This window comes from Rugamonas rivuli, from assembly GCF_009380165.1.
Classification (GTDB): Bacteria; Pseudomonadota; Gammaproteobacteria; order Burkholderiales; family Burkholderiaceae_D; genus Rugamonas; species Rugamonas rivuli.
This window is the reverse complement of sequence record NZ_WHUF01000004.1, coordinates 569,059-625,769: the sequence shown is the minus strand read 5'-3', so window position 1 is coordinate 625,769 and position 56,711 is coordinate 569,059. Positions and strand designations below refer to the sequence as shown.

The following is a 56,711-nucleotide window of genomic DNA, read 5'->3' as shown; positions in this document are numbered from 1 at the left end:
CCGCTGGAACCACGTCGCTGCCGAGGCGGCCATGCAGGGCCACCCAGCCGTCTTGCTCAGCCCAGACGCCCAGCTTGATGAACGGGGCATAGGCTGCCGCCACTTCCTCGGCCTGGCGTGCCAGCACGCCGGACAGGATCAGCGCGCCGCCGTCGGCCACGCGGCCCGACAGCATGGGCGCCATCAGCTTCAGCGGGCTGGACAGGATGTTGGCGACGACGATGTCGAAACGCTGCGCCGCATGCTGCGATTGCGCGAAGGTGTCCGGCAGGAAGTACGCGATCTCGCACTTGTTGCGCTGTGCATTGTCGGCCGCCGATTCGATCGCCTGCGGATCGATGTCCACGCCGACCACTTCGCCGGCGCCGACCTTCTTGGCCACCATGGCCAGGATGCCGGAGCCGCAACCGTAGTCGAGCACGGTCTTGCCCGGCGCCGGATTCGCTTCCAGCCACTCCATGCACAGACGGGTGGTCGGGTGCGAGCCGGTGCCGAAAGCCAGGCCCGGATCCAGTTCCAGGATCAGGCCGTTGGCGTCCGGCGCTTCGTGCCAGCTCGGCACGACCCAGATGTTCTTGCCGATGTGGATGGGCGCGAACTGCGACTGGGTCAAGCGCACCCAGTCCTGCTCCTCCACCTTGCGGGTGGTGAACTTCGGCAGCGTGGCCAGGCCGATCTGGCCGGCGGCGGCCGCGACGATCACGGCCTGGTCGTCATCTTCGTCGGTCAGGGCGACCACGCGGCTGTGATCCCATGCCGCTTCGGTCGGTTCCATGCCCGGCTCGCCGAACAGCGGTTTTTCCGCGTCCGTGCCTTCGTCCGCGTCTTCCACGGACACCGACAGCGCGCCCACGTCCATCAGGGCTTCCGACAGTGCTTCCGCGTGGTCGCGGGCGATTTCGATGACGATTTCAGTCCAGCTCATTATTGTGGCGCCTTGTTACTCAAACTCAGTTTATGCAGGTCCGGCATGTCTGCCAGCTTTTGTTCCAGGTAATGGATGTTGGTGCCGCCTTCGATGAAGCGGGCGTCGACCATCAGCTCGCGGTGCAGCGGGATGTTGGTCTGGATGCCCTCGACCACCATTTCCGACAGCGCGATCTGCATGCGGCGGATCGCCTGCTCGCGGGTGGCGCCGTAAGCGATGACCTTGCCGATCATCGAATCGTAGTGCGGCGGTACATAATACCCCGCATAAGCGTGCGAGTCGACGCGCACGCCCGGGCCGCCCGGCACGTGCCAGGAAGTGATGCGGCCTGGCGACGGCGTGAACTTGAACGGGTCTTCGGCGTTGATTCGGCACTCGACGGCGTGGCCGGACAGCATCACGTCGCGCTGGCGGAAGCGCAGCTTCTCGCCGGCGGCGATGCGGATCTGTTCCTGCACGATGTCGATGCCGGTGATCATTTCGGTGACCGGGTGTTCGACCTGCACGCGGGTGTTCATTTCGATGAAGTAGAACTCACCGTTCTCATACAGGAACTCGAAGGTGCCGGCGCCACGGTAGCCGATCTTGCGGCAGGCTTCGGCGCAGCGGTCGCCGATCTTTTCGATCAGCTTGCGCGGGATGCCCGGCGCCGGCGCTTCTTCGATGACCTTCTGGTGGCGGCGCTGCATCGAGCAGTCGCGTTCGCCCAGCCAGACGGCGTTCTTGTGTTCGTCGGCGAGGATCTGGATTTCCACGTGGCGCGGATTTTCCAGGTACTTCTCCATGTAGACTTCCGGATTGCCGAACGCGGTGCCCGCTTCGGTCTTGGTCATCGCCACGGCGTTGATCAGTGCCGCCTCGGTATGCACCACGCGCATGCCGCGGCCACCGCCGCCGCCGGCCGCCTTGATGATGACCGGGTAGCCGACTTTGCGCGCAATTTGCACGATAGCCTTGGGATCGTCCGGCAACGCGCCGTCCGAACCGGGCACGCACGGTACGCCTGCCTTGATCATGGTTTGCTTGGCCGAGACCTTGTCGCCCATCAGGCGGATCGAGTCGGAGCGGGGGCCGATGAAGACGAAGCCGGATTTTTCCACGCGTTCGGCGAAGTCGGCGTTTTCCGACAGGAAGCCGTAGCCCGGGTGGATCGCTTCCGCGTCCGTCACTTCGGCGGCGCTGATGATGGCCGGCATGTTCAGGTAGCTGAGCGTCGAAGGCGCAGGACCGATGCACACCGATTCATCCGCCAACTTCACGTATTTGGCGTCTTTGTCTGCTTCCGAGTGGACCACAACCGTCTTGATGCCCAGTTCGCGGCAAGCGCGCTGGATACGGAGGGCAATTTCGCCACGGTTGGCGATGAGGATTTTTTCAAACATGATAGGTTCGCGTATGTCTGTGAGCACCGGCGGGCCGGTAACGTCAGGTAGAGGAGGGAATGCGGACCAAGCCGGCGCGCCCGTCACCGATGGGGAGGGCGCAGGCCGGTCTTAGCCTATCACAAACAGCGGTTGGCCGAATTCGACCGGCTGGCCGTTCTCGACCAGAATCTGGGTGATCGTGCCGGACTTGTCGGCGTCGATTTCATTCAGCAGCTTCATCGCTTCGATGATGCACAGGGTATCGCCTTCCTTGACGGTGGCGCCCACTTCGACGAACGCCGGCGAACCTGGCGCGGACGAACGGTAGAAGGTACCAACCATCGGCGACTTGACCACGTGGCCGGTTGGCTCGGCGGCGACAACGGCGACAGGGGCGGCTGCTGCGGCTGGCGCGGCGGCTGCCGGGGCGGCGTGGTATTGCGGCATGCCTTGCGGCTGCATCATCACCATTTGGTTTTGCGGCATGGCGGACGACTTGACGATGCGTACTTTGCTCTCGCCTTCGGTCACTTCGAGCTCGGCGATGTCCGATTCTGCGACCAAATCAATCAAGGTCTTCAGCTTGCGTAAATCCATGTAACCCCCAGGAATGTCTTTGTTATGTAAGTGTGAGCGGCAGCGCTTTTTGAGCGGAGCCGCGCGGAATTGCGCGCAGATCGCGTAGATTATCGCTTTTTAAGAACGAAGTCGATGGCAAACCGATATCCTTCGATACCCAGTCCGCAAATAGTACCTATAGCGATCGCGCTAAGAAATGAGTGGTGGCGAAACGACTCGCGCTGGTAAATATTCGAAATATGCACTTCAACAAACGGTATCGCCACCCCCGCCAGGGCGTCGCGCAAGGCCACGCTGGTGTGGGTCAGGCCGCCCGGGTTGATGACGATGGCGTCCACGCCTTCCGTTCTGGCGGCATGGATGCGGTCGATCAGCGCCCCTTCGTGGTTGCTCTGAAAGCAGGACAAGCTCGCGCCCGCCGCCTGGGCTTGTGCCTGGGCTGCGTGTTCGATGTCGGCCAAAGTGCTAGCGCCGTAGACCTCTGGCTCGCGGCTTCCCAGTAAATTCAGGTTGGGGCCGTTGAGCAGGAGGAGGTTTTTTGCCATGGGTTCAGGACCGTTTTCCGCGAAAGTTCCGCATTTTGCCGCCAACCGTCGGCATTGGCAAGAGAAAAAAACTTGTAAAACTATTTACAGAGTTGCCAGATCCTTGCGCAGCTCGTCAAACTTCAAACGGCCCAGATAGGTCTTCTTGACCTGGCCGTCGGCGCCGATCAGCACCGTGTAGGGAAGGCCGCCGGCGGCGTTGCCGAAGGTGCGGGAGAGCTCGGTGCCGGCCATGCCGGCGACGAAGACTGGATAGGTGATTTTGAACTTGTCGTTAAAATCGGCGATATTTGTTGCCGAATCGATACCGATTCCGATAACTTGCAGCTTCTTACCCTCTTCTCCGGCGGCCAGCGCCGACAGCTCCGGCATCTCCTGCACGCACGGACCGCACCACGGCGCCCAGAAATTGACCAGCGTGGCCTTGCCTTTGTACTGGCCCAGGGCTTGCGCGACGCCCTTGGCGTCCGGCAGCGTCAGCTTATATAAGCTATCGACGGGACCGGTAACGCCGGCTGGCTGGGTGGTGGTGAGCGGCGGCGCGGCGTCTTTTTTATGCATGCCGACATAGGCGCCGGAGGCGGCGAATAGCAAAGCTACAACAACATAGGCTGCGAGGTGTTTTTGATTCATGGTGGATTTGGGTTGGAGTTTTCTTGGGTGCTGTTAACTAGTAGGGCGCGCACGGCGGCGATATCGGCGCGCATCAATTTGCCGTCGCCACGGGTTTTGACGGCGCCGCGCAAATCGTCCAGCTCATACAGGGCGGCGTGCACGCCTTCCTTGTGCCACATGAAGCTGACCGTTTCGACCGTGCCGTAGCGCGGACCCTTGAAGTGGGGCGTCTCGGAGATGTCGATTTGTAAATTGCGGTTCAGCAGGAAGATTTCCACTTCCTTGGCGCTGTCGGCGAACAGCTGCAGGTGGATGTCGTCGTGCGGGCCGGCCGTGCCATTTAATACGGCGCCGGTCAGATAGGGGTGGAAGGCGGCCAGGCCGTCCATGATGTCGACCGCCAGCGTGCGCAGCCGGAACAGGCGGGCGGGCTGGGTGTCGGCATGGAACAGCGACTGGTAGATGCGCACTTCCGCCTCGATCTGGGCGTTATCCGGCAACAGGTTCAGCGGCGGCTGGGTATCGCCGAGGATCTGTTTGGCGGCCTTGCGCTTGGCGGTGTTGTAGTCGTGCCCATCCTGGGCGATCAGGCGTGCGGCGGCCGCGGCGATCTCCGCACGCAGTAGCAGGACTTCTTCGATAACATTCGGCGTCATGGACCAGATAATACTCTGAACCGGGAAAAGGGCGTCGGGTCGGGTAAAATCCCGTATTCAATCGTCGTCTTGATCACTATGCACATTCATATTCTCGGTATTTGCGGCACCTTCATGGGCGGCCTGGCTGTCCTGGCAAAAGAAGCGGGCCACCGCGTGACTGGCTGCGATGCCAATGTTTATCCGCCGATGAGCACCCAGCTGGAAGCCCAGGGCATAGAGCTGATCCAGGGCTTCGGCCCGGAGCAGGTGCAGCTCAATCCCGACCTTTACGTGATCGGCAACGTCGTCTCGCGCGGCAATCCGCTGATCGAAGAGATCATGAACCGCGGCTTGCCTTACGTGTCCGGTCCGCAGTGGATCGGCGACCACATATTAAAAGACAAATGGGTGCTGGCCGTGGCCGGCACGCACGGCAAGACCACCACCTCGGCCATGCTGACCTGGATACTGGAAGACGCCGGCTATGCGCCCGGCTTCCTGATCGGCGGCGTGCCGATGAACTTCGGCGTCTCGGCGCGCATGCAGGGCGATAAGGATTCGATCTTCTTCGTCATCGAAGCCGACGAATACGACACCGCCTTCTTCGACAAGCGCAGCAAGTTCGTGCACTACCATGCCAAGACCGCGATCCTGAACAACCTGGAATACGATCACGCCGACATCTTCCCCGATCTGGGCGCCATCGAAACCCAATTCCACCACCTGGTGCGCACCGTGCCCGGCATCGGCCGGGTCGTGTTCAACGCCGACGAAGCCGCGCTGCAACGCGTGCTCAAGCGCGGCTGCTGGAGCGAGAAGGAAAGCTTCGGGGGCAGCGAAGGCGCCGATTGGGCGATGAAGGAATACGATGACGGCAGCTTCGACGTGATCTTTGGCGGCGAAACGGCCGGCCACGTGGAATGGAGCCTGACCGGCAAGCATAACCGCGCCAATGCGCTGGCCGCGATCGCCGCCGCCCGCCACGTCGGCGTGCCGGTGGCGCAGGCGGCCAAGTCGCTGGCCAGCTTCGAGAACGTCAAGCGCCGCATGGAAGTGCGCGGCGTGGTAAACGGTATTACTGTTTATGACGATTTCGCCCACCACCCGACCGCCATCGCCACCACCGTCGGCGGCCTGCGCCAGAAGGTCGGCAAACAAAGCCGCATCCTGGCCGTGCTGGAGCCGCGCTCAAACACCATGAAGCTGGGCGCGATGAAGGATGCGCTGCCGGGCAGCCTGTCCGAGGCCGACCTGGTGTTCGGCTACGGCAGCCAGCAGGCGCTGGGCTGGAGCCTGGGCGACGCGCTGGCGCCGCTGGGCCAGATCGCCAGCGCCTATGAAGACATCGACGTGCTGGTGGCCGCCATCGTCAAGGCCGCGCAGCCGGGCGACCAGATTCTGGTGATGAGCAACGGCGGCTTCGGCGGCGTGCATAACAAGATCCTGGAAGCGCTGGCGCGATGATTCTCTATCTGCACGGATTCCGTTCGTCGCCGAAATCGATGAAGGCGCGCGTGATGGCGGAACGCATGGCGGCGCTGGGCCTGTCGGAACAGTTCATCTGCCCGCAGCTGCCGGCCTCGCCGAAGCTGGCGATGGAATTGGCGCTCTCTTTAATAGACGGCGTGCCCGCCGGCGAGCTGACCATCGTCGGCTCCTCGCTGGGCGGCTACTACGCCACCTGGCTGGCCGAGCGCATCGGCTGCCGCGCCGTGCTGCTGAACCCGGCCATCGTGCCATTGAAGGATCTGGACAAGCACGTTGGCGTGACCACGCAATTCCATTCCGACGAGCCCTTCGAGTTCAAGCGCGGCTATATAGAAGAGCTGCGCGCGCTGGCCGTCAACCCGGTCACGCGCCAGGAGCGCTATTTCCTGATCGCCGCCACCGGCGACGAAGTGCTGGACTATCGCGACATGGTGGCGCACTATGCGGGCGCGCGCCAGCAGGTGATCGAAGGCAGCGACCATGGCATTTCCGAGTTCCCCGACTATGTGGAGTCTGTGTTGGAGTTTTGCGGTATTGAGGCCCAGCAGTGACGGCTTCGACAAGGGGCGCTTCGCTGCGGCAGACGCAGTGGCAGCCGCACGTGCTGGCCCTGAACGCGCCGCCGGCCTACCGCCAGTGGCTGACCGCCGACGGTTCGCTGACCGCCAAGCTGAAGGCGCACAGCGATACCTTCCGCGTGCAGTGCCTGCACCAGACCACCGCGCGCTGCCTGACGGACGAGGCGGCGGCGATCGGCATGCATCGCCCCGGCCGCGTCTGGGAGAGGGAAGTGCTGCTGCGGTGTGATAATACGCCTGCGGTGTTCGCGCATACGGTGGTGCCGATGTCGGCCACGGCCACCGACTGGCCCCTGTTCAGCGCGCTGGGCGAGCGTTCGCTGGGCACGACGCTGTTCGGCGACCCGCAGGTGCGGCGCGGTGTTTTGGAATTTGCAAGATTGCGGGAAGGGCATCCTTTGGCGCAGCGCGCGCGCAAGGCGCTCAAACTGGAGCAAGGGCTGGACGGTCCGCAAGAACTCATATTATATGCACGGCGCTGTTTATACAGGCGCCGTCAGGGTACCCTGCTGGTGACGGAAGTGTTTCTGCCTTCCGTACTGGAATTGAAACTAATAACAACGAACAGAAGCTAGCAATGAATCTATTTTTCGAAGAATCCGGCGATTTCAAGGTCGGCACCATGATGTCGCAAGCCGGCGAGGCCTACCAGGTTGAAATGGCCAGCGGCAAGCGCACCAAGGTCAAGATCAAGGACGTGCTGCTGCAGTACGAGAAGCCGTCGCCGACGGATTTGATGGAACAGGCCAAGGCGGTCGCCGCCGACATCGACCTCGACTTCCTGTGGGAAGTGGCGGGCGAAGAGGAATTCGGTTTTGCCGAACTGGGCGCGGAATACTTCGGCCACACGCCGCTGCCGGCCGAAGCCGCCGGCCTGATCCTGAGCCTGCACTCGGCGCCGATCTACTTCTACAAAAAGGGCCGCGGCCGCTACAAGGCCGCGCCCGAGCAATCGCTGCGCGCCGCCCAGGCCGGCATCGAGAAGAAGAAACAGCAGGCGCTGGTGCAGGCCGGGTACGTCGAAGAGCTGAAGGCCAACAAGCTGCCGGCCTCGATGCAGAACATCGTCATGCAGCTGCTGTTCAAGCCGGACAAGAACTCCATCGAATACAAGGCGCTGGAAGCGGCCTGCAACGAGCTGCACACCAATCCGCAGCGCCTGATGCTGGCGGCCGGCGGCGTGGCGTCGCCGAAGGCGCTGCACATGGCCAAGTTCCTGTTCGAGAATTTCCCGCGCGGCGCCGGTTTCCCGGAAGTCGCCGTGCCGGTGCCGCCGACCGACCTGCCGCTGGCCAACGTGCAAGCGTTCTCGATCGACGACGTCACCACCACCGAGATCGACGATGCCTTCTCGGTCACGAAGCTCGACGACGGCAACGTCAAGATCGGCATCCACATCGCCGCGCCGGGCCTGGGCATCAAGCCGGACGACGCGGTCGACAAGATGGCGCGTGCGCGCATGTCCACCGTCTACATGCCTGGCGATAAGATCACCATGCTGCCGGATTCCATCGTCGAAGCGTTCACGCTGGCCGAAGGCAAGACTTGCCCGGCGCTGTCGCTGTACGCCACGCTGAACCCGGCCGACTGGTCGGTGATCGCCACCGAGACCCGCGCCGAGATGGTGCCGATCGCGAACAACCTGCGCCACAACGACCTCGACGACCTGGTCAACGAGGAAACCCTGGCCAGCGGCGAGGGCGAGTATCCGCACAAGGAATCGCTGGGCCTGATCTGGCAATGGGCGCAAGTCCTGGAAGCGGCGCGCATGGTCAAGCGCGAAGGCTTCGGCCTGAAGCCGGAACAGAACAACCGCGTCGACTTCAACTTCTACGTGGAAGACGACGTCGTCACCGTCAGCCGCCGCAAGCGCGGTGCGCCGCTGGACAAGATCGTCGCCGAGCTGATGATCTTCGCCAACAGCACCTGGGGCAAGCTGATGCACGACCACGGCGTGCCGGGCATTTACCGCAGCCAGGGCCAGGGCGTGGGCGGCTGGGCCGCCAAGATGCAGGTGCGCATGCTGACCCATGCGGCGCCGCACCAGGGCCTGGGCGTGGACCAGTACGCGTGGAGCACCTCGCCGCTGCGCCGTTATACCGACCTGGTCAACCAGTGGCAGATCCTGGCTTGCGCAGAGCACGGCGTGACCGCGCCGCTGGTGGCTTACTTCAAGCACAAGGATGCCGGCCTGTTCGCGATCGTGTCGCAGTTCGACGCCGCCTACGCCGCCTACGGCGACCACCAATCGAACATGGAACGCTACTGGTGCCTGCGCTGGCTGGGCCAGCAGGAGGCGCGCCAGGTCGAGGCCGTGGTGCTGAAGGACGAGGTGCTGCGCCTGGTCGACATTCCGCTGATCATCCGCCTGCCGGGCATGCCGCAAGTGGCGCGCGGCGCCCAGGTCAAGCTGGACATCCTGCGCTGGGACGAGGTCGACCTGACCATCGAAGCCCGCATCCTGGAAATCCCGACCACCGATACGGTGGCCGCCGATGCCGAGCTGGACTACGAGGAAGAGGAAACGGGCGACGCGCCGGAAGAAGCGGTGGATGCGCCGGAAGTGGCGGTGGAGGCCGCCGCCGAGGAGCCGGCTTCGGAATAAATCCCGCAGCCCCGCGTTCGCTTTGACGTAAAATCAGCCCTATCTTTTCTACCCCGGCCTCGCGTGAAGTCTTTCAAAGAAAATCGCTTGCTGTACCTCGCCATCGGCATCTCGCTGATGGCGCATGGCGCCTTGCTTGCGGTGCACTTTGTCGCGCCCACGCCGGCGCCGGTGAAACCCACCGATCCGGGGCTGGAAGTGATACTGGTGAACGCCAAGCACAGCAAGGCGCCGCTGAAGGCCGACGCGCTGGCCCAGGCCAACCTGGACGGCGGCGGCACGGTCGACAAGGGCCGTTCCAAGTCGCCGATGCCGGACATGCGCAAGATGGAAACCGGCGACAGCATCAAGGCCGCCAAGCGCCGCATCGCCGAACTGGAAGAGCAGCAAAAGAACCTGCTGACCCAGGCGGCCAAGCAGACCCCTGTCATCGCGCCGCCGGTGACGGAAAAGAGCAAGCCCGATCCGCTGCCGACCGGCGCCGACCTGCTGGACGCCAGCAAGGCCATCGCCCGCCGCGCCGCCGAGATCAGCGAAACCATCGAGGACCAGAACAAGCGTCCGAAGAAAACCTTCATCACGCCGAGCACGCGTGGCGTGGGCTACGCGATGTACTATAAATCGATCCAGAAGCGCATCGAAGACATCGGTACGCTGAACTTCCCGCAGGCCAATGGCCGCAAGCTGTACGGCCAGCTGGTGCTGTCGATCCCGGTGTTCCAGGACGGCACGATCTACGAGAAGGATGGCGGCATCAAGGTCGACCGCAGCTCCGGCAATCCGGCGCTGGATGAGGCGGCGATGCACATCGTGCGCCGCGCCGCGCCGTTCGGCAAGTTCCCGCCGAACATGCTGTCGAGCGACCGCGACGATCTGTGGGTGATCGTCACGACTTTCAAATTCACCCGCGAAGACAAATTACAAGCCGACTTGAGCGGCGGAGGACGTTGATGGACCGCTACTGCGTATTCGGCAATCCGATTGCCCATAGCAAATCACCCGAGATACATGCCGCGTTCGCGGCGCAAACCGGGCAGGCACTGACGTATGAAAAACGGCTGGCGCCGGTGGACGGTTTCGCCGCCGCCGTGCAAGCCTTCATCGCCGAGGGCGGCAAAGGCGCCAACGTCACCGTGCCGTTCAAGCTGGATGCGGTGAAGGTGGCGCAGGCGCTGACCATCCGCGCGCGCGCGGCCGGCGCCGTCAACACCTTGCACTTCACCGAAGACGGCATCGTCGGCGACAACACCGACGGCGCCGGGCTGGTGGCGGACATCGTCAACAATGCCGGCGTGCAGATCATCGGCAAGCGCGTACTGCTGCTGGGTGCGGGCGGCGCGGCGCGCGGCGTGGTGCTGCCGATACTGGAACATCGTCCGGCGCAACTGGTCATCGCCAACCGCACCGTGGCCACGGCCGAGGCGCTGGTGGAACAGTTCGCCGCGCTGGGCGGCGAGGGCGTGGTGTCGGCCTGCGGCTATGCCGACATAGCCGGCGCGTTCGACCTCGTCATCAACGCCACCTCTGCCAGCCTGAGCGCCGAATTGCCGCCGGTGCCTGCATCGGTATTTGCGCCCGGTTCGCTTGCCTACGACATGATGTACGCAGCTTCCCCCACGGTATTCTTGCAGTTCGCCGGCCAGCACGGCGCACGCTTGCGTGACGGCCTGGGCATGCTGGTCGAGCAGGCCGCCGAAGCCTTCAGCCTGTGGCGCGGCGTGCAGCCGGCCACCGCCGGCGTGCTGCAATCGCTGCGGGACCAGCTATGAGCGCGGCCAAGTCAGGTAAATGGCGCTGGGTGAAGTGGATCTTCATCGTGCCGCTGCTGCTGGTCGTGGCCGTGCAGCTGTATTTCTTCCTGCAGATCTGGTGGTGGGTCGACCATAACCCGTCGATGACCAGCTTCATGCGCGAGCAGCAGTCGGCGCTGCGCGAGAAGAATCCCAACGCCAATATCCAGCAGATGTGGGTGCCGTACAGCCGCATCTCGAACAACCTCAAGCGCGCCATCATCGCCTCCGAGGACGCCAACTTCTCCGAGCACGAGGGCGTCGACTGGGAGGCGCTGCAAAAGGCCTACGAGAAGAACAACAAGAAACACAAGGTGGTGTCGGGCGGCTCGACCATCACCCAGCAGCTGGCCAAGAATTTGTTCCTGTCCGGCTCGCGCAGCTATGTGCGCAAGGGGCAGGAACTGGTCATCACCTATATGCTGGAAACCTTGATGGACAAGGAACGCATCTTCGAGATCTACCTGAACGTGGTGGAGTTCGGCACCGGCACTTTCGGCGCCGAGGCGGCGGCGCGGCATTACTATGGCATCAGCGCGGCCAACCTGGGCGCGGCCCAGGCGGCCAAGCTGGCGGTGATGCTGCCCAATCCGCGTTTTTTCGACAAGCACCGCGACTCGGGCTATCTGGCGCGGCGCACCGGCGTGATCTTGCGCCGCATGGGATCGGCTGAATTACCCTAGGAGGCAGCGATGTTAAGCAAGCAGCGTGGACTCGGATTGATACAGGTGGCCATCATCATGGCTTCGCTGGCGGCGGTGGCGATGGCTTTTTTGATGTCGGCCCGCCATGAGCGCAACTTCTTTGCCGAAGGGCTGTCCAAGCTGACCGGCAAGCCGGCGCCGGCGAGTGCTGCGGCTGCTTCATCGGATTCGGCTTCGGCGGCGGCCGCGGCCGTGCCGGCGGCGCCGGCCGGCGTGCTGCGCAAGTGCGTCATCGACGGCAAAACCGTGCTGTCGGACGTCGCCTGCCCGGACGGCAAGGTGGTCAAGGCCATCGATACGCGCGGCATCGAAGCGCCCAAAGTGCCCAAGCCGGACCCGGCCGACGCCGCCCCGCAGTCGGCCACCGACAAAAGGATAGAAAAAGCGACCCGCTAGGCTGAAAAACCGCATGGCAGGCTGGCCTCGGCAGGGGCTTTGCGGGTACACTTGCGCTGTTTCCAGAAGGCTCGCGTACCCATGATTAATGTTTTCGTTCTCCAGAATGGCCGGCTCAACCAAGTGCCCATCGACAGTCGCGGCGATCTGGAACAGGTCGAGCCGGTCTGGGTCGACCTGACCGACCCGACGGACGACGAACGCGCATGGGTCAAAGCCATCTACGGCGTCACCTTGCCGGGCGAGGACGAGGTCAAGGACATCGAAGCGTCGGCCCGCTACTACGAAGCGGAAAACGGCGACCTGCACCTGCGCACCGACTTTTTGCTGGAAGAAGAGGACGGCCCGTCGCGCATCGTCACGGTGGCCTTCATCCTGGCGCGCAAGATGCTGTTCTCGGTGCACACCGACGACCTGCCGGTGTTCCGCCTGGTGCGCATGCGCGCCCGCTCGCGGCCCGGTTCGATCGCCGACTACATGGACGTGCTGCTGGACCTGTACGCGACCGACGCCGAGTATTCGGCCGACGCGCTCGAAGGCATTTACCAGAACCTGGAAGAAGTCAGCGGCCGGGTGCTGCAGGAAGAGTTCACCGACCAGGACGCGGCCGCCGCGCTGAACGCCATCGCCCACGAGGAAGACTTGAACGGCCGCATCCGCCGCAACATGATGGATACGCGGCGCGCGGTCAGCTTCTTGATGCGCGGGCGTTTGCTGAATTCGGAGCAGTTCGAGGAAGCGCGCCAGATTCTGCGCGACATCGAATCGCTGGACGGCCACACGTCCTTCCTGTTCGACAAGATCAACTTCCTGATGGACGCCACGGTCGGCTTCATCAACATCAACCAGAACAAGATCATCAAGATCTTCTCGGTGGCCAGCGTAGCCTTCCTGCCGCCGACCCTGATCGCCTCGATCTACGGCATGAACTTCAAGTGGCTGCCGGAGCTGGAGTGGCAATTGGGCTACCCGTTCGCCATCGTCCTGATGATCACCAGCGCCATCGCCCCGTTCTGGTACTTCCGCCGCCGTGGGTGGTTGAAGTAAGCTTTACACCAGCTGCGGGCTGAATTCCAGTGACAGCGTGCTGAAGTAGGGCGCGGTATTCCATTTTTCGTTCAGCGACAGTGCGCGGTCGTACAGGGCCGCCTTGATGTCGATGCCGACCTTGCTGAAGTCGAACGGCTGCTTGTCGCGCGCCGTGCAGGCCGAGGCGGCGCCGGCAAGGAAGGCTTCCTCGTCGAACGTGCCCGACCACAACTGCGCCTGCAAACCCTCGACGATCGCTTCCGCCTGCACCGCCTCGGTCGCCACATCCTTGTTGGCCGCGTCGTGCACCGCCTCCATGACGAACTGCGCGTCGGCGCCGCGCGCCAGCAGGCTGAGGAAGCCGTGCCGCAGCGGCAAAGCCGACTCCACCACGTAATGCAGCAGATCGTGCGGCAAAATACCCTGGCGCGGCATCACCGTGTCGGTACAGCTGCCATTGTTGCGCACGAAGCGCAGCACATCGTATTTGTCCGTTTTGGACCGTTTTTCGGCGATCAGTTTCATAACCCGCAATATTAATTCGATAGTCACTGAATTATGCCCGCTACAAGGGCCGCAAATAGTCACCAACTTTCACGACTGTAATAAATTTGACTTACGATATCCTTTAGAATGGCGGCCTGCGTCACTCTCCGGTCATTCGCATCGGGTATCTTGGCCGAAGAAAGCACACACATGATCAAGAAACGGCAATTTTTCCCCCGTCAGGTGGTCGAAGCCGGCGGCAACCGCTGGGACTGGGCCCTGCTGCCCATCGTATTGGCACTGTTCGTCCTGATGGCCTACGGCAGCCAGCAAATGGCCCGCCCGTATGAACTGGGCCAGGCCTTGCCGCTGTCGCTGGAGCCGAGCTACCTGCCTTACTACCTGCTGCGCACCACGCTGCGCATGTTCATCGCGATGGGTGCGTCGGTGATCTTCAGCTGCGTGTTCGCCGCCCTCACCACCAAATACCGCCTGGCCGAAAAAGTGCTGGTGCCGCTGCTCGACATCCTGCAGTCCATCCCCATCCTGGGCTTCCTGTCGATCACCGTGACGGCCTTCATCGCGCTCTTCCCCGGCAACCTGCTGGGCGTGGAGTGCGCCGCCATCTTCGCCATCTTCACCTCGCAAGCCTGGAACATGGCGTTTTCCGCCTACCAGGGCTTCCGTTCCGTGCCGGCCGAACTGTCGGAGGCGGCCAGCGTGTTCCAGCTGTCGGGCTGGCAGCGCTTCTGGCGCCTGGAACTGCCGTTCGCCATGCCCGGCCTGCTGTGGAACATGATGATGTCGATGTCCGGCGGCTGGTTCTTCGTGGTGGCGTCGGAAGCGATTTCGGTCTCCGGCCAGGACATCAAGCTGCCCGGCATCGGTTCCTACATCGCGCTGGCCATCGCCAACAGCGACATGGGCGCCATCGGCTGGGCCATCGGCGCCATGCTGGTGGCGGTGCTGATGTACGACCAACTGTTCTTCCGCCCTTTGCTGGCCTGGGCCGACAAGTTCCGCTTCGAGGAAACCGGCAGCGACACCGCCCAGCAATCGTGGCTGCTCACCTGGCTGCGCCGCACCGAGCGCACACAGGCCATGGTCGAATGGTTCGGCGCCATGCTGTCGCGCTCCATCGCGCTGTTCCGCCTCGGCCACGACGGCACCTCGATCCGCGCCCGCCGCGACCAGCCGTCGATGGTGCCGCAGCGCGTGTGGGATGCGGTGATCGCCGCCGTGGTGTTCTACGCCTTGTGGAGCCTGGGCCACTTCATCAGCACCGAAGTGGGGTGGACCGAAGTAGGACATGTGTTCGTGCTAGGCTTGTACACGCTGGCGCGCGTGATCGTGTTGCTGGTGCTGGCTGCGCTGGTGTGGGTGCCGGTCGGCGTGTGGATCGGCATGAGCCCGCGATGGGCCTCGCGCACGCAGGCGGTGGCGCAGTTCCTGGCCGCCTTCCCGAGCAACCTGGTGTTCCCGGTGGCGGTGGTGCTGATCGTGCGCTACCACCTGAACCCGGACATCTGGCTGTCGCCGCTGATGATCCTCGGCACCCAGTGGTATCTGCTGTTTAACGTGATCGCCGGCGCCTCGACGATACCGACCGAGCTGCGTCACGCCGCCAAGAACTTCGGCCTGACCGGCTGGCTCAAATGGCGCCGCTACCTGCTGCCGGCGATTTTCCCCAGCTTCGTCACCGGCGCCATCACCGCCACCGGCGGCTCGTGGAACGCCAGCATCGTGGCCGAATGCGTCAGCTGGGGGCCGACCTCGTTGAGGGCCCACGGCATCGGCAGCTACATCCAGGAGATGACCACCGCCGGCGACTTCCCGCGCATCGCGCTGGGCATCGGCATCATGTGCATCTTCGTCATGGGCTTCAACCACTTCGTCTGGCGCCGCCTGTACACCATGGCCGAGAGCCGGCTGCATTTCTAGGATCGAATTATGAGCACTCCTATCGTCGAACTGAAATCGGTCGGCAAACACTTCCGCGCAGCCGACGGCTCCGCGCGCTCGGTGCTGGAAGGCGTGGACTTCACGCTGAACGAAGGCGAGATCGTCGCGCTGCTGGGCCAGTCCGGCTCCGGCAAGTCGACCATGCTGCGCATCATGGCGGGCCTGATCCAGGCCGATGCAGGCCAGGTGCTGTATCGCGGCATGCCGCTGTACGGCACGGCGCGAGGCATCCGCATGGTGTTCCAGTCGTTCGCGCTGTTCCCTTGGCTGACGGTGCAGAAGAATGTCGAGCTGGGGCTGGAGGCGCAGGGTATGCCGGCGGATGAACGCGCGCGCCGCGCCGAAAAGGTGATCGATCTGATTGGCCTGTCGGGCTTCGAAGGCGCGCTGCCGCGCGAGCTGTCGGGCGGCATGCGCCAGCGCGTCGGCATCGCCCGCGCACTGGTGATGGAGCCGGAAGTGCTGCTGATGGACGAGGCGTTTTCCGCGCTGGACGTGCTGACCGGCGAGCGCCTGCGCGAAGAGATCCTGGAGCTGTGGCAGTCCGGCCAGATCCCGACCAAGGCGATCCTGGTGGTGTCGCACAATATCGAGGAAGCGGTGATGATGGCCGACCGCGTGCTGATTTTCGCCAGCGACCCAGGCCGCGTGCGCGCCGAGCTGCCGATATCGCTGCCGCAACCGCGCAAGGCCGAGGGGCCGGAAGTGCGCCAGCTGATCGACAAGGTGTATGAGCTGATGACCGCCGGCGCCGGCCGCCGTGGCCTGATCAGCGAGAAGGAAGTCAAGCTGCAGCTGGGCGACCGCCTGCCGCAGGCCGACATCGCGCACATGGAAGGTATTCTGGAATTGCTGGGCGAGGAACCGTTCTCCGGCCGCGCCGACCTGCCGCAGCTGGCGGAAGAGACGGAGCTGACCGACGCCGAGCTGCTGGAAGTGCTGAATGGCTTGATCCTGCTGGGTTTTGCCTACCTGACCAACGGCGACATCCTGCTGACGGACCTGGGCGGCCGGTACGCTGCGGCGACCAACACCGAGCGCCAGGAGATCTTCGGCAAGCAGCTGCTGGAGCATGTGCCGCTGATCGCCTACATCTGCCATGGTCTGCAGCAGGACAAGTCAGGCGACCTGCCGGAGGATCTGTTCCTCAAGCTGCTGCGCTTCACGCTCAGTGAAGAAGAGGCCGAGCGCGCACTGCGCGTGGCCATCGAGTGGGGCCGCTACGGCGACCTGTTCGAATACAACTTCAACACCGGCGTGATCCAGCTGTCCGAAGAGGACGAGGAAGACGAGACTTAAGCTGCCAGCTTCTTGAACACGCGGGCGGCGGCGGCGATGGTTTCGTCGATCACCGCATCGCTGTGCTGCGCCGAGACGAAGCCCGCCTCGAACGCGGCCGGCGCGAAGTACACGCCTTCATCCAGCATCGCGTGGAAGAACACGTTGAAGCGCGCGCGGTCGCCCGCCATCATCTCGGCGTAGTTGTTCGGCGGCGTCTCGCTGAAGTACAGGCCGAACATGCCGCCCACCGCATCCGCGCAGAACACGATGCCCGCATCCTTGGCCGCCTTGGTCAAACCGGCCGCCAGACGCGCAGCCGTCGCGCTCAATTGCTGGTAGAAGCCCGGCTGCTGGATGATCTTCAGCGTCGTCATGCCCGCCGCCACCGCCACCGGATTGCCCGACAACGTACCCGCCTGGTAGACGGCGCCCAGCGGCGCCATCTTGCTCATCAACTCGGCGCTGCCGCCGAAGGCCGCCACCGGCAGGCCGCCGCCGATCACCTTGCCCAGCGCCGTCAGGTCCGGCTTGATGCCGTACAGTTCCTGCGCGCCGCCCAGCGCCACGCGGAAGCCGCACATCACTTCGTCGAAGATCAGCACCGAACCATGCTTGGTGCACAGCGCACGCATCGCCTGCAGGAAGGCTTCAGAAGCCTTGATCAGGTTCATATTGCCGGCCACCGGCTCGACGATCACGCAGGCGATTTCGTCGCCGAATTCCGCGAACGCCTGCTCCAGCTGGGCCACGTTGTTATAGTCCAGCACCAGCGTGTGCTTGACGAAGTCCTCAGGCACGCCGGCCGACGTCGGATTGCCGAAGGTGAGCAGGCCGCTGCCCGCCTTGACCAGCAGCGAATCGGCGTGGCCGTGGTAGCAGCCTTCGAACTTGATGATCTTGTCGCGGCCCGTGGCGCCGCGTGCCAGGCGCAGCGCGCTCATGGTCGCCTCGGTGCCCGACGAAACCAGGCGCACCTGCTCGATCGATGGCACCAGGCGGCAGATTTCCTCGGCCATCAGGATCTCGCCCTCGGTCGGCGCGCCGAACGACAGGCCGCGCGCGGCCGCTTCCTGCACCGCCTTGACCACCACCGGATGCGCGTGGCCGACGATCGCCGGACCCCAGGAACCGATATAGTCGATGTAGCGCTTGTCGTCCGCGTCCCAGAAGTACGGGCCTTCGGCGCGGGTGATGAAGCGCGGCGTGCCGCCCACCGAGCGGAAAGCGCGCACCGGCGAGTTGACGCCGCCGGGCGTGGTTTTCTGGGCGCGTTCGAACAACTCGTCGTTTTTTGAAACCTGGTTCCTGGAAGTCGTAGTCATGATGGCATCTTCAATATCAAGTTGGTAAAGCCTGCTGCATATGGAAAAAACGGTTCGGGATAAACTTGCCCATGCCGTAGCGATGGGCGTGCGCCAGCGCGCCGACGGTGTATTCCTGCGCCGCCGCCACCGCGCCCGGCACTTCGGCGCCGCGCGCCATGAAGGCGGTGATCGCCGCCGACAGCGTGCCGCCCGCGCCGAGGAAGGGGCCGGGCATGTGCTGCCAGGCGTCGTGGCTGATCATGCCGTCGGCGCCGAACAGGGTGTTGGCCAGGGTGTTCGGTGCGGCCGCCTCGCCCTGCGGCGTGCCGGCCTGGGTGCCGGTGACGAGCACGAATTCGCAGCCCAGGGCCAGCAGGTGCTCGACGTCCGACTCCATCGTGTCGTCGGCGCCTTCGCGCCATGTTTCGGCCAGCCGGCCCAGCTCCACCTGCGACAGCATCAGCAGCGTGGCCTGCGGCACCAGCAGCTGGCGCAAAGCCGTCAGCAGTTCCTCGGCCTCGTCGGCGTCGGCCGGATCGGCCAGGCGGGAGCTGAACGGATCGAGTATCAGCGGCGCGTCCGGATAGTCGGATAGGATCTCGGCGATGGCCGCCACCTGTTCGATATTGGTCAGCGCGCCGACCTTGAAGGCGGCCATGGTCATATCCTCCAGCACCACGCGGGCCTGGTCGGAGACCCAGTCAGGGTCGATATCCTGGGCATCCTCGACGCGGGCACTGTCGCCGATCAGCAACGCGGTGGTCACGGCAAGGCCGGTGCAGGAGAGGGCGGAAAATACCGCCAGGTCGGCCTGGACGCCGATCGCGCCGGCCGGATCGGCGGCGCCGAAGCTTAATATGAGAGGAGAAGTTTGGTTTTGCACGGCGGGTAGATTAAGATACCTAATTCAGCATTTTACTTGATTGAAGGGTGGCAGAACGTGAGTAGCAATGAAACAACGCAGGAGTTCCAGACCTGGATGTGCCTGATCTGTGGCTGGATCTACGACGAGGAAACCGGTTTGCCGGACGAAGGCATCGCCCCGGGCACCCGCTGGGCGGATGTGCCGATGAACTGGAGCTGCCCGGAATGCGGCGCCCGCAAGGACGATTTCGAGATGGTAGCCATCTGATTCCCCGCCGCCGGCGGCACGGCGCATTGCCACGCAGTGCGACTATCGCGCCAGCCGCCGTCTGCCTATGCTATGGTGTAGCCACCATTCCAGCGAACCGATTATGACGACGACCGCGCCGCACGCTAATGCCCTGAAAATCATGGTAATCGACGACAGCAGCACGATTCGTCGTTCGGCCGAGATCTTCCTGACCCAGGCTGGCTACCAGGTGGTGCTGGCCGAGGATGGATTCGACGCGCTGGCCAAGATCAACGACCACCATCCGGCGCTGGTCTTCTGCGATATTTTAATGCCACGGCTGGACGGCTACCAGACCTGCGCGCTGATCAAGAAGAGCGCCAAGTTCCACGCCACGCCGGTGCTGATGCTGTCGTCCAAGGACGGCCTGTTCGACCGCGCGCGCGGCGCCATGGTCGGCTCGGCCGCCTATCTGACCAAACCTTTTACCAAAGACAGCCTGCTGGCCGCCGTGCGCGAGCACACCGGCGGCGGGGCCGTCGCCACACAAGAATAAGCAAGCTTCAGGGGAATACCATGACCATACAAAGAATTCTGATCGTCGACGATTCGCCCACGGAGCGTTACTACCTGACCGACATCCTGGTTAAAAACGGTTTTACCGTTTCCACCGCCGAAAACGGCGAGGAAGCGCTGGCCAAGATCAAGGCCGACAAACCCCAGTTGATCCTGATGGATGTGGTCATGCCCGGCGCGAACGGCTTCCAGGTCACGCGCTCGATCGCCCGCGATCCCGAGCTACAGGACGTGCCGGTGATTATCTGCTCCAGCAAGAACCAGGAGACCGACCGTATCTGGGGCCTGCGCCAGGGCGCGCGCGACTACCTGGTCAAGCCGGTCGACGCGGCCGAGCTGCTGGCCAAAATCGCCGCCCTCGGCTAAGCGATGAGCAGCCAGGCGCCCGACACCCCATCCACCCCGGCCGGCCCGGAACGCCGCAGCCGTTTGCGCCAGTATCAGGTGCAGCTGCTGGAGCGCATGCAGGCCGCCAAAACTGGCGCCGCCGCTGGTGGCCGTGAGCTCGGCGTGATGATCGGCGGCCACCACTGTTTGCTGGACTTGACCCAGATCAGTGAAATCGTGCCGCTGCAACCGGTAACGCCGGTGCCGCTGGCGCAGGACTGGTACCAGGGCCTGGCCAATATTCGCGGTAATCTCACCGGCGTGATCGACCTGGCGCGCTACCAGGGCCAGGCCGCCGGCGACGCTGCGGCATCCGAACGCCGCCTGATCACATTCGCTCCCTCGCTCGGTTTCAATTGCGCGCTGCTGGCCGAACGCGTGCTGGGCCTGCGCAAGCTGGCCGATATGCAGGCAGTGGAAGCATCGGCCGATGCCGGACCCGAATGGAGCAGCCAGCACTTCACCGATGGCGAAGGCCAGCAATGGACCCGCATCGACCTGGCGCAACTGGTGCGTGAATCGCGTTTTCTGCAAGTTGGTTTGTAAGGGCGGCATACTGGTGTAGACCGCAACTAATCCGGAGAGGGTGGCATGGCTTTCAAGATGGGGTTTTTCTCGCGTGGCAACCGGAATGCCGGCCAGGACATGGCAGCGAATTCAGAATTGGGCGAAGCGGGCGATTCGCAGTTTTTGCATACCGCCGTCGTCGAGGCCCAGCCGCCCGCAGCCGCCGATAACGCGGACAGCGCCGCGCCGCTGCGCCTGCGCGACGCGCTGGGCCGTCGCGGCGGCGCTCCCGTCGCCGCAGCCGAACCGGGGACCGGCTTCAAGCTGCCGCTGATCGGCCACCTGCCGGCGCAGCGCCAGCTGAGCATACTCTCGACGGCATTGGCGGTCAGCCTGGCGCTGAGCGCCCTGTTCGTCGCGCTGAACACCATCCACAGCGCCAACCGCTCCACCCAGACCCAGGTCGCCAGCGATGCGCTGATGCACTCGCAGCGCATCGGCAAGGCGACGCCGAACGCGGTGCAGGGCAGCGCCGAAGGCTTCCGCCAGCTGGAGGAAAGCCGCAAGGAATTGAACAACGACTTCGCGCTGATGACGCGCGGCGGCCGCTATCAGGGCCGCGAGATCGGCGAACCGATTTCCGCGCTGGCCCCCGTGGTGGCGGCGGCGCGCAAGCAATGGGGTCCGTCCGATATCGCGGCCGGCACCATCCTGCTGCTGAAGGCCGACTTGAGCGGCGTCGACAAGACGCTGAAAAAGCTCAACGACATGTCGCCGGCCCTGCTCAACCGCACCGAAGACATCTCCGCGCTCAAGGTGCAGCGCGGCGGATCGGCGCGCGAGATCGCGGCGCTTGGCAAGCTGACCATGCTGACCCAGCGCATGAGCCGCAGCGCCGGTGAATTCCTCACCGCCGGCGGCATCAGCTCGGAAACCGCGTTCCAGCTGGGCCGCGACACCACCGTGTTCCGCAACACCGTCGACGGCTTCCTCAACGGCAGCGCGCCGCTGGGACTGGCCGCAGTGCGCGAGCCGGACCTGCGCGACAAATTCACCGCGCTGAAAACCGAATTCGAGGAGTACCAGAAGCTGGTGTCGGCCATCCTCGACAAGCTGGATAAATTCGGCGCCGCCAAGAATGCCGAACAGCTGATTTTCACCGACAACGAAGCGCTGCGCCAGCGCCTGTCCGTGCTGCAGCAGGCTTACCGCGAAGACCAGGATTCGCTGGGCATGACCTTCTGGCTGATGGTGGCCGGCGGCATGCTGACGCTGGTGTCGGCGGCGGCCATCGGCCGCGTGCTGCTGATGGATTCGTACAACCGCACCCGTGGCGCCGACCGCCGCCGCCAGGAAGCGGAATCCATGCGCCAGCAGTCGCAGCGCAAGGAAGAGGAAGCCAAGGCCATGAACGACCAGAACCAGGCGGCGATTCTGCGCCTGATGAACGAGCTGCAGGAAGTGGCGGACGGCGATTTGACGGTGCAGGCCACAGTGTCCGAGGACATCACCGGCGCCATCGCCGACTCGGTCAACTACACGGTGGAAGAGCTGCGCGGCCTGGTCGGCCGCGTGACCGCCACCGCCGAGCAAGTGACCAAGGCGTCCACCCACGCGCAGAGCATCTCCAGCGATCTGCTGCTGGCGTCCCAGCAGCAGTCGCGCGAGATCCAGGATGCGTCGGCCACGGTGGTCAAGATGGCCAATGAGATTACCGACGTATCGCGCTCGGCCAGTGAATCGGCCGACGTGGCGCGGCAGTCGGTGGCGGCGGCGCAGCAGGGCGCGACGGCGGTGGAAAACGCCATCAAGGGCATGCACGAGATCCGCGAGCAGATCCAGGATACGTCCAAGCGCATCAAGCGCCTGGGCGAATCGTCGCAGGAGATCGGCGAGATCACCGAACTCATTTCCGACATCACCGAGCAGACCAACGTGCTGGCGCTGAACGCGGCGATCCAGGCCGCATCGGCCGGCGAGGCGGGGCGCGGCTTCTCGGTGGTGGCGGAAGAGGTGCAGCGCCTGGCCGAACGCTCGGCCGAAGCGGCCAAGCAGATCGGCGCGCTGGTACGCACGATTCAGACCGATACCCACGACGCTGTGGCGGCAATGGAGAAGTCGACGCAGGGCGTGGTCGAAGGCGCGCGCCTGTCCGATGCGGCCGGCGCGGCGCTGAACGACATCTCGCAGGTGTCGAACCGCCTGGCCGAGCTGATCTCCGGCATCTCGATGGCGACCGGCCAGCAGGCCACGTCGGCAAGCGGCGTGGCGCAGAACATCCAACATATTTTGACGGTGACGGAGCAGACCCAGGACGGCACCCAGCAAACCGCGCAATCGATTCACAAGCTGTCAGTGCTGGCGCAGGAATTGAAAAACTCGGTGGCGCGATTCCGCATCGCGTCCTGAACCGCCCATCATTGAAAGGCTGAGGCAAGCATGACCACAACTGATTTTCCGAATCCGCCGCAACCGCAGTTTGATACCGGCCCTTTGTCGTGGGTGATGGTGGAAATCCGCGAGTCGCTGGCACGCTCGAAAACCGCCCTGTTCGAAGCGGGCGGCCGGGCGCAGGAAGATCAGGCGACCCAGCTGCAGCACGCCAAGTCCCACCTGCACCAGGCGCACGGCGCGCTGATGATGGTGGACGTGGATGGCGTCGGCCTGGTGACGCAGGTGGCCGAGGAGGCGCTGGACCGCTTCAAGGCCGGCACGCTCAAATGCAGTACCGACCATGCGCAGACGCTGGCGGAGCTGTACCAGGCGCTGGTCGAGTATTTGCAGGAACTGCTGGAGGGGGTGCCGTCGCAGCCGGTCAAGCTGTTCCCGTACTACCGTGCGGTGCAGGAAATGATGGCTGTGGAGCGCATCCATCCGGCCGACCTGTTCTATCCCGACCTGTCGCGCAGTGCCGGTGTGCCAGCAGCCGGCGAGGCGCCGGCTGCTGACTACGCGGCGTATCGTCAGCGGTTTGAAAAATCGCTGCTGCCCTACCTGAAGAGCACCGAAGCGGCACAGCAGCAGGAACATGCCGCCGCACTGCTGGAAGCCGTGAAGCTGGTCGCCGCCGCGCAGCAGGACGCCAAGGCCTACACCTTCTGGCTGGCGATGCAGGCCTTCGCCGAACTGGTGGCCAGTGGCGAACTGGCGGGCGGCTTGTACGTCAAGCAGCTGTTTGGCCTGATCAATCTGCAGATCCGTCGCCTGAGCCAGGGAGCAGCCGCGCAGCCGGATGCGATGCTGCGCGACGCGCTGTTCTTCATCGCCGCTGCCGGTCCGTCGTCGGCTTCGGAAACGGTGCAGCAGCTGCGCCGCGTGTTCGCACTGGACGGCCTGGTGCCGGTCGATTACGAACGCCGCCGCTACGGCCAGATCGACCTCGATGCGCTGGAGCGCGCCAAGGCCGGCATGGCCAAGGCCAAGGCAAGCTGGGACAGGCTGGCCGGCGCGGAAATCGATCCCGCGCTCGATGCGGCCTTCGGCGGCGCGCTGGCCGAGGTGGCGGCGGCTTGCGACCAGCTGGAGATGCCGGCGTTGAGTGTGCTGCTGCGGCAGCTGGCCGATGTGGCGCGTACCGCCATCTCCGCCGGCCGCAGCGAGGAGCTGGCGCTGGAGATGGCGACCGCGCTGCTGTTTGCCGAGCATGGGCTGGAGCAGATCCGCCATCTGCCCGGCGATTTCGCGGCGCATGCCGATACGATAGGTGCGCGCTTGCTGGCGCTGGTGTCCGGCGATACGCCGCCGGAACCGGCGCAATGGCAGAGCGGCCTGGCGCAGCAGATGCAGCAGGACGACACGGTCGTCGCGCTGGCGATGGAGATGAAGACCGGCCTGCGGCAGGTGGAGAAGGTGCTCGACGAGTACTACGCCGAGCCGTCGAAGCGGCCGTCGCTGGTGGAGCTGGACCCGGTGCTGCACCAGTTGCAGGGCGCGCTGGCGATCCTGGACCAGGACGATGCGACGCAGGCGGCGCGGCATGTGAAGGCGGCGGTGCATGCGCTGGCGTCGGGCGAGGGCGATCCGTCGCTGGAGCCGAAGGCGTTGGACGACATCGCGCAGAATGTCGGTGCGCTGGGCTTCTTTGTCGACATGCTGGCGCAGAACGCGGCTGGTGCGCGTGAGCGCTTTGCGTTCGATGCGGAGCATGGCACTTTCCGTTCGGTGCCGTTCAAGAAGATGCCGGCTTCGGAGTCGATCCCGGTGCTGGAGGACCAGGTGCCTGCGCCTGCGCCGGTCGCGATGCCGGTGGAGGCGCCCGCGCCGGCCAGCAGCGATGCGGCGGAGGAGGCGGAGCTGCTGGAGATTTTTATCTCCGAGGCGCAGGAGGTGCTGCAGTTTGTCGACGCGACGCTGGCCAAGCCGCGTGCGGAGTCGGGCAGTGAAGAGAATTTGACCATGTTGCGGCGCTCCTTCCATACGCTCAAGGGCAGTGGGCGGATGGTGGGCCTGAACCAGTTTGCCGATGCGGCGCATGGCATTGAACGGGTGATGAATGTGTGGCTGGCGGAAGCGCGGCCGGCGACGGATGCGCTGTTTGATTTGCTGAACGAGGCGGCGCGGCAGATGGGGGCGTGGGTGGCGGAGTTGGTTGCCACCGGCGTTTCTGTGCGCAATGCGGAGGCGCTGGTGGCTGCGGCTGCGCGTGTGCAGGATGGCGGCGGCTTCGTTATCGATGCGCCGTCGGCTGCGGAGCCTTCACCGGTGCCGGTGGAGGAGGCCGTGCAGGCCGTGGTCGAGGAACCTGATTTTGCTGCCACTGAAGAGCCGGAGGCGGTCGAGCTGCCGCCGTTGACGGAGCTGCCTGCGCCGCCGGTGGTTGTCGCTGCCGGCAACGTCATCGAGTTCCCGACCATCACGCCGCTGGTGCCGCGCGACGACAACGTCAAGCATATCGGTGAGCTGGAAATCGCTCTGCCGCTGTACAACATCTATCTGCACGAGACGGATGAACTGGTGCGTCTGCTGACGCAGGACTTTGGCGAATGGCGTCATGAGCCGCGCCGGCCGGTGAACGCTGAAGCGCTTCAGGCTTCGCATACTTTGGCCGGCACTTCGGGCACGGTGGGTTTCAAGGCCTTGCGCGAACTGGCACTGGCGCTGGAGTCCACGCTGCAGGCCTTGCTGCCGCCTGCGCCGCATCTGGATCAGGTGCAGCATGATCTGCTGGACTTTACGATAGAACGCATCCGCCAGATGCTGCAGAGTTTTGCGGCGGGCGATATGCCGGCCGCGCAGCCGGAGCTAATCACCGCGCTGCACGATCTGCGTGCGGAGCTGGAGGCGGCGCCACCTGCGGCCAGCAACGATATCGAGGCACGACTGGATGACTTGGTCGCGGAGACGATGCACGACATCACGTCCGCGCCGCCAGCCCCGGTGGAGTCGGCGATGGACAAGCTGTTCCGCGAGACGTTCGATGCGCTCAGCGGCAGCGTGCCGGAATCGGAGGCGCCAGCAAGTGCGTCTGCGCCGAAAAAGACCGAAGCGCGGGCAGATGACAGCATTGATGACCTGTTCAACGCCGCGTTTGACGACGCCTTCGCCGAGCCACCGCTCAAGATAGCCGAACCGCTGGATCAGGAACCCGAGCCGGCGCCAGCGCCCGTTGCCGCCGAGCCAGAGCCAGAGCCAGAGCCGGACGTTCTGCCATCGGCCGTCGCGCCGTCGCCCGAGCCTGAGCCTGAGCCGCTGCCTGAGCTGGCGCCCGAGCCAGAGCATGCCCACGCTCTAGCCTCCGAGCCGTCGCCTGAGCCGGAGCTGGACGCCGAGATCCTCGAACTCCCTCCTGCCGAACCGGAAATCCTGGCTGCCGCCCCAGCCATCTTCCACGACGAACTGGACGCCGACCTGCTGCCGGTCTTCCTGGAAGAAGGCGCGGACCTGCTGCCGCAAGTCGGCGAAGCACTGCGCGCCTGGCAGCACAACCCCGCCGACACCACGCAAGCCCAAAGCCTGCTGCGCCTCCTGCACACCGTGAAGGGCAGCGCCCGCATGGCCGGTGCAATGCGCCTGGGCCAGCACGCCCACGAAATCGAAACGCACATTGAAAACATGGTGCACGCCGGCTCCGCCACGCCGCAAGCGTTCGACGAACTGCTGGCCCACTACGACCACGCGCTGCTGCTGTTCGAACAGCTCCAGCACCCGGACGCATTGCAGCAAGCCGCCGGCGCCGCCGGCCTGGCCGCCGACGTCACCAGGCTGGACTCCGGCACGCCAGCCATCGCCGGGACCAGCGACATCGCCACGGACCTCACCGCGGACGCCACCGGCGCTGCCAGCACTGGCGACGCAGGCGCAGCAAGCCTCGCCGCAGTCGGAGCCGCCGCAGCCGCAGCCTCCCCGCACGCCCCGGCCGACGATCTGCAAACCGGCACGAAGTCGCCCCTGGTCCGCGTCCGCGCCGACATCCTCGACCGCCTGGTGAACCAGGCCGGCGAAGTATCGATCTCCCGCTCCAAGCTGGAAAACGAAGTCGAAACCCTGCGCGCCTCGTTGTTCGACTTCTCAGAGAACCTGACACGCCTGCGCCGCCAGCTGCGCGAAGTCGAAATGCAGGCCGAATCGCAGATCGCCTCCCGCATGTCGATCTCCAGCGAGCGCGAATTCGACCCGCTCGAATTCGACCGTTTCACGCGCCTGCAGGAACTGACCCGCATGATGGCGGAAAGCGTCAACGACGTCGCCTCCTTCCACGAAAGCCTGACCCGCAGCGTCGACAGCGCCGGCGACGACCTGGTGCTGCAAGCCCGCCTCACGCGCGACCTGCAGCGCGACCTGATGCGCGTGCGCATGGTGCCATTTGCCAGCATCTCCGAACGTCTGTTCCGCGTCGCCCGCCAGAGCGCCAAGGAGGTCGATAAACGCGTCAACCTCGACATCCGGGGCAGCGCGGTGGAGGTCGACCGCAGCGTATTGGAACGCATGGCCGCGCCGTTCGAACACCTGCTGCGCAACGCCATCGCCCACGGCGTGGAATCGCGCTCCGCCCGCACCGAAGCAGGCAAGAACGAAACCGGCGAACTGCTGGTGCAGGTCACGCAACAGGGCAATGAAGTCGTCATCGAATTTACCGACGACGGCGCCGGCCTCGATCTGGAACGCATTCGCGCCAAAGCGATCAGCAACGGCCTGCTGCAAGAGGACGAAGAAGTCACCGACGCCCAGATCGCCGACCTGATTTTCGAACCCGGCTTCTCCACCGCCGAATCGCTGACTGAGTTGTCCGGCCGTGGCGTCGGCATGGACGTCGTGCAGTCCGAAGCGCAGGCGCTGGGCGGCCGTGTCGACATGTTCTCCGAGCGCGGCAAAGGTACGCGCTTCACCATCCATCTGCCGCTGACGCTGGCCGTCACGCAGGTCGTGTTGATCGCGGCCGCCGGCAAGACCTACGCGCTGCCGGCCATCCTGGTCGAACAGGTGCTGCAGATGAAGGATGCCGCGCTGGTCGAGGCGCACCACAACGGCTACGTGCCTATCCAGGGCCAGCACGCAGAGCTGCACTACCTGCCGGCTTTGCTGGGCGACGCGGCGGCGCATCCGCCGGTGCAGCGCTCGGCCCCGGTGATGATGCTCAAGAACGGCAACGAGCGGCTGGCGGTGCGCGTTGATGAAGTGCTGGGCAACCGCGAGGTCGTCATCAAGAACATCGGCCCGCAGCTGGCGCGCATGGTCGGCATTGCCGGCGCCACGGTACTGGGTTCGGGCGATATCGTTTTGATCCTGAATCCGGTCGCGCTGGCGCAGCACCTCGCGCATCATCCCGAGATGAAGCAGCACTTTGCGCAGGCGGCCGGCGACAGCCCGGCGCCTGGCCAGCAAGGCCGTTCGATCATGGTGGTCGACGATTCGATGACCGTGCGCCGCGTGACACAGCGCCTGCTGGAGCGGGAAGGCTACAACGTGGTGCTGGCGAAGGATGGCGTGGACGCGCTGGAGCAGCTGCAAGGCGCCCGGCCGGACCTGATGCTGGTCGATATCGAGATGCCGCGCATGGACGGCTTCGACCTGACGCGCAACGTGCGTGGCGACGAGCGTACGCGGGATATTCCCATCATCATGATCACCTCCCGTAGCGCGGACAAGCACCGCAACTACGCGCTGCAACTGGGCGTGAATGCCTACTTCGGCAAACCGTTCCAGGAGCCGGTGCTGCTGGATGCGATCGAAGGGTTGTTGCGCGGAGCGGCGACGTGATTGTTGACGTTCAAATTGCGATCAGCGCATCCAGGGCCGCGGTTTGGGCCGCGATCACCGATATCGAACGCGCCGCAAAAACCATCAGCGGCATCGACGATATCGAGATCGTCGAGAAACCGGCGAGCGGGCTGGTAGGACTGCGGTGGCGTGAAACCCGCATGCTGTTCGGCAAACCAGCTACTGCGGAAAAGTGGATCATCGAGGCGGTCGAGAACGAGACATACACCACCAAAGCGGAAAGCGACGGATTCGTCTTCCTGTGCATCAAGCGCATCGCCGAGGGCAGCGATGGCGCCACGCTGGCGGAGACGCACATCTCCCAGCCTCAAGGCATGGTTGCGAAACTGATGTCGATACCAATGAGTTTATTCTTCAAAGGTGTGGCGAAGAAAGCCGTCATGCAAGACCTCATCGATATCAAGGCCGCCGTTGAGCAGACTCCGCAAGGCCAGGCTCAAGTCTGATATATCAGTACCGCATCAGATCACACTGGGCCATCGTGAAGCCTTTGCGGGATTCGGGATCGGGTGGTGTGTCGGGGAAGGTCACGGTGAAGCGATTGGTGTCTCCCACGACCTGCTCGGGGACGAAATTTTTCTTGCCTCGCGCACGCGCCAGCCCGCACATGCCGCGCAGGATGAACATGGACGACGACACCGATCCGCCGGAGCGCCGCGTCACCTGAACGATGGATGTCTCTGCCTCGCGCGCGACTTCCTGGAACTCGATATTGAGTACCTTGCCGTTTTCAACCGGCACGTCCGCGACGGCCAGGTGAAATAGCTCGGGATCGGCAGCTTGCACCACACAAGGCGCGAGTAGCATAAACGAGGCCAGGGCAATAGTTCTTTTCATCGTAGACTCCTTTTCAAGAGGTCGATTATTGCCGCTGGCTACATTCGTGTGTTGGAACGGATCGCAAGTACAGTGATACAACACCTGCGGTACCGATTTAGCCGCGCACCGCTGCCTCGATCTTGGCGACGTCGATCTTCCCCATCTCCATCATCGCCGCGAATGCTCGCTTGGCGACGTCGCCGCCTTTTGCCATGGCGTCGGTCAGCACACGTGGCGTGATCTGCCACGACAGACCCCATTTATCCTTGCACCACCCGCAAGCGCTCTCCGTGCCGCCGTTGCCGACGATGGCGTTCCAGTAGCGGTCGGTTTCTTCCTGATTGTCGGTGGCGATCTGGAACGAGAAGGCTTCGCTGTGCTTGAAGGCCTTGCCGCCGTTGAGGCCGATGCACGGGATGCCGCAGACGGTGAACTCGACTGTCAAAACAGTATCTGCTTTCCCGCCCGGGAAATCGGACGGTGCGCGGTGCACGGCGCCGACCGCGCTGTCGGGAAAAGTGCGGGCGTAGAAGTGGGCGGCTTCTTCCGCGTCATCGTCGTACCACAGGCAGAGCGTGTTCTTTTTCATCTTCAACCTCCTTTGTTGGACGAGCACACAGTCTACCTCCGCTTGCGCGACGCACGGCGCGAGCTTGCACTGGGCATTTGCAAGTCATTTGTGGGTACGACAAGATTAACGTTCTTCCAGCGGTCAACGATATTCCATCGATGGCGCTACATCTCTACAGGAAGAAAGCATCATGTCAGTCACTAGCACTTACTCATTCATACAGGGGTTCTTCAACGGCGTCTTTGTCGGCCAGAATACTGTCAGCGCGGCAGACCAGCCGTTCTCCGAATCGGCTCCAGGCAGCGGCGTGTTCACCGTCCACCGTCCCAACGGCGAGAACCTGGTCGATCTCGGCAAGCTGATTAACACCAACGCCAACGTCGGCATGGTCGCCAAGCAGCTGATCGCCGCCGGCGCCTCGCTCACCAGCGGCATCCGCGTGCAAGCCATGCCGTGGATTAGCGTTCCATACTTCGCCCAGTCGCCCGCCGCGCACAAACCTTTCGACATGCTGGCCAAGGTCAATTTCGACTTCCATATCGAAACCCCGTGGTTCTGCAGCGACATCGACGGCACCATCTCGGTGTTCCTGTTCATGTTCCTCGACGGCCAGAAGCATCTGCACGTGACGGTCGACGGCAGCTGGTTCTCGTTCGACGGCGGTGCGCCGTTCTGCGCCGGTCCCGCTTCCGATGCGCTGAAGGCCGCCATGCCGGCCGTGCGCAAGCAGGTGCAGGATCTGCTGCCGCAACTGACGTCGGCGATCGCCAACGTCAAATTCTCCAAGCCGTATTTCTTGCCCGGCAACGGCACCAAGACTGCCGGCCCCTTCGTACAAAACGCCAGCAGCGACGCGTCGCTTGGCCTGCTCTTAGCTTAAAAGGAAAATGAACATGGATAAGGATCAAAAACTGGTCGAGGACATCTCCGCGCTGCTGCGCGAGGCTGGCTACACGGGCCTGAATGTGCATAACGACCATAACGGCACGCTGCTCAACGCTACCCGCGATAAAGGCGGCGTGGTGCTGCGCCTGTCGCCGGACATGCAGAAGGTAGGCCGTCGCACCGAGGGCGGCGCGGCGGAGGCTCGTACCATACGCGCCGACGTGCACGAGGTGCCAGTGATGGAAGGCGTAGCCGAACAGATACGCGCCAATCCGGAACTGGCCAAGGCCATGAGCATCCCGGCCGAGCATCTGAAGTACATCATGTAGTTCGCGTCGGTCCGGCCTTGCCTCCATAATGGGCGGGGCTGGACTGCGCGGCGCCTGCCGCAACGGCCATCAGCTGTTGCGCCAGCGCTTCGATCTCCGGCGCCACCGGTGCGCCCAGGGCGCTCAACGCCATGCGTTGATAGCGCCGATACACCGACAATCCCTCTTCGAATCGCGCGTCGTCCAGATGGAGGCGCATCAGGTCCGCGCTGAGCGTCTTGCAATACGGGTCCGCTTCGAGCGCCCGTTCCAGCAGCTGCGCGGCGGCGGTGGTGCGGCCGGCATGCGCCAGCTGTCGCCCAGCATCGCCCAATGCGCGCGCCAGCTTGCCGCGCCATAGTTCGCGCCGCGCCATCAGCCACGGTGCGCCTTCCCCATGCAGCAGTTCCCCCCGATACAGCGACAGCACCTGCGTGGCGGCCGTCAGCAGCGTGGCCTCGTGCGACGGCGCGGCGTCGATGCCGGCGTCGGCCCATTTCTGCGTCAGCGTTTGCAGGCGTGGCAGCAGCCGCTCCAGCGCCGCCGTGTCGCTCCAGCACTGCTGCGGCGCCAATGACAGCGCGCCTTGTTCCAGCAGGATGCAGCCGGCGCCCACCGTTGCGCGCAGCCGGGACAGCGTGGTCTCCAGCGCATGGCGCGCGGTGTCGCCGTCGGCGTCGGGCCACAGCAGTTCGGCGGCGCGGTCCAGCGAGATGCTGTGGGGCGCATGCGCGACGATCAGTTTCAGGATGTCGAGCTGGCGGTGCTTGGACTTGCCCTGCGAGCGCAGCGGCTCGCCGGCGATGCGCAGCTCGAAGCCGCCGAAGGTTCGTATTTGCACCGGCCATGGCCAGTTGTCGCCGGCATCGTCCGGCGGCGCCAGGCGCCAGGCGCGTATCAGCATATTGGCCGCGCCGGGAATGATGCCGGCGGCCAGCGCGTGGGCGCACAGCGGTTGCAGGATGCGCGGCGTGGCGAAGGTCAGGTAGCCGCCGCCTTGCGATGCGATGTGGTTCAGCGCGCGCCGCAGCTTGTCGTGCGCCAGCAGCAGCTGCACCGGTTGCGCGCGTTGCAGTTGCTGCAGCGGCTGCGCCTGGCCGTCTGCGCCGGTGATGACGAGCCATACCTCCAGCAGGTCGGCCCAGGTCTCCGCCAGCGGCGAGTTGTAGTCGGCCGCGTGCTGGCGCAGCACGGCGGTTTCGGCGGCGCAGCGTTCGCGGTCCAGCAGCGTGTAGGCGACGCAGCTGGCCGTCTGCGCGTAGATCTCGTACGGCACGCTGCCGAAACGCAGCGCCGCTTCGTGCGCGAGCCGCGCGTGTTCCAGCGCGCCGTGGCCGTCGCCCTGGCAGCTGGCCAGCCAGGTCTGCGTCAGCTGGAGATGCGCCACCAGGTTGTGATGCCGGGGCGGCGTTTGCGCCGCCACTTCGGTGGTGGCTGCGGCAGCCTTGTCGAGCTCTCCGCGCAGCAGGCAGGCGGCCGCGTAGAGCAGCACGTAGTGGGCGTCCATGATGCGGATGCCGCTGCTTTCCGAACTGGCGCGGCAGGCGGCGAAGACGGCGTCGCAGCGGGCGTGGTCCATGCAGGCCAGCGCGTCGTACATCTGCACCAGGTGCGACAGGTAGCGCGCATACGGCGGCAGTGAGGCCGCTTCGGGCAGCGCGTCCAGCAGCACGCGCACCGTGCGCACCGCGGCGTAGCGGCCGGACTGGTAGTAGTGCTGGCCCAGCATGGCGCCCAGCCGCACCTTCAGCGTGGGATCGGACGACTGGCGCACCACGTCCAGCGCGCGCTGCTCCCACAGGTCCATGTCCTGGTGGGCCGGGTCGGTCATGAACAAGCCGCTCCAGACGGCGTGCGTCAGGTGCGCCTTCTGGCCGGGATCGGGCAGGCGGTCGTAGTCCGCCGTGGGGTCCACATGCTGGTGCAGGAAGGCGCGCAGCGGCTGCTCGGCGGCGCCGTCGAAGAAGTAGGAACTGATGATGGCGCCCAGCGCCAGGAAGCGGTGCATGGGCTGCTGCCGTTCCGTGAACGCCTGCAGCGCCTTGAGCAGGGCGGCGCGGGCGCGCGCGGTGTCGCTCAGGAACACGGCCATCCCCAGCCAGTAGTGGTGCCACGGGCTGCGCTGCGCTTCGGGCAGGGCGTCGATCCAGCGCGCCAGCGTGGTGTGGCGGGCGCTGGCCAGCATGGCTTCGGCGCGCTCTTCGATCAGGCCGGCCGCGCGTTCGGGCATGCCATGCTCCAGTGCCAGCTTGATGGCGGCGTCGCCGCTGCCGTCGGCCAGCAGGGTTTCGATGCAGCCGGCGATCCATGCGCTGCGCTGCGCGCCGTCGATGCGGGTGGCGGCCCATTTGCGCAGGAAGCCCTGGAACAGCGGATGCAGCGCGTACTGGCGGCCGGGGTATTCGTAGATCAGCGCACCCTGCGCGGCCAGCCGGGCGACGATGTCCGCCGCATGCGGTGCGCCGGACAGCGCGGCCGCCCATGCTCCGCTGAAGTGCGGCAGCCAGCATACGGCCAGCAGCGTGGCGCGTTCCTCGTCGGTGTAGGCGCTGAACACTTCTTCTGCCAGGTAGCCGACCATCGCTTCCGACAGCACATCCTCCGCCGCCAGCGCGGCGCCGGGGCGGCGCTTGAGCCACGAGGCCACCAGCGCGATGCCGGCCGCCCAGCCGCGCGTGAAAGTGTAGACGCTGTCGGCCACGGTTTCGGCGTGGCCTATGCCCAGCACATTGAGCAGGATTTCGGTTTCGTCGCGGGTGAAGGCCAGCGCCGCGCTGTCCAGTTCATGCATGTCGCCGTGCGCCAGCAGGCGCGCGCAGGCGGCCGGCGGCAGTGCGCGGCTCAGCACCACGACCTTGCTGGCCGGCGGCAGTTCGGTCGCCAGCGTTTCGAGGAACTGGCGGAAGAAGGGCGCGTCCTGGCAGCGGTGGGCGTCGTCCATGACGATGCAGCTGGCCGGTGCCAGCGCCGCGCCCAGCGAGCGCGCATACAGCCGCAGATAGCCTTGCAGTGCGGGCAGGTGTTCGCGCAGCAGTGGCGGCGGTTGCCAGCCCGGCGCCACGCCGCCGTTGACGATGGCTTGTTCGAAGTAGAGCAGGAAGCTGGCCGGGTCGATGTCCGCCTCGTCCAGCCGCAGCCAGGCCACAGTGGGGCCGGCCGCCTGGCAGAACTCCAGTCCCAGGCTGGTCTTGCCGGAGCCGGCGGGCGCCGAAATCCAGGTCAGCGTGGCGGGGGAGTCGAGCACGGTCTGCACGGCGTTGTGGCGGCCGATCAGGCGGGCGACGGGACGGGAAGTTTTGGCGAGGGATGCCATGATGCGGTTCCTTGAAGCGGACTGCGCGGAACCACTAGTTTAAGTCTGATTATAAAAAGAACAAATCTTTTATTTCGACAACTATCGTGCTGCAAGGGGCGGCCGTGCTGCGCCGCCCCTCGTGTACAGCCTTAGACCGGATCGACCTTGTTAGTCAGCGTGAAGTGCGCTTCGGCGTAGTTGTCGCCGTCGACAAACATCCACCACGTGCCGCCCTTGTTCGGGCCGATGGTGAACGGCGCCAGATGGCCTTCCTGGTAGTTGTCGCCGTCGGCATAGCCTTCGCCGTAGCAGCGCAGCGTGGCCTTGACCTGGATGACGTCGTTGGCCAGCAGGTCCAGCGTCAGGATCAGGCGACCCATCGCGTCGTCGGCCACCTGGTCGAACACCTTGACCACGTGGGTGCTGGACGACGGCCCCAGTTGGGCGATGTTGTAGAAGTCGCCCACGCTGTGCGGATAGGCCGCGGCGGCGAATTCATAATCGGTGGTCGCCATCCAGCCGTCGATGGTCACGCGGCGGAACCAGTGCGGCGGCGGTTTCAAGTCCACCGTCACGTCGGCGGTCTTGTTGGCCACCACCGTCACCGACGCCTCGCCATGCCACGCCTGCTTGTCCGCCGTCACCAGCACGCTGCCCACCGGCACGCCGCTCAGCGTGAAGCTGCCGTCGGCGGCGGTGTGGGTGAACTGGTTCTGCGAAATCTGCACGCTGACGCCGGCCGCAGGCTTCCCCTCGGAATGCACCACGCCGTGCAGCGTGCCGGTCTGCGCCACCTTCTTCCATTTGTAGATGGTCACTTCCTCGAAGCGCGCCGGCCGGTAGATCAGCGGTTCCGCGTAGCCGTACAGCGGGGCGTCGAAGAAGCACAGGTTGGCGGGGCTGACGGCGTTGGCGTCGCCGGTCTGGCGCCAGGCGTCGGAGTCCTTGGCGTCGGTCTCGCACCAGTCGGAGGCGAAGGCGTTGAGCATCTGGTTGGCGGTATCGTCGGCGGCGTCGGTCAGCGCGTTGCCCAGCCAGCCGGCGCTCTCCAGCACCATCTCGTGGATCTTCGAGTACAGGATCTCGCCGGCGGCGATGCGCTCGTCGGACTGGTAGACGTACAAGCCGTCCGGCGTCGACGGCACGATCTGCGCGCCGGCGGCCAGGTCGCTTTGTTCCAGCATGCCGCCTTCCATCGGCACGCCGGACTGTTTGATCGACATCCACAGCAGCGACGAGCACACGGTGGGGAAGGTGTTGGCGGCCCACTTGGCGCTGGCCGGCGCCTTGTCGGTCAGGCCGATGGCGGGCTTGGTGTAGCAGTAGAAGCGGTAGTGGCTCTTGCCGGCCTGCTGGGCGGCGAAATCTGCGATGCCGTGCAGCGTCTGGCGGATCTCCAGCGTTTCCTTCAGCGGATCGGGCTTGACCACCATGGCCGGCACGATCTCCGGCGCCACGCCGCCCAGGTCGAGTTTCGATTCGATGGTGGCGAAGCCGGCGATCGAATGCTTCTTGCCGGTCTCGGGATCGACCATGTCCTCGCCGTCGACCGCGTGTTCGACGGTCTGCGTCACCACGCCCGGCCACAGGTATTTGAGCACGTCGGGGCGGGCGCCGTCGCCGCCGATGAATTCGACTAGGCGGTCTTCCGACGCGGTGGAGTGGGTGATCTCGTCGCGGTTGCGGGTCATGATGCCGGAGTGCGAATAGCGCTGCGGCGGCGTCACCGTCTGCAGCACGGCGGAGATCAGGCTGCCGTTGCTGGGATTGAGTATCAAGTCGCCCTTCTTGGCGTTCATGAAGCGCGGCGGCATCTGCATCCAGCGTTTTTCCTGAGTCGGCATGCAGAACATGCCGTCGGGGATGTGGTCCGGCAGGTTCCATGGATCGCATTCCTGGCCTTCCACCGCGAACGGCGGCGCCACGTGCATGTCCATCGCCGTCAGCGCATGCGCCGGCAGCATGCCGTAGCGGCCCAGGTGCGACACTTCCTCCATCGTGATCGAGGCGGGGTTGGCGACCAGCTGGTTGCTGGCCAGGTTGTCCAGCAGGGTTTGCGCGGCGGCGTTGACCAGCAGCTTCTTGCCCATGTGCTGGGGCAGGTCGAAGTGGGCGCTGACGCGCACCGGCAGGCCGTTCGGCGCCGTGCCCTTGTAGTGCACGCTGAAGGCGATGGCCTGCTGCGGCACTTGCGCTTTCGGGATGGCGACGTCGATACGGGTGGTGGCCTGCGCCTTCAGCACGAAGTTGCAGGCGGTGGCTGGGCGCAGTTCGAATTCGCGCGGGCCGTCTTCGTAGGCCAGCTCCAGCTGCATGCTGGCCAGCGCCACGTTGACCGCTTCCGGATTGCGCACGATGAAGCTGGCGCGGTAGCTGCCGTCGGCGAACAGCGCGCTGAAGTCGCTGCTTTCCACCGGCGGTTGCAGCACGCCGCGCTGGCGGGCCAGGAAGTAGGGATTGGCCACGCTGACGCTGCGCTGGATCACGCGCGGCGCGTCGCCCGGCTGCTGCACCGTCACCTGCACGTGGAACACCGTGTGCGGCCGGTTGGGATTGAGCTGGGCGGAGAAGTCGTGCTGCAGCGTGGGATGGCTGCTGCCCAGCGCGACCGCGCCCAGCTGCCAGTTGTAGACGGCTGCGGTGGCGCCGCCGCCGGCATTGGTGGCGGCGCGCGGCGGCGCGGTGCTCACCAGGATGGGATGGCTGGCGGCGTCATGCGCGGCGATGGTCTGCGCGCTCATCGCCGTCTTGCGCGGCAGGATAGGGCCGATGGGTACGGCTGGCGTGCGCGGCTTGATCTCGATGCGCGGGCGCGGCGTGCCCTGGGTGCGGCGTTCGGGCGCGTTCTGCACCGTCAGTATCATCGCGGTGGGGTTGTGCGGGGCGGCGCGCACCGTCAGCACCGGCGGCTGCTTGCCGTCGGCGGGGGCGTTGATCTGGACTTCGGCCTTGAGCTTCTCGATGGCGCCGCGCTTGCCGGCGGTGACGGTGATGCTCTTCTTGCCGGCGCGGTTCCACACCAGGTACTGTTTGGAACCGGGCACGCCGTTGATGCAGATGTTGCCGCTTTCGTTGTTATCGTAGGACTGGCCGTTGGGCGCCTTCACTTCGACGCAGATGCTGTCGCCGATGGCGGCCACGGCGGGCGTGCAGACGACGGAACCAAGCAGCGGGGTTGGGGCGGTTGGTGCTTGCAACATGGGAACTCCTGTGGACATTGGGAATGGTGACGTCGGGCCTGCTTGCGGCAGTCCCGGTATTCCCAGTGTCGTTTCGAGCGTCCCACAAATCGCTCACAAATACTTCAGTCCGTCTTTTTCACCACCGCGTAGCGTTCCAGCGTGCGCTTGCGCGCTTCGTCGTGCATGACCAGCGGCTCGGGGTAGTCGAGTGGCAGCATGCGCGGCGCCAGCCATGGGGCGTGGATTTCCTTGTCGGTCAAATCTTTCAGCTGCGGCAGGTAGCGGCGGATGAACTTGCCCTTGCTGTCGAACTTTTCCGATTGCGTGACCGGGTTGAAGATGCGGAAGTAGGGCTGGGCGTCGCAGCCGGACGACGAGGCCCACTGCCAGCCGCCGTTGTTGGACGCCAGGTCGAAGTCGTTCAGGTGCAGCGCGAAGTAGTCCTCGCCGCGGCGCCAGTCTATGCCCAGGTCCTTGATCAGGAAGCAGGCCGTCACCATGCGCAGGCGGTTGTGCATATAGCCGGTCTGGTTGAGCTGGGCCATGGCGGCGTCGACCAGCGGGTAGCCGGTGCGGCCTTCGCACCAGGCGGCGTACAGTTCGTCGGCTTCCGGTCCGGTCTCCCACTGGATGGCGTCGTAGGCGGGCTTGTAGGCGCCGCCCACCACGTGCGGGTTGTGGTACAGGATCATGGCGTAGAACTCGCGCCAGATCAATTCCGCCAGCCACACCGGCACGCCTTCGCCGCCGGCGCCGCGCGCCATCAGGTCCACCACCGTGCGCACCAGGTGCCGCACCGACAGCGTGCCGAAACGGAAGTGCATCGACAGGTAGGACGGCCCCTTCACGGCCGGATAGTCGCGGGCGTCCTTGTAGCCGGCGATGCGCGGCAGGAAATCTTCGAACAACTGGGCCGCGCCGGACATGCCGGTCGGGATCTTCAGTTCGGCCAGGTTGCTGGGCTCGAAGCCGAGCTCGTCCAGCGTCGGCAGTGCCGGGGCGTTGGCAGGCGGCGGCGCCAGCCGCGCGGCGTGCGGTTCGATATGGTAGGGCGCCAGCACCGACGGATCGGCGTCCAGCTTCTTCAGCCAGGCGTTCTTGTACGGCGTGAACACCGAGAACACGCCGCCGGTCTGCGACAGCACTTCGCTTTTTTCGAAGATCACCTGGTCTTTGTAGCTGAAGAACTGGCGGCCGTCGGCGCGCAGCGCGCGCTCCACTGCGGCGTCGCGGGCGATGGCCTGCGGTTCATAGTCGTGGTTGCAGAACACGGCGTCCACGCCCAGTTCGGCGGCCAGCGCCGGGATCGCGGCGGCCGCGTCGGCGTGTTTGACGATCAGGTGGCCGCCCAGCTGTTGCAATTCCGCCGACACTTCGGCGATGCTGGCATGGATGAAGTCGACCCGCCGGTCGCGCCTTGGCAGGCTGTCCAGGATGGTGGTGTCGTAGACGAAAACGCAATACACGCGGGCGCTGTTTTGCAGCGCCTGGTTCAGGGCGACATGGTCGAAAACCCGCAAATCGCGGCGCAGCCAGACCAGGGAGGAATTCAGTTTCATTGAGTCTGTGTCAATCTCGTGGGGGAACGCAAACATGGCCGCATCCGCAATTCAGTGTAAACTATCGCTTAGACAGAGTTGCTAGCCGCGCGAATACTACAGTAATTGTCAGCAGCACAGAAAGAACACGCATATGAAGAAAAGCAAAATCGGCAAAACTCTCCCTGTACCCGGCCTGCTGCAGGAAACCGGCGATCCCCTGGAAGCCACCGGCAGCGGCACGGCCACGACGCTCAACCTGGCAAATCATTTCCTGATTGCAATGCCTTCCATGCAAGATCCGATTTTCGGCGGCACCGTGGTGTACGTGTGCGAGCACAACGAGAACGGCGTGCTGGGCGTGGTCATCAACAAGCCGACCGACATGACGATGGAGGTGTTGTTCGAGCGCATCGACCTCAAGCTGGAAGCCGGCGTCGACGTCGACGCCCCCATCATGTTCGGCGGCCCGGTGCAGGACGACCGCGGCTTCGTGCTGCACACGCCGGGCCAGCGCTATTCGTCGTCGCTGACCGTCACCAAGGACGTGGCCTTCACCACTTCGATCGACGTGCTGGAGGCCGTGGCCGCCGGCGACGGCCCGCAGCGCATGCTGGTGTCGATCGGCTACTCGGGCTGGAGCCCTGGCCAGCTGGAGGACGAGATCAGCCGCAACGGCTGGCTGACCGTCGGCGCCGATCCCGACATCCTGTTCAAGCTGCCCATCGAAGACCGCTACACGGCCGCCATGCGCCTGCTCGGCATCGACCCGCTGATGCTGACCTCCGAGGCGGGCCACGCCTAAATGACCATCGAGACCATCTTCGCTTTCGATTTCGGCGTCAAACGCATCGGTGTGGCCATGGGCAATACGATGATCCGCCAGGCCGAGCCTGTCAAAGTCATCAGCGCCATCGACAACGCCACCCGCTTTGCCGACATCCAGGCCCTGTTGGACGAATGGAAGCCGGCCCGGCTGGTGGTCGGCCTGCCCATGCATCCGGACGGCGCCGAACACGAGATGACGGCGCGCGCGCGCAAGTTCGCCAATCAATTGCACGGCCGCTTCAGCCTGCCGGTGGAGCTGGTCGATGAGCGCTATTCGTCGGCCGTGATCTCGGCCAAGCGCGGCGAGGTCATCGACGACCGCGCGGCCGCCATCATCCTGCAACAATATTTCGACACCCACTGAATCCCATGTCCACACTGAACCCCAACCAACTCGACGCCGAAGCGCTGTACGCGACCTTGCTGGCCGACGTCAAAGCCGGCCTGGCCGGCGTGGCCGATGTCGCCATCGTCGGCATCCACTCCGGCGGCGCCTGGATCGCCGAACGCCTCGCGGCCGACCTCGGCCTGTCCGCCCGCTGCGGCGTGCTGGACGTGTCCTTCTACCGCGACGATTACGCCAAGAAGGGCTTGCCTGCCGATGTCAAGCCGACCAGCATCGGTTTCGAAGTGGCGGCCGCCAACCTGCTGCTGGTGGACGACGTGCTGTACACCGGCCGCACCACCCGCGCCGCGATCAACGAGCTGTTCGACTACGGCCGCCCGGCGCGCATCATGCTGGCCGCGCTGGTCGACCGTGGCGAGCGCCAGCTGCCGGTGGCTGCCGATTTCGTCGCCGCCCATGTGCAGGTGCCGCCGGGACAGGCGCTGGTGCTCAAGCGCGCCGACGATGGAAAATTTACGCTAACCATAGAATAAAACCATGCTTAATCCGCAACTGAACAAACACGGCGAGCTTCAGCACTTGCTGTCGATCGAGGGACTGCCTAAGTCCATCGTCAACCACATCCTGGACACCGCCTCGTCGTTCGTCGGCATCTCCGACCGCGACGTCAAGAAAGTCCCGCTGATGCGCGGCAAGTCGGTGTTCAACCTGTTCTTCGAGAACTCCACGCGCACCCGCACCACCTTCGAGATCGCCTCGAAGCGCCTGTCGGCCGACGTGATCAACCTGAACATCCAGGCTTCGTCCGCCAGCAAGGGCGAGTCGCTGCTCGACACCATCGACAACCTGTCGGCCATGCACGCCGACATGTTCGTGGTGCGCCACGCGCAGTCGGGCGCGCCTTACCTGATCGCCAAGCACCTGCACGACACCAAGCAGTCGCACGTGCACGTGGTCAACGCCGGCGACGGCCGCCACGCGCACCCGACGCAAGGCCTGCTGGACATGTACACCATCCGCCACTACAAGAAGGACTTCACCAACCTGACGGTGGCGATTGTCGGCGACATCCTGCACAGCCGCGTGGCCCGTTCCGACATCCACGCATTGACCACGCTGGGCGTGCCGGAAGTGCGCGCCATCGGTCCGCACACGCTGCTGCCTGGCGGCCTGGAGCAGATGGGCGTGCGCACCTTCACCAATATGGAAGAGGGCTTGAAGGGCGTCGACGTCATCATCATGCTGCGCCTGCAGAACGAGCGCATGAGCGGCGCGCTGCTGCCGTCGGCGCAGGAATACTTCAAGAGCTACGGCCTGACGCCGGAACGCCTGGCGCTGGCCAAGCCGGACGCGATCGTCATGCACCCGGGCCCGATGAACCGCGGCGTCGAGATCGACTCGGCGGTGGCGGACGGCCCGCAGGCGGTGATACTGCCGCAGGTGACTTTCGGGATTGCAGTACGCATGGCAGTGATGAGCATAGTGGCGGGGACGCAGGGATGAACGCAGGCATGAAACTACACATTAAAAACGGCCACCTGATCGATCCGGCCAACGGCATCGACGGCAAGAACGACCTCTACATCGCCGACGGCAAAGTGCTGGCGGTGGGCGCGGCGCCTGCGGGCTTCGCGGCCGACCAGACCATCGACGCGACCGGCCTGATCGTCTCGCCCGGCTTCGTCGACCTGTCCGCGCGCCTGCGCGAGCCGGGCTATGAATACAAGGCCACGCTGGAATCGGAAATGCAGGCCGCCATGCAAGGCGGCGTCACCAGCCTGATCTGCCCGCCGGACACCGATCCGGTGCTGGACGAACCGGGCCTGGTGGAGATGCTCAAGTACCGCGCCAAGACGCTGAACCAGGCGCACGTGCACCCGCTGGGCGCGCTGACCGTCGGCCTCAAGGGCCTGGCGCTGACCGAGATGGCCGAGCTGACCGAAGCCGGCTGCATCGGCTTCGCGCAGGCGGAAGAGCCGATCGAAGACACCAATGTGCTGCTGCGCGCCATGCAGTACGCCAAGACCTTCAACTACACCGTATGGCTGCGTCCGCAGGACGCGCACATCGGCCGTGGCGGCATCGCGGCCAGCGGCCCGCTGGCTTCGCGCCTGGGCCTGTCCGGCGTGCCGGTGATGTCGGAAACCATCGCGCTGCACACCATCTTCGAACTGATGCGCTCGACCGGAGCCCGCGTGCACCTGTGCCGCATGTCGTCGGCGGCCGGCCTGGAGCTGGTGCGCAACGCCAAGAAGGAAGGCTTGCCCGTCACCTGCGACGTCGGCGCCCACCACATCCACCTGACCGACGCCGACATCGGCTTCTTCGATTCGAACGCGCGCGTGACGCCGCCGTTCCGCAGCCAGCGCGACCGCGATGCGATCCGCTTCGGCCTGCTGGACGGCACGGTCGATGCGCTGTGCTCGGACCACACGCCGGTCGACGACGACGAGAAGCTGCTGCCGTTCGGCGAAGCCTCGCCGGGCGCCACCGGCCTGGAACTGCTGCTGTCGCTGGCGCTGAAATGGGCCGACGACTACGCCGCCACCCAGGACACGGGCGCCGTGCGTCCGCTGGCGCGCGCGCTGGCCCGCATCACGTCCGACGCGGCCCGCGTGGCCGGGCTGGACGCGGGCACCTTGTCGGTCGGCGCTACGGCCGATGTCTGCCTGTTCGATGCTGAAGCACGCTGGACGGTGGAAGCTTCGGCGCTGGCCAGCCAGGGCAAGCACACGCCTTTCGTCGGCTACAACCTGGCCGGCCAGGTCCGCACCACCATCGTTGCTGGCCACGTCGCCTTCCAACGCAGCTGATCGGATGGCATGAAGATTTCGATGATCTTCCGCCTCGCGCGGGTGTTTTTGCATGTGCTGTTGGGAATGGCGATCTGTGCGACCGTGTTCCCATGGATAGGACAGGAAAAGCGTAACGGCCACATCCGCCGCTGGTCGACCCGGCTGCTGGCGATGTGCAATGTGACGGTGGAGCAGAGCGCCGGCGTGCCGCTGCTGGACCGGGCGATGGTGGTGGCCAATCACGTATCGTGGCTGGACATCTTCGTCATTCACAGCCTGCATCCCAGCCATTTCGTCGCCAAGGCCGAGATCCGCGCCTGGCCGCTAGCCGGATGGCTGGCGGAGAAGGCCGGCACCGTGTTCATCTCGCGCGGCAACCGGCGCGATCTGCGGCATATCTTCAAGGGCCTGGTGAACAGCCTGGAGCGCGGCGAGCGCGTGGCCTTCTTCCCGGAAGGTACGACGGCGGCGCAGGGCAGCCTGCTGCCCTTCCACGCCAACCTGTTCGAGGCGGCGATCGACGCCAAGGTGCCGGTGCAGGCGATCGCGCTATCCTACCGCGATCCGTCGGGCGCTTCGCATCCGTCGGTGGACTTCATCGGCGAGACCAGCTTCGCCGAGAGCATCATGCTAATCCTGGATGGACCGCCGGTGAGGGCGCGGTTGACGATACTGCCAGCCATCGATAGCATCGGCGCGCACCGGCGCGACCTGGCGGAGGCCACGCACCAGGCCGTCGCCGCCGCGCTGGGCGTTCGTTGAGATGTCATTCCCGCGCAGGCGGGAATCCATGCTGAGTCACTGCGGACATGGTCTATGGGTTCCCGCCTGCGCGGGAACGACGGCAGGCGTTGCTTATTTTTTCGGGCCCGGCGTCTGGAATTCCGGGCACTGCACTTGCAGCAGGCTGCGGTCTTCCAGGCATACGGCGGTCAATTGGCCGCCCCACACGCAGCCACTGTCGAGGCCGATCAAATGCGGCTTCAGGGTCAGCCCCAGCGCCGACCAGTGGCCGAACACCACCGTCTCCTTGCGGCTGCGCCGCCCCGGTACCTCGAACCACGGCATCAGGCCCGAGCCTTCCTCGGCCTTGCCGCTTTCCTTCATCTTGAAATCCATCACGCCGTCGGCGTCGCAGAAGCGCAGCCGCGTCATCGCGTTGATGATGCAGCGCAGCCGGTCCGCGCCTTGCAGATCGTCGCTCCATCGGTCGGGCAGGTTGCCGTACATCTCGGCCAGGAACTCCGCCATGTTCGGGCCGCGCAGCATCTGCTGCACTTCGCCGGCCAGCGCCATCGCCTGCGCCGCCGTCCATTGCGGCAGCAGGCCGGCGTGCACCAGCACGTGTCCCTGGGTGTGGATGGCCAGCGGACGGCGCCGCAGCCAGTCGATCAGCTCGTCGCGGTCGGGTGCGTGCAGGATCTCGGCCAGCGTGTCGGACTTGTGCTCGGGCCGGATGCCGTAGGCCACGGCCAGCAAATGCAGGTCGTGATTGCCGAGCACGCTGTCGATGCGGCCGCCGCTGCCCATCGCCAGCGCGCGCACGTGGCGCAGCGTGGCCAGCGAATCCGGGCCGCGATTGATCAGGTCGCCTGCGAACAGGATGATGGGCTCGTCTTCACCGGCATGCTCGTGTACGCGCTCCAGCAACGCCAGGGTCTGCTCGTGGCAGCCCTGTAAATCCCCGATTACATAGGTTTTCATATGGATGCTCTGTGGTTCGTTGCTTTGGAATCTGAAATACCCTGAAATCAGAGTGTGGGGTGTCGATTTTTGCCCGGTAGCAGGGCAGTTTCACATAAAATCATGCTTACGACTAATTTGACTCTTGCTGCGGGATACTAAATGATTTTTGTGACAGGTGGTGCGGGTTTCATCGGCTCGAATTTTGTCCTCGACTGGCTGGCCCAGTCGGATGAGCCAGTCATCAACTACGATAAGCTGACGTATGCCGGCAATCTGAACAACCTGGCCTCGCTGAAGCAGGACGCGCGCCACACCTTTGTGCGCGGCGACATCTGCGACCAGGCCCAGGTGCTGGCGCTGTTCCAGCAGCACAAGCCGCGCGCGGTGGTGCACTTCGCCGCCGAAAGCCATGTGGACCGTTCCATCCTCGGCCCCGGCGAGTTCATCAACACCAACATCAACGGCACCTTCAGCCTGCTCGAAGCCACGCGCGCCTACTGGTCGGCGCTGCCGGAGGACGAGAAAGCCGCGTTCCGCTTCCTGCACGTGTCCACCGATGAAGTCTACGGCACGCTGGGCCCGGACGACGCGCCGTTCAGCGAAACCACCGCGTTCGCGCCGAACAGCCCGTACTCGGCCTCGAAGGCCGCCTCGGACCACCTGGTGCGCTCGTATCACCACACCTACGGCCTGCCGACGCTGACCACCAACTGCTCCAACAACTACGGCCCGTATCACTTCCCGGAAAAACTGATCCCGCTGATCATCGCCAACGCGCAAGCGGGCAAGCCGCTGCCGATCTACGGCGACGGCCAGCAGGTGCGCGACTGGCTGTACGTCAGCGACCACTGCGCGGCGATCCGCCGCGTGCTGGAAGCGGGCCGCCTGGGCGAGACCTACAACGTCGGCGGCTGGAACGAGATGGCCAACCTGGACGTGGTGCACACGCTGTGCGACATGCTGGACAAGCTGAAACCGAAAGCCGATGGCGCCAGCTATCGCGCGCAGATCACCTACGTCAAGGACCGTCCCGGCCACGACCGCCGCTACGCCATCGACGCCCGCAAGCTGGAACGCGAACTGGGCTGGAAACCGGCCGAGACCTTCCAGACCGGCATCGCCAAGACCGTGCAGTGGTACCTGGAGAACCAGGCCTGGGTGGCCGACGTGCAGTCGGGCAGCTATGCCAAGTGGGTGGAAACCAATTACTTTAACCGCGAAGGCCAGCAATGAGCATCCCTAACCGCAAAGGCATCATCCTGGCCGGCGGCTCCGGCACCCGCCTGTATCCGGTGACGATGAGCGTCTCCAAGCAACTGCTGCCGATCTACGACAAGCCGATGATCTACCATCCGCTGACGGTGCTGATGTTGGCCGGCATGACCGAGATCCTGCTGATCTCGACGCCGCAGGACACGCCGCGCTTCCAGGATCTGCTGGGCGACGGCAGCCAGTGGGGCATCAACATCAGCTACGCGGTGCAGCCATCGCCGGACGGCCTGGCGCAAGCCTTCATCATCGGCAAGGAATTCGTCGGCGATTCGCCGTCGGCGCTGATCCTGGGCGATAACATCTACTACGGCAACGACCTGGACGCCTTGCTGCGCCACGCCACCGAGCAGACCGACGGCGCCACGGTGTTCGCCTACCACGTGCAGGATCCGGAACGCTACGGCGTGGTCGAGTTCGATGCGAACCGCACGGCCGTGTCGATCGAGGAAAAGCCGCTCAAGCCGAAATCGAACTACGCCGTCACCGGCCTGTACTTCTACGACAACCAGGTGTGCGACATCGCGGCCAGCATCAAGCCGTCCGCGCGCGGCGAGCTGGAGATTACCGACGTCAACCGCGTCTACCTGGAAAAGCAGCAGCTCAACGTCGAAGTGATGGGACGCGGCATGGCCTGGCTGGATACCGGCACCCACGAGTCGCTGCTCGATGCCTCGCAGTTCATCGCCACCATCGAAAAACGCCAGGGCTTGAAAGTGGCGTGCCCGGAAGAGATCGCCTACCGCAAGGGCTATATCGACGCCGCCCAGCTGCGCAAGCTGGCCGAGCCGCTGAAGAAAAACAACTACGGCCAGTACCTGCTGCAAATCCTCGAAGACAAGGTCGTACCACGATGAATGTGATCGCTACACCGCTGGAGGGCTTGCTGGTGCTGGAGCCGCGCGTGTTCGGCGACGACCGCGGCTTTTTCTACGAGAGTTTCAACGCCCGCCGTTTCGCCGAGCTGACCGGCGTGACTTTGCCCTTCGTGCAGGACAATCATTCGCGCTCGGCCAAGGGCGTGCTGCGCGGCCTGCACTACCAGATCCAGCAGGCGCAGGGCAAGCTGGTGCGCGCCACCGCCGGCAGCGTGTACGACGTCGCCGTCGATTTGCGCAAGAGCTCGCCGACCTTCGGCCAGTGGTACGGCATCGAGCTGTCGGCCGAGAACAAGAAGCAGATGTGGATACCGCCGGGCTTTGCCCACGGTTTCGTCGTCACCAGCGACGCCGCCGAATTCCTCTACAAGACCACCGACTACTGGGCGCCCGAGCACGAGCGCTCCATCCTGTGGAACGATCCCGCCATCGGCATACTATGGCCGGCGCTGGACGCCGCGCCTCTGCTGTCCGGCAAAGACCAGGCCGCCGCGCTGCTGGCCGACGCCGAGGTGTTTGCATGAAAGTCCTGCTGACCGGCAGTACCGGCCAGGTGGGCTACGAGCTGGCGCGCAGCCTGCAGGGCATAGGCGAGGTGGTGGCGGTGGACCGCAAGGTGATGGACCTGTCCGACCTGGACCAGGTGCGCGACGTCATCCGCCGCGAAAAGCCGCAGCTGATCGTCAACCCGGCCGCCTACACGGCGGTCGACAAGGCCGAGAGCGAGCCGGAGCTGGCGCACCGCGTCAACGCCGAGGCGCCCGGCCTGATGGCGCAGGAAGCCAAGCTGCTGGGCGCGGCCATGGTGCATTACTCGACCGATTATGTGTTCGACGGCAGCCAGCCGTCGGCGCGGGTGGAGGACGACGCCACCGGTCCGCTCAACGTCTACGGCGCCAGCAAGCTGGCCGGCGAACAGGCCATCGCCGCGGCCGGCATACCACACCTGATCTTCCGCACCAGCTGGGTGTACGGCATGCGCGGCAAGAACTTCCTGCTGACCATGCTGCGCCTGGCCAAGGAGCGCGACGAGCTGCGCGTGGTGGCCGACCAGCACGGCGCCCCGACCTGGAGCCGCACCATCGCCGACACCACCGCGCTGGTGCTGTCGCAAGCCCACGCGGGCGGACGCGAGTGGTGGGTGCAGAACAGCGGCGTGTATCACCTGAGCGCCCAGGGCCAGACCACCTGGTTCGAGTTCACCCAGGCCATCGTCGCGGCGGCGGGGCTGGAATGCCGCGTGCTGCCGATCACCAGCGCCGAGTATCCGGTGCCGGCCAAGCGTCCGCAGTACTCGGTGATGTCGTCCGAGCGGCTGATGGCGCGCTTCTGCCACTTGCCGGACTGGAAAGACGCCCTGCACCTGTGCATGGACTCACTCCCCTAGTTGTATCGTTTGGTAAGCAATTCCGCCCGGTCGATGGGCTGCTGCTATGATGCGGGCGCGTCGCCGCCCGCATGCCGCGCGTGGCGTTGCAAACCGGCCAATATTCGATGCCCATCGGTTATTACCGGCTATCAATTTAAGACCGCCCCGCTTAATCCGGTACAATCGCGTGTTAGCGTACTGGCCATCCATATCGGTTAGCGTCTCCGGTAATTTCGTATAGATAAATATGTTTTCCTTTTTACTGAGCTTTGTCGCTTCCGCGCTGCTAACCCTGCTGGTGATTAAAGAAGCGAGATTGCACGGTCCTGCGCTCGATTCCGATTTCATGGGGGTGCAAAAAGTGCACGCCCACCACGTGGCCCGTATCGGCGGCTTATCGATCTTTTTATCGGTGGCGCTGAGTTCCTTCATTTCCATTTGGCGCGTGCCGGCGATGACGCATTGGCTGATGTCCTTATTGGCCTGTTCCGCCGTGGCTTTTGTCGGCGGCATTGTCGAGGATTACACCGGCCGCGTCAGCGCCGCGCGCCGCCTGGTGCTGACCATGGCCGCCGCCGCACTCGGCTATTTCCTGCTCGACGCCCGCGTCGACCGCATCGACTGGGCGTTTTCCGCCTGGCCGCTGCAATACATGTGGCTGACCCTGCCGCTGACGGTGCTGGCCGTGGCCGGCATCGCCAACGCGGTCAACATCATCGACGGTTTCAACGGCCTGGCCAGCGTGGTGTGCATCTGCATGCTGCTGTCGCTGGGCTATGTGGCGCTGCAGGTCAACGATATGTTCGTGCTGATCGCGGCGCTGATGGTGGCGGGCGCCACCGCCGGCTTCCTGATCTGGAATTACCCGGTCGGCATGATTTTCCTCGGCGACGGCGGCGCGTATTTTATCGGCTTCATGTTGGGTGAACTGGCCTTGCTGCTGGTGATGCGCAATCCACAAGTTTCTACCTGGTACGCGGCGTTGTTATTAATCTATCCGACTTTTGAAACATTATTTTCCGTTTATCGACGAATGTTTGTCCGTGGAAAATCTCCGGCCATGCCGGACGGTATCCATTTGCATAGCCTGATCTTCCGCCGCATTGTGCAATGGGCGGTCGGCCGCAAAGAGGCGAGGGCGCTGATACGCCGCAATTCGATGACGTCGCCGTATTTATGGCTGTTTTCGCTGATGGCGGTGATACCGGCCACGGTATTCTGGCGCCATACCTGGGCATTAATGTGTTTCTGTATTTTGTTTATCAGCAGTTACATCTGGATTTATGTGCGCATCGTCCGATTTAAAGCCCCGCGCTGGATGATACGTCATAAGAAAACCTGATTTTTTTATGTTGATGTAATATATTCCCGCCGGGCTTTATATCACTTCACTTAAAAGGAATACCATATGGATCTGTCGAATATGTCCTCTGCGGATTTACGGAATTTGCAGGAACAAGTTAAACATGAATTAAAGCAGCGCGAAAGCCAGGACCTGGCAAAAGCGCGCGAACAGATACTGGCGATCGCCCAAAGCGTGGGCGTTCCGCTGAAAGACCTGGTCGGCGGCGCCGGCAGCGCACGCGCCAAGACCGGCAGCGTGGCGCCGCGCTACCGCAATCCGGCCGACGCCAGCCAGCTCTGGACCGGCCGCGGCCGCCAGCCCAAATGGGTCAAGGATTGGCTGGAATCCGGTAAAGACATCGCCGGCTTAAAGGTTTAAACTGCCTGCACTTCGATAAGCGGCGGCCGGCATGACCGGCCGCTTCACTACACCCCTCGCATACATTCCCACACTATGGTTTCTTTATCCAAAACGATCTTCAAGGCTTACGACATTCGCGGCATCATCGATAAAACCCTGGATGCGGGCGTAGCGCGCCAGATCGGCCAGGCGTTCGGCCAGGCCGCGCTGGCCAAGGGCGAGACCAAGGTCGTGATCGGCCGCGATGGCCGCCTGTCCGGCCCGGTGCTGACGGCGGCGCTGGCCGAGGGCCTGCAAGCGGCCGGCGTGGACGTGATCGACCTGGGCGTGGTGGCCACGCCGATGGTCTACTTCGGCACCAATGTGCTGGGCGCGGCGTCCGGCATCATGGTGACGGGCAGCCACAATCCGCCGGACTACAACGGCTTCAAGATGGTGCTGGCCGGCGAAGCCATTCACGGCGAGGCGATCACCGCGCTGTACCAGCGCATCGTCGACCATGACGGTTCGTCGGCGGCGAAAAAGGGCGCGTACGGCACCCACGACATCCGCGCGCAATACCTGGAGCGCATCATCGGCGACGTCAAGCTGGCGCGCCCGATCAAGATCGCCGTCGATTGCGGCAACGGCGTGGCCGGCGCCTTCGCGGGCGACCTGTTCCGTGGCATGGGCTGCGAAGTGGTCGAGCTGTTCTGCGAAGTGGACGGCAATTTCCCTAACCACCACCCCGATCCCGCGCATCCGGAAAACCTGCAAGACCTGATCCGCTGCCTGCAAGAGACGGACGCCGAGCTGGGCATCGCCTTCGACGGCGACGGCGACCGCCTGGGCGTGGTCACCAAGGATGGCCAGATCATCTACCCGGACCGCCAGATGATGTTGTTCGCGGCCGACGTGCTGAGCCGTCATCCAGGCGAACAGATCCTGTACGACGTTAAATGCACCCGTCACCTGGCGCCATGGATCAGCAAGCACGGCGGCGTGCCGCTGATGTACAAGACCGGCCACTCGCTGGTCAAGGCCAAGCTGCGCGAAACCGGCGCCCCGCTGGGCGGCGAAATGAGCGGCCACATCTTCTTCAAGGACCGCTGGTACGGTTTCGACGACGGCCTGTACTCCGGCGCCCGCCTGCTGGAAATCCTGACCCGCGAAGCCGATCCGTCCAAGCTGCTGAACTCGCTGCCGCAGTCGGACAGCACGCCGGAGCTGCACCTGCACCTGAACGAAGGCGAAAACGTCATCGTCATGGACAAGCTGCGCAGCGACGCCAAGTTCCCGGGCAACGTGCAGATCATCACCATCGACGGCCTGCGCGTGGAATACGAAGACGGCTTCGGCCTGGCGCGTTCGTCCAACACCACGCCGGTGATCGTGATGCGCTTCGAGGCTGAAACCCCGGCCGCGCTGGCGCGCATCCAGGGCCAGTTCAAGAGCGTGATCCTGGCTGCCAAGCCGGACGCGGAACTGCCGTTCTAAGCGCATGACGGCGCAAACGGGCGGCCGCAAGCCGCTGAACATTTTGCTGGTGCGCGTCTCCTCGCTGGGCGACGTGCTGCACAACCTGCCGATGGTGGCCGATATCGCCCGCCATTTCCCGGACGCGAATATCGACTGGGTGGTGGAAGAGGGCTACGTCAGCCTGGTGCGGCTCAACGCGCGCGTGCGCACCATCATTCCGTTTGCGCTGCGGCGCTGGCGCAAGAGTCTCGGCAAGCCCGAGACCCGCGCAGAGATCAAGAGCTTCTTCCGTACGCTGCGCGAGCAGCAGTACGACTATGTATTCGACACGCAGGGATTGCTGAAGACCGGCATCATCATGGGCGCTGCCCGTGTGGTGAAGGGCGGTCGCAAGGTCGGCCTGGCCAACGGCAGCGAAGGCTCGGGCTACGAAGGCGTTTCGCGCATCTTCCACAACTTGAGCATCCCGACCGATCCGCGCACGCACGCGGTGGCGCGCGGCCGCCTGGTGGCCGGCGCTGCGCTGGGCTATGCGGTCGATACGCCGGCCGATTTCGGCCTGCCTGAAGTATCGGCCAGCGAGCCGCGTCCGGACTGGATGCCTGCCGAGCCATACGCCGTCTACTTCCACGGCACCGCGCGCGCCCCGAAGAAGTGGGCGCCGGAGAACTGGATTGCATTGGGCCGCGAACTGGCGCCCATGCCCATCCTGCTGCCATGGGGCTCGCCGAAAGAGAAGGCCGAAGCCGAAGTGCTGGCGGCAAGCCTGCCGAACGCGCGCGTGCTGCCGAAACTGTCGATGGCCGATGCGATGCTGCTGGCGCGTCACGCCGGCCTGGTGATCGGCGTCGACACGGGATTGACCCATATCGCCGCTGCCTTCGTGCGGCCGACGGTGGAAATCTACGCCGATTCGCCGCGCTGGAAAACCGAGGGCAACTGGTCGCCGCGCATCATCAACCTGGGCGACCGTGGCACGCCTCCGTCGGTGGCCGAAGTATTGGCGGCAGCCCGCAGCCTGCTGGCGTAACTATGCGACTTTTCTATTCCGTGATGTGGTGCCTGGCCTTGCCGCTGGTGCTGGCGCGCTTGTGGCTGCGCGGCCGCAAGGAGCCGGGCTATCGCCAGCATTGGGGCGAGCGCCTGGGCTTCTACAGCGGCCCGTCGTCCACCATGCAGACCTTGTGGGTGCACGCCGTGTCGGTGGGCGAGACGCGCGCCGCCGAGCCGCTGGTCGATGCCCTGCTGGCCGAATACCCGCACAGCCGCATCGTCCTCACCCACATGACGCCGACCGGCCGCGCCACCGGCAAGACGCTGTTCGCCAAACATGGCGATCGCCTGGTGCAGTCCTACCTGCCGTATGACACGGCGACGATGGTCGGGCGCTTCATCAAACATTTCAAGCCTGCCGTCTGCATCCTGATGGAGACGGAGGTATGGCCCAACCTGATCGCGGTGTGCGGCAAGCGCGGCGTGCCGGTGGTGCTGGCCAACGCCCGCCTGTCCGCGCGTTCGCTGCGCCGGTCGCGCCGCTTCGGTTCCCTGCTGGTGGATGCGGCGCGCGGCATCTCGCTGGTCGCCGCGCAGACGGCGGCTGATGCGGAACGTGTGCGCTCGCTGGGCGTGCAGCGCGTGGAGATCACCGGCAGCATCAAGTTCGACGTGGTGGTGCCGGATGCGGCGCTGGCCGTTGGAGCAGCGCTGCGCGGCGTGATCGGCGACCGTCCGGTGCTGCTGTGCGCGAGCACGCGCGAGGGCGAGGAGGAGCTGATACTGGATGCCTTCCGCCGCGAGCGCGCCGCGTTGCCGGCCAATGTGCTGCTGCTGATCGTGCCGCGCCATCCGCAGCGCTTCGACGAGGTGGAAAAGATGATCGGCGCGCACGGCCTGAACGTGCAGCGCCGCAGCAAGCTGGCGCTGGACGGCGGCGATGCCGTGCTGCCGGGCTTTGTCGATGTGCTGATGGGGGATTCGATGGGCGAGATGTTCGCCTACTACGCGGCCTGCGATGTGGCCTTTGTCGGCGGCAGCCTGCTGCCCTTGGGCGGCCAGAACCTGATCGAGCCGGCGGCGCTGGGCAAGCCGGTGCTGATCGGCCAGCACACCTTCAACTTCGCGCTGGTGACGGAAGATGCGCTGGCTGCGGGCGGCGCGCAACGCGTCGCCGATGCGGCGGAGCTGATGTCCGCCGCCGGGCGTTTGCTGAACGACGAAGCGGCACGCACGGCCATGGGCCGCAACGCGCTGGCCTTCGCCAACCAGCATCGCGGCGCCACGCGCCGCACGCTGGCATTGCTGCCGGCGCTGATCAAACCTCTGCTTTAACCCGCCAGCTCCGTCTCTTCGGCGTAGCGCAGCACCGTGGAGTGCTGGCGGCAGAAGCGCGTCGCCGCCTTGTAGCCGATATCGAACAGGAACTGCATATTCGACGTCGACCAGTCCATCGTGTTCGGCATATGGTCGTCCGGCACGGCGGCCATCAGCTCCAGCTTGAGCATGCGGCGTTTCGGCAGACCGGTCTTGCGGTCGGTGTTGTGCTCCAACTCGAACAGGCGGATCTGGTTCTGCGAAATCTTCACCAGCGGCGTGATCATCGAACCCACCCAAGCGTCATACAGATTGCGCGGCTTGCGCAGCAGGCGTTCGTCGCCCAGGATGTCGAGCACGATCAGCGTGTCGGTGTCGTGGTGTTCGCCCTTGCCTTCGATGAAGGGATCGAAGTTCAGCGTCTCCAGCGCGGCGCCTTCGATGTAATCCTCGCCGTCGATTTCGGTCGGCGCGTACAGGAAGGGGAAGGACAGCGCGGCGCGCACATGCTCCGCCTGGATTTCATGCTTGTCCCAGATCTTCATGCGATGCTGGTTCAAATTGTAGGCGTTGATGTAGAACTCCGGCTTCATGCTGGAGATGGCGGAGAAATCGACCACGCCTTCGAGGAACGGCGCATGCGCGCACAGGCCCAGGCTTTTGGCGGACAGGTTGGATGGCGACATGGTCGACATCAGCAGCTGGCTCCAGTCGGTCCAGGGCAGCTGGCCCTTGCCGAACACGTTTTGCATCGCACCAAAAACCGGATGGCTGGCGGCCGGCGTGAAGGCGTTGCGGAACACGTCCGCTTCCTGGCCGGGCTTGTGGAAGATTTTGTAATTCACCGGCATCATCTTGTAGATGGTGTCGGAGACGCCGGTATCGGCCCAGCGTTTCAGCGCTTCGCGGGGCGTGGATTCCAGCGGGGCCGCATACAGCAAGCCCATCAGAACGCCCGCGCCCGAGGCGGAGATCACGTCAAATTCGACTTCCTGGTCGAGGAAGGCAGCCAGGGCGCCGGCGATCAGCGGAGAATTCGGTGCGCCACCGCCCAAGACCAGGCCGGTTTTCTTTTTGATACTTTGTTGCATTATGTTTAATCCTTATGCGGCAATGCAGCATAAGGTAACACGGTAAATTCCGTACAGCAACTTTCATTATTGAATGTACGATATTTGCGAAACGGATAATGGTGTTGTTGCTATGTTTAGTCCGACGTGCGGCCCAGCATGCGCTTCAGGGTGGCGTCCTTGTCGATGACGTGGTGCTTGAGCGCGGCGGCGGCGTGCAGCACGATCAGCGTCAGCAGCAGGTAGCCGAGGAAGCCGTGCATGGACTGGCCGATGTCGGACCATTGAGGGCTGAGCGGCACGGCCTGGTCGCCGCTGTGGTGGCTGGGGAAGATTTCCCAGCCGAAGATGCCGAAGCCGTGACCGCTGGCGCCCGAGTAGAGCATGCCGCTCAGCGGCAGCACCACGGTCAGGATCAGCAGCACCACGTGCGCCGCCGCGGCGGTCACGTGCTCCAGCCGCGATACGGGCCGCACCGGCTGCGGCAGTCCATTGCGCCAGCGCCAGGCCAGCCGCGCCAGGATCGCCACGAAGGCCAGCAAGCCTATCGATTTGTGAATGTCGTACAAATGCCAGGATTCGGTCTCGACCATGTAGATGCCGAGCGCGATCAAGCCAATGATGGTGGCCGCCACCAGCCAGTGCAGAGCGATGGTGGTGCGGCTGAAGTTTGTTTTGGTATCCATGGCGCTAAATTACATTCGCATTGCCTAAGCGTCAACCGCTAGAACGCAAAATACATGGCCGTCTCCAGGCTGAACGCGTGCGCTTCGCTGAACGGCAAACGGTCGGTGCGCAGGCGCAGGCGCAGCGGGCCTTGCTCATAGCCGAGGCCCACCATGTTGAAGCGCGTGTCGTAGCTGGTGCTGAACGTTCCCCACTGGCTGGCGTAGCTGCCGACGGCTTCCGGTATGGTGGTGCCGGCGATGCGCTGCGCCCCGACCCGCAGCGCCCATTGCTGGTAGCGGTAGGTGAGGTTCAGCGCGGTGCTGGCGCCGATGGTGCCGGTGCGTTCGATCAGGCTGTTCTGGCCGACGATCTGCGGCTTGTAGTTGATGTAGCCGTCGCTGTCGACCGTGCGCACGTCGGAGGCGATGCGCTGCACCATAGCCGGCAGATTGGTCCAGCGCATGCGGCTCCACAAATCGTTGACGGCCAGGTTGGCGGTGAGCTGGCTGCTCAGCGGCCATTGCAGCGCGGCCGAGATGCTGGCGCCTGACGATTTTTGCGTCGCCTCGGGCATGAACGGATAGCCGTAGTCGGTATTCGAGTTCGCATACGTGCCGTCGATGCGGTAGGCGGTATCGTGCGTGTAGCTCACCTTGCC

The 56,711-nt window shown here is 64.7% G+C and carries 53 protein-coding genes (2 of these 53 only partly in view); 35 read left to right on the top strand and 18 right to left on the bottom strand.

Annotated features, from left to right (window positions below):
• The 6 genes from prmA to GEV01_RS17770 all read right to left on the bottom strand — a co-directional run.
• Positions 1–925: the 5' portion of a 50S ribosomal protein L11 methyltransferase gene (gene prmA, locus GEV01_RS17795; RefSeq protein ID WP_152806776.1), read on the bottom strand. Its footprint begins 8 nt before the window's first position; the window shows 925 of its 933 coding nt (coding positions 1–925); its start codon is at positions 923–925; its stop codon lies beyond the left edge, outside the window.
• Entirely contained in the window at positions 925–2,310 is a 1,386-nt protein-coding gene (gene accC / locus GEV01_RS17790) for an acetyl-CoA carboxylase biotin carboxylase subunit (RefSeq protein WP_152806774.1), read from the bottom strand. The genes prmA and accC overlap by 1 nt, the downstream gene beginning before the upstream one ends.
• A 111-nt stretch (positions 2,311–2,421) precedes the next feature.
• Positions 2,422–2,889, bottom strand: a complete 468-nt coding sequence (gene accB, locus GEV01_RS17785) for an acetyl-CoA carboxylase biotin carboxyl carrier protein (RefSeq protein ID WP_008452096.1) — start codon at positions 2,887–2,889, stop codon at positions 2,422–2,424.
• 89 nt (positions 2,890–2,978) lie between these two features.
• Positions 2,979–3,416 carry a type II 3-dehydroquinate dehydratase gene (gene aroQ / locus GEV01_RS17780; RefSeq protein WP_008452094.1) on the bottom strand — a complete coding sequence of 146 codons (438 nt, stop codon included), beginning with the start codon at positions 3,414–3,416 and terminating at the stop codon, positions 2,979–2,981.
• Positions 3,417–3,500: 84 nt separating this feature from the next.
• Positions 3,501–4,049 (bottom strand): TlpA family protein disulfide reductase, encoded by a 549-nt coding sequence (locus GEV01_RS17775; protein WP_152806772.1) that lies wholly within the window; start codon positions 4,047–4,049, stop codon positions 3,501–3,503.
• Positions 4,046–4,687, bottom strand: coding sequence for a hypothetical protein (locus GEV01_RS17770; protein ID WP_152806770.1), 642 nt, complete (start codon positions 4,685–4,687; stop codon positions 4,046–4,048). The genes GEV01_RS17775 and GEV01_RS17770 overlap by 4 nt, the downstream gene beginning before the upstream one ends.
• Before the next feature lie 78 nt (positions 4,688–4,765).
• Between GEV01_RS17770 and mpl the strand changes: the two genes are divergently transcribed.
• The 9 genes from mpl (at position 4,766) to corA (ending at position 13,277) form a co-directional block, all read left to right on the top strand.
• Positions 4,766–6,133, top strand: a complete 1,368-nt coding sequence (gene mpl / locus GEV01_RS17765) for a UDP-N-acetylmuramate:L-alanyl-gamma-D-glutamyl-meso-diaminopimelate ligase (RefSeq protein ID WP_152806768.1) — start codon at positions 4,766–4,768, stop codon at positions 6,131–6,133.
• The gene (locus tag GEV01_RS17760; RefSeq protein WP_152806766.1) at positions 6,130–6,708 is read left to right on the top strand and encodes a YqiA/YcfP family alpha/beta fold hydrolase; all 579 of its coding nucleotides are present in this window, start codon (positions 6,130–6,132) and stop codon (positions 6,706–6,708) included. The genes mpl and GEV01_RS17760 overlap by 4 nt, the downstream gene beginning before the upstream one ends.
• Positions 6,705–7,310, top strand: coding sequence for a chorismate--pyruvate lyase family protein (locus GEV01_RS17755; RefSeq protein ID WP_328595542.1), 606 nt, complete (start codon positions 6,705–6,707; stop codon positions 7,308–7,310). The genes GEV01_RS17760 and GEV01_RS17755 overlap by 4 nt, the downstream gene beginning before the upstream one ends.
• A gap of 2 nt (positions 7,311–7,312) precedes the next feature.
• Positions 7,313–9,340 carry a ribonuclease catalytic domain-containing protein gene (locus tag GEV01_RS17750; RefSeq protein ID WP_152806765.1) on the top strand — a complete coding sequence of 676 codons (2,028 nt, stop codon included), beginning with the start codon at positions 7,313–7,315 and terminating at the stop codon, positions 9,338–9,340.
• Positions 9,341–9,457: 117 nt separating this feature from the next.
• On the top strand, positions 9,458–10,291 hold the full coding sequence (locus GEV01_RS17745; protein ID WP_152807084.1) for an energy transducer TonB family protein: 834 nt from the start codon (positions 9,458–9,460) through the stop codon (positions 10,289–10,291).
• The gene (gene aroE / locus GEV01_RS17740) at positions 10,291–11,109 is read left to right on the top strand and encodes a shikimate dehydrogenase (protein WP_152806764.1); all 819 of its coding nucleotides are present in this window, start codon (positions 10,291–10,293) and stop codon (positions 11,107–11,109) included. The genes GEV01_RS17745 and aroE overlap by 1 nt, the downstream gene beginning before the upstream one ends.
• Complete coding sequence (gene mtgA / locus GEV01_RS17735) at positions 11,106–11,813, top strand: monofunctional biosynthetic peptidoglycan transglycosylase (protein WP_152806763.1); 708 nt, start codon at positions 11,106–11,108, stop codon at positions 11,811–11,813. The genes aroE and mtgA overlap by 4 nt, the downstream gene beginning before the upstream one ends.
• A 9-nt stretch (positions 11,814–11,822) precedes the next feature.
• Positions 11,823–12,230 carry a DUF4124 domain-containing protein gene (locus GEV01_RS17730; protein WP_152806762.1) on the top strand — a complete coding sequence of 136 codons (408 nt, stop codon included), beginning with the start codon at positions 11,823–11,825 and terminating at the stop codon, positions 12,228–12,230.
• Between the two features lie 81 nt (positions 12,231–12,311).
• Entirely contained in the window at positions 12,312–13,277 is a 966-nt protein-coding gene (gene corA, locus GEV01_RS17725; RefSeq protein WP_152806761.1) for a magnesium/cobalt transporter CorA, read from the top strand.
• A gap of 3 nt (positions 13,278–13,280) precedes the next feature.
• Here corA and GEV01_RS17720 read toward each other — a convergent pair whose 3' ends face one another.
• On the bottom strand, positions 13,281–13,784 hold the full coding sequence (locus GEV01_RS17720) for a hypothetical protein (protein WP_152806760.1): 504 nt from the start codon (positions 13,782–13,784) through the stop codon (positions 13,281–13,283).
• A gap of 171 nt (positions 13,785–13,955) precedes the next feature.
• Here GEV01_RS17720 and GEV01_RS17715 point away from each other — a divergent pair, with 171 nt between their 5' ends.
• Together GEV01_RS17715 and GEV01_RS17710 are read left to right on the top strand one after the other, a co-directional pair.
• Complete coding sequence (locus tag GEV01_RS17715) at positions 13,956–15,686, top strand: ABC transporter permease (protein WP_152806759.1); 1,731 nt, start codon at positions 13,956–13,958, stop codon at positions 15,684–15,686.
• Between the two features lie 9 nt (positions 15,687–15,695).
• Positions 15,696–17,006 (top strand): ABC transporter ATP-binding protein, encoded by a 1,311-nt coding sequence (locus tag GEV01_RS17710; protein WP_152806758.1) that lies wholly within the window; start codon positions 15,696–15,698, stop codon positions 17,004–17,006.
• Here the strand turns inward: GEV01_RS17710 and hemL are convergent.
• Both hemL and thiD read right to left on the bottom strand, forming a co-directional pair.
• Complete coding sequence (gene hemL, locus GEV01_RS17705) at positions 17,003–18,310, bottom strand: glutamate-1-semialdehyde 2,1-aminomutase (RefSeq protein WP_152806757.1); 1,308 nt, start codon at positions 18,308–18,310, stop codon at positions 17,003–17,005. The two genes, GEV01_RS17710 and hemL, sit on opposite strands and share 4 nt — an antisense overlap.
• A 16-nt stretch (positions 18,311–18,326) precedes the next feature.
• Positions 18,327–19,175, bottom strand: coding sequence for a bifunctional hydroxymethylpyrimidine kinase/phosphomethylpyrimidine kinase (thiD, locus tag GEV01_RS17700; RefSeq protein WP_328595541.1), 849 nt, complete (start codon positions 19,173–19,175; stop codon positions 18,327–18,329).
• Positions 19,176–19,271: 96 nt separating this feature from the next.
• Here thiD and GEV01_RS17695 point away from each other — a divergent pair, with 96 nt between their 5' ends.
• The 7 genes from GEV01_RS17695 (at position 19,272) to GEV01_RS17665 (ending at position 29,518) form a co-directional block, all read left to right on the top strand.
• Positions 19,272–19,424 carry a rubredoxin gene (locus GEV01_RS17695; protein ID WP_043481419.1) on the top strand — a complete coding sequence of 51 codons (153 nt, stop codon included), beginning with the start codon at positions 19,272–19,274 and terminating at the stop codon, positions 19,422–19,424.
• Positions 19,425–19,527: 103 nt separating this feature from the next.
• The gene (locus tag GEV01_RS17690; protein ID WP_008452049.1) at positions 19,528–19,941 is read left to right on the top strand and encodes a response regulator; all 414 of its coding nucleotides are present in this window, start codon (positions 19,528–19,530) and stop codon (positions 19,939–19,941) included.
• Positions 19,942–19,961: 20 nt separating this feature from the next.
• A complete protein-coding gene (locus GEV01_RS17685) occupies positions 19,962–20,327 on the top strand; it encodes a response regulator (RefSeq protein WP_008452046.1) in 366 nt (121 codons plus the stop codon).
• A 3-nt stretch (positions 20,328–20,330) separates the two neighbouring features.
• Positions 20,331–20,894: a chemotaxis protein CheW gene (locus GEV01_RS17680; protein WP_152806756.1), complete on the top strand. Its 564-nt coding sequence runs from the start codon at positions 20,331–20,333 to the stop codon at positions 20,892–20,894.
• A 45-nt stretch (positions 20,895–20,939) separates the two neighbouring features.
• Positions 20,940–23,264 carry a methyl-accepting chemotaxis protein gene (locus tag GEV01_RS17675; RefSeq protein WP_235914403.1) on the top strand — a complete coding sequence of 775 codons (2,325 nt, stop codon included), beginning with the start codon at positions 20,940–20,942 and terminating at the stop codon, positions 23,262–23,264.
• A 30-nt stretch (positions 23,265–23,294) separates the two neighbouring features.
• Positions 23,295–29,051, top strand: a complete 5,757-nt coding sequence (locus tag GEV01_RS17670) for a hybrid sensor histidine kinase/response regulator (protein ID WP_152806754.1) — start codon at positions 23,295–23,297, stop codon at positions 29,049–29,051.
• Entirely contained in the window at positions 29,048–29,518 is a 471-nt protein-coding gene (locus GEV01_RS17665; RefSeq protein WP_152806753.1) for an SRPBCC family protein, read from the top strand. The genes GEV01_RS17670 and GEV01_RS17665 overlap by 4 nt, the downstream gene beginning before the upstream one ends.
• Positions 29,519–29,522: 4 nt before the next feature.
• On the opposite strand, the gene GEV01_RS17660 is transcribed toward GEV01_RS17665, so the two are convergent.
• Positions 29,523–29,909: a hypothetical protein gene (locus tag GEV01_RS17660; protein ID WP_152806752.1), complete on the bottom strand. Its 387-nt coding sequence runs from the start codon at positions 29,907–29,909 to the stop codon at positions 29,523–29,525.
• 97 nt (positions 29,910–30,006) lie between these two features.
• Positions 30,007–30,480 carry a VOC family protein gene (locus GEV01_RS17655; protein WP_152806751.1) on the bottom strand — a complete coding sequence of 158 codons (474 nt, stop codon included), beginning with the start codon at positions 30,478–30,480 and terminating at the stop codon, positions 30,007–30,009.
• Positions 30,481–30,652: 172 nt separating this feature from the next.
• Between GEV01_RS17655 and GEV01_RS17650 the strand changes: the two genes are divergently transcribed.
• Positions 30,653–31,342, top strand: coding sequence for a hypothetical protein (locus tag GEV01_RS17650; RefSeq protein ID WP_152806750.1), 690 nt, complete (start codon positions 30,653–30,655; stop codon positions 31,340–31,342).
• A gap of 13 nt (positions 31,343–31,355) precedes the next feature.
• On the top strand, positions 31,356–31,676 hold the full coding sequence (locus tag GEV01_RS17645) for a hypothetical protein (RefSeq protein WP_152806748.1): 321 nt from the start codon (positions 31,356–31,358) through the stop codon (positions 31,674–31,676).
• Here the strand turns inward: GEV01_RS17645 and GEV01_RS17640 are convergent.
• The 3 genes from GEV01_RS17640 to GEV01_RS17630 all read right to left on the bottom strand — a co-directional run bounded on the left by GEV01_RS17640 (position 31,669) and on the right by GEV01_RS17630 (position 39,691).
• Positions 31,669–34,968: a BTAD domain-containing putative transcriptional regulator gene (locus tag GEV01_RS17640; RefSeq protein WP_152806746.1), complete on the bottom strand. Its 3,300-nt coding sequence runs from the start codon at positions 34,966–34,968 to the stop codon at positions 31,669–31,671. The two genes, GEV01_RS17645 and GEV01_RS17640, sit on opposite strands and share 8 nt — an antisense overlap.
• A 131-nt stretch (positions 34,969–35,099) precedes the next feature.
• Entirely contained in the window at positions 35,100–38,150 is a 3,051-nt protein-coding gene (locus tag GEV01_RS31335; RefSeq protein WP_152806744.1) for a carboxypeptidase-like regulatory domain-containing protein, read from the bottom strand.
• Between the two features lie 104 nt (positions 38,151–38,254).
• The gene (locus GEV01_RS17630; protein ID WP_152806742.1) at positions 38,255–39,691 is read right to left on the bottom strand and encodes a cryptochrome/photolyase family protein; all 1,437 of its coding nucleotides are present in this window, start codon (positions 39,689–39,691) and stop codon (positions 38,255–38,257) included.
• A 133-nt stretch (positions 39,692–39,824) separates the two neighbouring features.
• Here GEV01_RS17630 and GEV01_RS17625 point away from each other — a divergent pair, with 133 nt between their 5' ends.
• From GEV01_RS17625 to GEV01_RS17600, 6 genes are read left to right on the top strand one after another with little or no spacing between them, the layout of a single operon-like run.
• Positions 39,825–40,475 carry a YqgE/AlgH family protein gene (locus GEV01_RS17625; protein ID WP_008452020.1) on the top strand — a complete coding sequence of 217 codons (651 nt, stop codon included), beginning with the start codon at positions 39,825–39,827 and terminating at the stop codon, positions 40,473–40,475.
• Positions 40,476–40,862: a Holliday junction resolvase RuvX gene (gene ruvX / locus GEV01_RS17620; protein WP_116991599.1), complete on the top strand. Its 387-nt coding sequence runs from the start codon at positions 40,476–40,478 to the stop codon at positions 40,860–40,862.
• 5 nt (positions 40,863–40,867) lie between these two features.
• The gene (gene pyrR, locus GEV01_RS17615) at positions 40,868–41,377 is read left to right on the top strand and encodes a bifunctional pyr operon transcriptional regulator/uracil phosphoribosyltransferase PyrR (RefSeq protein WP_152806739.1); all 510 of its coding nucleotides are present in this window, start codon (positions 40,868–40,870) and stop codon (positions 41,375–41,377) included.
• Between the two features lie 4 nt (positions 41,378–41,381).
• On the top strand, positions 41,382–42,347 hold the full coding sequence (locus GEV01_RS17610) for an aspartate carbamoyltransferase catalytic subunit (protein WP_008452016.1): 966 nt from the start codon (positions 41,382–41,384) through the stop codon (positions 42,345–42,347).
• Between the two features lie 8 nt (positions 42,348–42,355).
• Positions 42,356–43,657, top strand: a complete 1,302-nt coding sequence (locus GEV01_RS17605) for a dihydroorotase (protein WP_152806737.1) — start codon at positions 42,356–42,358, stop codon at positions 43,655–43,657.
• Between the two features lie 9 nt (positions 43,658–43,666).
• Positions 43,667–44,401 carry a lysophospholipid acyltransferase family protein gene (locus GEV01_RS17600; protein WP_152806735.1) on the top strand — a complete coding sequence of 245 codons (735 nt, stop codon included), beginning with the start codon at positions 43,667–43,669 and terminating at the stop codon, positions 44,399–44,401.
• Between the two features lie 93 nt (positions 44,402–44,494).
• Here GEV01_RS17600 and GEV01_RS17595 read toward each other — a convergent pair whose 3' ends face one another.
• Complete coding sequence (locus tag GEV01_RS17595; RefSeq protein ID WP_152806734.1) at positions 44,495–45,343, bottom strand: symmetrical bis(5'-nucleosyl)-tetraphosphatase; 849 nt, start codon at positions 45,341–45,343, stop codon at positions 44,495–44,497.
• A gap of 141 nt (positions 45,344–45,484) precedes the next feature.
• Between GEV01_RS17595 and rfbB the strand changes: the two genes are divergently transcribed.
• The 9 genes from rfbB to waaA all read left to right on the top strand — a co-directional run bounded on the left by rfbB (position 45,485) and on the right by waaA (position 54,332).
• The gene (rfbB, locus tag GEV01_RS17590) at positions 45,485–46,558 is read left to right on the top strand and encodes a dTDP-glucose 4,6-dehydratase (RefSeq protein WP_008452012.1); all 1,074 of its coding nucleotides are present in this window, start codon (positions 45,485–45,487) and stop codon (positions 46,556–46,558) included.
• Positions 46,555–47,451, top strand: a complete 897-nt coding sequence (gene rfbA / locus GEV01_RS17585) for a glucose-1-phosphate thymidylyltransferase RfbA (protein ID WP_152806732.1) — start codon at positions 46,555–46,557, stop codon at positions 47,449–47,451. The genes rfbB and rfbA overlap by 4 nt, the downstream gene beginning before the upstream one ends.
• On the top strand, positions 47,448–47,996 hold the full coding sequence (gene rfbC / locus GEV01_RS17580; protein WP_152806730.1) for a dTDP-4-dehydrorhamnose 3,5-epimerase: 549 nt from the start codon (positions 47,448–47,450) through the stop codon (positions 47,994–47,996). Before rfbA ends, rfbC begins: the two co-directional genes overlap by 4 nt.
• The gene (gene rfbD / locus GEV01_RS17575; RefSeq protein ID WP_152806728.1) at positions 47,993–48,859 is read left to right on the top strand and encodes a dTDP-4-dehydrorhamnose reductase; all 867 of its coding nucleotides are present in this window, start codon (positions 47,993–47,995) and stop codon (positions 48,857–48,859) included. Before rfbC ends, rfbD begins: the two co-directional genes overlap by 4 nt.
• Positions 48,860–49,088: 229 nt before the next feature.
• Positions 49,089–50,183, top strand: a complete 1,095-nt coding sequence (locus GEV01_RS17570; RefSeq protein WP_152806726.1) for an MraY family glycosyltransferase — start codon at positions 49,089–49,091, stop codon at positions 50,181–50,183.
• A 66-nt stretch (positions 50,184–50,249) separates the two neighbouring features.
• Positions 50,250–50,564 carry an H-NS histone family protein gene (locus GEV01_RS17565; RefSeq protein ID WP_152806724.1) on the top strand — a complete coding sequence of 105 codons (315 nt, stop codon included), beginning with the start codon at positions 50,250–50,252 and terminating at the stop codon, positions 50,562–50,564.
• A 75-nt stretch (positions 50,565–50,639) separates the two neighbouring features.
• Complete coding sequence (locus GEV01_RS17560) at positions 50,640–52,022, top strand: phosphomannomutase/phosphoglucomutase (RefSeq protein ID WP_152806723.1); 1,383 nt, start codon at positions 50,640–50,642, stop codon at positions 52,020–52,022.
• Between the two features lie 4 nt (positions 52,023–52,026).
• A complete protein-coding gene (gene waaC / locus GEV01_RS17555) occupies positions 52,027–53,034 on the top strand; it encodes a lipopolysaccharide heptosyltransferase I (protein ID WP_152806721.1) in 1,008 nt (335 codons plus the stop codon).
• A gap of 2 nt (positions 53,035–53,036) precedes the next feature.
• Positions 53,037–54,332, top strand: a complete 1,296-nt coding sequence (gene waaA / locus GEV01_RS17550) for a lipid IV(A) 3-deoxy-D-manno-octulosonic acid transferase (protein WP_152806719.1) — start codon at positions 53,037–53,039, stop codon at positions 54,330–54,332.
• On the opposite strand, the gene GEV01_RS17545 is transcribed toward waaA, so the two are convergent.
• The 3 genes from GEV01_RS17545 to GEV01_RS17535 all read right to left on the bottom strand — a co-directional run.
• Positions 54,329–55,405: a patatin-like phospholipase family protein gene (locus GEV01_RS17545; RefSeq protein WP_152806717.1), complete on the bottom strand. Its 1,077-nt coding sequence runs from the start codon at positions 55,403–55,405 to the stop codon at positions 54,329–54,331. The genes waaA and GEV01_RS17545 overlap by 4 nt on opposite strands.
• Positions 55,406–55,521: 116 nt before the next feature.
• Positions 55,522–56,070 carry a cytochrome b gene (locus GEV01_RS17540; RefSeq protein WP_152806715.1) on the bottom strand — a complete coding sequence of 183 codons (549 nt, stop codon included), beginning with the start codon at positions 56,068–56,070 and terminating at the stop codon, positions 55,522–55,524.
• Between the two features lie 38 nt (positions 56,071–56,108).
• Positions 56,109–56,711, bottom strand: the 3' portion of a protein-coding gene (locus GEV01_RS17535; RefSeq protein WP_152806713.1) for a hypothetical protein. It continues 525 nt past the right edge of the window; only the last 603 of its 1,128 coding nucleotides appear in the window; its start codon lies off the right edge, out of view; its stop codon occupies positions 56,109–56,111.

Coding starts and splice junctions, on each gene's coding strand:
- accC (WP_152806774.1), bottom strand. CDS start 2,310: ATGTTTGAAAAAATCCTCATCGCCAACCGTGGCGAAATTGCCCTCCGT.
- accB (WP_008452096.1), bottom strand. CDS start 2,889: ATGGATTTACGCAAGCTGAAGACCTTGATTGATTTGGTCGCAGAATCG.
- aroQ (WP_008452094.1), bottom strand. CDS start 3,416: ATGGCAAAAAACCTCCTCCTGCTCAACGGCCCCAACCTGAATTTACTG.
- GEV01_RS17775 (WP_152806772.1), bottom strand. CDS start 4,049: ATGAATCAAAAACACCTCGCAGCCTATGTTGTTGTAGCTTTGCTATTC.
- GEV01_RS17770 (WP_152806770.1), bottom strand. CDS start 4,687: ATGACGCCGAATGTTATCGAAGAAGTCCTGCTACTGCGTGCGGAGATC.
- mpl (WP_152806768.1), top strand. CDS start 4,766: ATGCACATTCATATTCTCGGTATTTGCGGCACCTTCATGGGCGGCCTG.
- GEV01_RS17760 (WP_152806766.1), top strand. CDS start 6,130: ATGATTCTCTATCTGCACGGATTCCGTTCGTCGCCGAAATCGATGAAG.
- GEV01_RS17750 (WP_152806765.1), top strand. CDS start 7,313: ATGAATCTATTTTTCGAAGAATCCGGCGATTTCAAGGTCGGCACCATG.
- GEV01_RS17745 (WP_152807084.1), top strand. CDS start 9,458: ATGGCGCATGGCGCCTTGCTTGCGGTGCACTTTGTCGCGCCCACGCCG.
- aroE (WP_152806764.1), top strand. CDS start 10,291: ATGGACCGCTACTGCGTATTCGGCAATCCGATTGCCCATAGCAAATCA.
- mtgA (WP_152806763.1), top strand. CDS start 11,106: ATGAGCGCGGCCAAGTCAGGTAAATGGCGCTGGGTGAAGTGGATCTTC.
- GEV01_RS17730 (WP_152806762.1), top strand. CDS start 11,823: ATGTTAAGCAAGCAGCGTGGACTCGGATTGATACAGGTGGCCATCATC.
- corA (WP_152806761.1), top strand. CDS start 12,312: ATGATTAATGTTTTCGTTCTCCAGAATGGCCGGCTCAACCAAGTGCCC.
- GEV01_RS17720 (WP_152806760.1), bottom strand. CDS start 13,784: ATGAAACTGATCGCCGAAAAACGGTCCAAAACGGACAAATACGATGTG.
- GEV01_RS17715 (WP_152806759.1), top strand. CDS start 13,956: ATGATCAAGAAACGGCAATTTTTCCCCCGTCAGGTGGTCGAAGCCGGC.
- GEV01_RS17710 (WP_152806758.1), top strand. CDS start 15,696: ATGAGCACTCCTATCGTCGAACTGAAATCGGTCGGCAAACACTTCCGC.
- hemL (WP_152806757.1), bottom strand. CDS start 18,310: ATGACTACGACTTCCAGGAACCAGGTTTCAAAAAACGACGAGTTGTTC.
- GEV01_RS17695 (WP_043481419.1), top strand. CDS start 19,272: ATGTGCCTGATCTGTGGCTGGATCTACGACGAGGAAACCGGTTTGCCG.
- GEV01_RS17690 (WP_008452049.1), top strand. CDS start 19,528: ATGACGACGACCGCGCCGCACGCTAATGCCCTGAAAATCATGGTAATC.
- GEV01_RS17685 (WP_008452046.1), top strand. CDS start 19,962: ATGACCATACAAAGAATTCTGATCGTCGACGATTCGCCCACGGAGCGT.
- GEV01_RS17680 (WP_152806756.1), top strand. CDS start 20,331: ATGAGCAGCCAGGCGCCCGACACCCCATCCACCCCGGCCGGCCCGGAA.
- GEV01_RS17675 (WP_235914403.1), top strand. CDS start 20,940: ATGGCTTTCAAGATGGGGTTTTTCTCGCGTGGCAACCGGAATGCCGGC.
- GEV01_RS17670 (WP_152806754.1), top strand. CDS start 23,295: ATGACCACAACTGATTTTCCGAATCCGCCGCAACCGCAGTTTGATACC.
- GEV01_RS17660 (WP_152806752.1), bottom strand. CDS start 29,909: ATGAAAAGAACTATTGCCCTGGCCTCGTTTATGCTACTCGCGCCTTGT.
- GEV01_RS17655 (WP_152806751.1), bottom strand. CDS start 30,480: ATGAAAAAGAACACGCTCTGCCTGTGGTACGACGATGACGCGGAAGAA.
- GEV01_RS17650 (WP_152806750.1), top strand. CDS start 30,653: ATGTCAGTCACTAGCACTTACTCATTCATACAGGGGTTCTTCAACGGC.
- GEV01_RS17645 (WP_152806748.1), top strand. CDS start 31,356: ATGGATAAGGATCAAAAACTGGTCGAGGACATCTCCGCGCTGCTGCGC.
- GEV01_RS17640 (WP_152806746.1), bottom strand. CDS start 34,968: ATGGCATCCCTCGCCAAAACTTCCCGTCCCGTCGCCCGCCTGATCGGC.
- GEV01_RS31335 (WP_152806744.1), bottom strand. CDS start 38,150: ATGTTGCAAGCACCAACCGCCCCAACCCCGCTGCTTGGTTCCGTCGTC.
- GEV01_RS17630 (WP_152806742.1), bottom strand. CDS start 39,691: ATGAAACTGAATTCCTCCCTGGTCTGGCTGCGCCGCGATTTGCGGGTT.
- GEV01_RS17625 (WP_008452020.1), top strand. CDS start 39,825: ATGAAGAAAAGCAAAATCGGCAAAACTCTCCCTGTACCCGGCCTGCTG.
- ruvX (WP_116991599.1), top strand. CDS start 40,476: ATGACCATCGAGACCATCTTCGCTTTCGATTTCGGCGTCAAACGCATC.
- pyrR (WP_152806739.1), top strand. CDS start 40,868: ATGTCCACACTGAACCCCAACCAACTCGACGCCGAAGCGCTGTACGCG.
- GEV01_RS17610 (WP_008452016.1), top strand. CDS start 41,382: ATGCTTAATCCGCAACTGAACAAACACGGCGAGCTTCAGCACTTGCTG.
- GEV01_RS17605 (WP_152806737.1), top strand. CDS start 42,356: ATGAAACTACACATTAAAAACGGCCACCTGATCGATCCGGCCAACGGC.
- GEV01_RS17600 (WP_152806735.1), top strand. CDS start 43,667: ATGAAGATTTCGATGATCTTCCGCCTCGCGCGGGTGTTTTTGCATGTG.
- GEV01_RS17595 (WP_152806734.1), bottom strand. CDS start 45,343: ATGAAAACCTATGTAATCGGGGATTTACAGGGCTGCCACGAGCAGACC.
- rfbB (WP_008452012.1), top strand. CDS start 45,485: ATGATTTTTGTGACAGGTGGTGCGGGTTTCATCGGCTCGAATTTTGTC.
- rfbA (WP_152806732.1), top strand. CDS start 46,555: ATGAGCATCCCTAACCGCAAAGGCATCATCCTGGCCGGCGGCTCCGGC.
- rfbC (WP_152806730.1), top strand. CDS start 47,448: ATGAATGTGATCGCTACACCGCTGGAGGGCTTGCTGGTGCTGGAGCCG.
- rfbD (WP_152806728.1), top strand. CDS start 47,993: ATGAAAGTCCTGCTGACCGGCAGTACCGGCCAGGTGGGCTACGAGCTG.
- GEV01_RS17570 (WP_152806726.1), top strand. CDS start 49,089: ATGTTTTCCTTTTTACTGAGCTTTGTCGCTTCCGCGCTGCTAACCCTG.
- GEV01_RS17565 (WP_152806724.1), top strand. CDS start 50,250: ATGGATCTGTCGAATATGTCCTCTGCGGATTTACGGAATTTGCAGGAA.
- GEV01_RS17560 (WP_152806723.1), top strand. CDS start 50,640: ATGGTTTCTTTATCCAAAACGATCTTCAAGGCTTACGACATTCGCGGC.
- waaC (WP_152806721.1), top strand. CDS start 52,027: ATGACGGCGCAAACGGGCGGCCGCAAGCCGCTGAACATTTTGCTGGTG.
- waaA (WP_152806719.1), top strand. CDS start 53,037: ATGCGACTTTTCTATTCCGTGATGTGGTGCCTGGCCTTGCCGCTGGTG.
- GEV01_RS17545 (WP_152806717.1), bottom strand. CDS start 55,405: ATGCAACAAAGTATCAAAAAGAAAACCGGCCTGGTCTTGGGCGGTGGC.
- GEV01_RS17540 (WP_152806715.1), bottom strand. CDS start 56,070: ATGGATACCAAAACAAACTTCAGCCGCACCACCATCGCTCTGCACTGG.